The 55746-nt window shown below is 75.0% G+C and carries 55 protein-coding genes (2 of these 55 running past the window's edge); 37 read left to right on the forward strand and 18 right to left on the reverse strand.

Features of this window, described 5'->3' with window-relative positions:
- Window positions 1-166 carry the 5' portion of a hypothetical protein gene (locus ACFVS0_RS14385; protein WP_430551756.1) on the reverse strand. It extends 71 nt beyond the left edge of the window, so the window shows 166 of its 237 coding nt (coding positions 1-166); the start codon lies at window positions 164-166; its stop codon lies beyond the left edge, outside the window.
- A complete protein-coding gene (locus ACFVS0_RS14390) occupies window positions 166-579 on the reverse strand; it encodes a DUF3099 domain-containing protein (protein WP_430588334.1) in 414 nt (137 codons plus the stop codon). The genes ACFVS0_RS14385 and ACFVS0_RS14390 overlap by 1 nt, the downstream gene beginning before the upstream one ends.
- 287 nt (window positions 580-866) lie before the next feature.
- On the opposite strand from ACFVS0_RS14390, the gene fabG reads away from it, so the two are divergent.
- The 3 genes from fabG to ACFVS0_RS14405 are packed head-to-tail and all read left to right on the forward strand — an operon-like array spanning window position 867 to window position 3076.
- Entirely contained in the window at window positions 867-1658 is a 792-nt protein-coding gene (fabG, locus tag ACFVS0_RS14395; RefSeq protein ID WP_430563005.1) for a 3-oxoacyl-ACP reductase FabG, read from the forward strand.
- A gap of 55 nt (window positions 1659-1713) precedes the next feature.
- A complete protein-coding gene (fabI, locus tag ACFVS0_RS14400) occupies window positions 1714-2478 on the forward strand; it encodes an enoyl-ACP reductase FabI (RefSeq protein ID WP_429728911.1) in 765 nt (254 codons plus the stop codon).
- Between the two features lie 49 nt (window positions 2479-2527).
- Entirely contained in the window at window positions 2528-3076 is a 549-nt protein-coding gene (locus tag ACFVS0_RS14405; RefSeq protein ID WP_430551758.1) for a SixA phosphatase family protein, read from the forward strand.
- A 15-nt stretch (window positions 3077-3091) separates the two neighbouring features.
- On the opposite strand, the gene ACFVS0_RS14410 is transcribed toward ACFVS0_RS14405, so the two are convergent.
- From ACFVS0_RS14410 to glgC, 4 genes are all read right to left on the reverse strand, one after another.
- Window positions 3092-3658, reverse strand: a complete 567-nt coding sequence (locus ACFVS0_RS14410; protein WP_430551759.1) for a cysteine hydrolase family protein — start codon at window positions 3656-3658, stop codon at window positions 3092-3094.
- Window positions 3655-5079: a purine-cytosine permease family protein gene (locus tag ACFVS0_RS14415; protein WP_430588335.1), complete on the reverse strand. Its 1425-nt coding sequence runs from the start codon at window positions 5077-5079 to the stop codon at window positions 3655-3657. The genes ACFVS0_RS14410 and ACFVS0_RS14415 overlap by 4 nt, the downstream gene beginning before the upstream one ends.
- Window positions 5080-5155: 76 nt before the next feature.
- Window positions 5156-5893 (reverse strand): phosphoserine phosphatase SerB, encoded by a 738-nt coding sequence (gene serB / locus ACFVS0_RS14420; protein ID WP_430588336.1) that lies wholly within the window; start codon window positions 5891-5893, stop codon window positions 5156-5158.
- Window positions 5886-7130, reverse strand: coding sequence for a glucose-1-phosphate adenylyltransferase (glgC, locus tag ACFVS0_RS14425; protein WP_430551762.1), 1245 nt, complete (start codon window positions 7128-7130; stop codon window positions 5886-5888). Before glgC ends, serB begins: the two co-directional genes overlap by 8 nt.
- Window positions 7131-7195: 65 nt before the next feature.
- On the opposite strand from glgC, the gene glgA reads away from it, so the two are divergent.
- The gene (gene glgA / locus ACFVS0_RS14430) at window positions 7196-8500 is read left to right on the forward strand and encodes a glycogen synthase (protein WP_430563007.1); all 1305 of its coding nucleotides are present in this window, start codon (window positions 7196-7198) and stop codon (window positions 8498-8500) included.
- A gap of 31 nt (window positions 8501-8531) precedes the next feature.
- Here the strand turns inward: glgA and ACFVS0_RS14435 are convergent, their stop codons facing one another.
- A complete protein-coding gene (locus tag ACFVS0_RS14435) occupies window positions 8532-9305 on the reverse strand; it encodes a hypothetical protein (protein WP_430588337.1) in 774 nt (257 codons plus the stop codon).
- Between the two features lie 86 nt (window positions 9306-9391).
- Between ACFVS0_RS14435 and ACFVS0_RS14440 the strand changes: the two genes are divergently transcribed.
- The 6 genes from ACFVS0_RS14440 (at window position 9392) to ACFVS0_RS14465 (ending at window position 16762) form a co-directional block, all read left to right on the forward strand.
- Entirely contained in the window at window positions 9392-10189 is a 798-nt protein-coding gene (locus tag ACFVS0_RS14440; RefSeq protein WP_430551765.1) for an ABC transporter ATP-binding protein, read from the forward strand.
- A gap of 124 nt (window positions 10190-10313) precedes the next feature.
- Window positions 10314-10793, forward strand: coding sequence for an NfeD family protein (locus tag ACFVS0_RS14445; protein ID WP_430551766.1), 480 nt, complete (start codon window positions 10314-10316; stop codon window positions 10791-10793).
- A gap of 108 nt (window positions 10794-10901) precedes the next feature.
- Complete coding sequence (locus ACFVS0_RS14450; RefSeq protein WP_430551767.1) at window positions 10902-12089, forward strand: SPFH domain-containing protein; 1188 nt, start codon at window positions 10902-10904, stop codon at window positions 12087-12089.
- Between the two features lie 139 nt (window positions 12090-12228).
- Complete coding sequence (locus ACFVS0_RS14455) at window positions 12229-12993, forward strand: TetR/AcrR family transcriptional regulator (RefSeq protein ID WP_430563008.1); 765 nt, start codon at window positions 12229-12231, stop codon at window positions 12991-12993.
- Entirely contained in the window at window positions 12993-14744 is a 1752-nt protein-coding gene (locus ACFVS0_RS14460; RefSeq protein WP_430588338.1) for an ABC transporter ATP-binding protein, read from the forward strand. The genes ACFVS0_RS14455 and ACFVS0_RS14460 overlap by 1 nt, the downstream gene beginning before the upstream one ends.
- Window positions 14741-16762 carry an ABC transporter ATP-binding protein gene (locus ACFVS0_RS14465; protein ID WP_430563009.1) on the forward strand — a complete coding sequence of 674 codons (2022 nt, stop codon included), beginning with the start codon at window positions 14741-14743 and terminating at the stop codon, window positions 16760-16762. The genes ACFVS0_RS14460 and ACFVS0_RS14465 overlap by 4 nt, the downstream gene beginning before the upstream one ends.
- A 36-nt stretch (window positions 16763-16798) precedes the next feature.
- Here ACFVS0_RS14465 and ACFVS0_RS14470 read toward each other — a convergent pair whose 3' ends face one another.
- Window positions 16799-17362, reverse strand: a complete 564-nt coding sequence (locus tag ACFVS0_RS14470; protein WP_430588339.1) for a GNAT family N-acetyltransferase — start codon at window positions 17360-17362, stop codon at window positions 16799-16801.
- Between the two features lie 67 nt (window positions 17363-17429).
- Window positions 17430-18119, reverse strand: coding sequence for an NAD(P)-dependent oxidoreductase (locus ACFVS0_RS14475; RefSeq protein WP_430588340.1), 690 nt, complete (start codon window positions 18117-18119; stop codon window positions 17430-17432).
- A gap of 136 nt (window positions 18120-18255) precedes the next feature.
- Between ACFVS0_RS14475 and ACFVS0_RS14480 the strand changes: the two genes are divergently transcribed.
- Window positions 18256-19275 carry an AraC family transcriptional regulator gene (locus tag ACFVS0_RS14480; RefSeq protein ID WP_430588341.1) on the forward strand — a complete coding sequence of 340 codons (1020 nt, stop codon included), beginning with the start codon at window positions 18256-18258 and terminating at the stop codon, window positions 19273-19275.
- 57 nt (window positions 19276-19332) lie between these two features.
- Window positions 19333-20184, forward strand: a complete 852-nt coding sequence (locus ACFVS0_RS14485) for a TrmH family RNA methyltransferase (RefSeq protein WP_430563013.1) — start codon at window positions 19333-19335, stop codon at window positions 20182-20184.
- 69 nt (window positions 20185-20253) lie between these two features.
- Here the strand turns inward: ACFVS0_RS14485 and ACFVS0_RS14490 are convergent, their stop codons facing one another.
- Window positions 20254-22206 carry a beta-N-acetylglucosaminidase domain-containing protein gene (locus ACFVS0_RS14490; RefSeq protein ID WP_430588342.1) on the reverse strand — a complete coding sequence of 651 codons (1953 nt, stop codon included), beginning with the start codon at window positions 22204-22206 and terminating at the stop codon, window positions 20254-20256.
- A 227-nt stretch (window positions 22207-22433) separates the two neighbouring features.
- Here ACFVS0_RS14490 and ACFVS0_RS14495 point away from each other — a divergent pair, with 227 nt between their 5' ends.
- From ACFVS0_RS14495 to ACFVS0_RS14570, 16 genes are all read left to right on the forward strand, one after another.
- Window positions 22434-23249, forward strand: a complete 816-nt coding sequence (locus tag ACFVS0_RS14495; RefSeq protein WP_430551866.1) for an ABC transporter ATP-binding protein — start codon at window positions 22434-22436, stop codon at window positions 23247-23249.
- A 106-nt stretch (window positions 23250-23355) separates the two neighbouring features.
- A complete protein-coding gene (locus tag ACFVS0_RS14500) occupies window positions 23356-24342 on the forward strand; it encodes an ABC transporter substrate-binding protein (RefSeq protein WP_430588343.1) in 987 nt (328 codons plus the stop codon).
- Between the two features lie 19 nt (window positions 24343-24361).
- The gene (locus ACFVS0_RS14505; RefSeq protein WP_430588344.1) at window positions 24362-26458 is read left to right on the forward strand and encodes an iron ABC transporter permease; all 2097 of its coding nucleotides are present in this window, start codon (window positions 24362-24364) and stop codon (window positions 26456-26458) included.
- Window positions 26459-26516: 58 nt separating this feature from the next.
- On the forward strand, window positions 26517-27452 hold the full coding sequence (locus ACFVS0_RS14510; protein ID WP_430588345.1) for a universal stress protein: 936 nt from the start codon (window positions 26517-26519) through the stop codon (window positions 27450-27452).
- 74 nt (window positions 27453-27526) lie between these two features.
- Complete coding sequence (locus tag ACFVS0_RS14515; protein WP_430551779.1) at window positions 27527-28579, forward strand: siderophore-interacting protein; 1053 nt, start codon at window positions 27527-27529, stop codon at window positions 28577-28579.
- Window positions 28580-28831: 252 nt separating this feature from the next.
- Complete coding sequence (locus ACFVS0_RS14520) at window positions 28832-29515, forward strand: SAF domain-containing protein (RefSeq protein ID WP_430588346.1); 684 nt, start codon at window positions 28832-28834, stop codon at window positions 29513-29515.
- A 7-nt stretch (window positions 29516-29522) separates the two neighbouring features.
- Complete coding sequence (locus tag ACFVS0_RS14525; protein ID WP_430563020.1) at window positions 29523-30317, forward strand: hypothetical protein; 795 nt, start codon at window positions 29523-29525, stop codon at window positions 30315-30317.
- Entirely contained in the window at window positions 30314-32071 is a 1758-nt protein-coding gene (locus ACFVS0_RS14530; protein WP_430588347.1) for a CpaF family protein, read from the forward strand. Before ACFVS0_RS14525 ends, ACFVS0_RS14530 begins: the two co-directional genes overlap by 4 nt.
- Window positions 32068-32934 carry a type II secretion system F family protein gene (locus ACFVS0_RS14535; protein ID WP_430551783.1) on the forward strand — a complete coding sequence of 289 codons (867 nt, stop codon included), beginning with the start codon at window positions 32068-32070 and terminating at the stop codon, window positions 32932-32934. Before ACFVS0_RS14530 ends, ACFVS0_RS14535 begins: the two co-directional genes overlap by 4 nt.
- Window positions 32931-33842 (forward strand): hypothetical protein, encoded by a 912-nt coding sequence (locus tag ACFVS0_RS14540; RefSeq protein WP_430551784.1) that lies wholly within the window; start codon window positions 32931-32933, stop codon window positions 33840-33842. The genes ACFVS0_RS14535 and ACFVS0_RS14540 overlap by 4 nt, the downstream gene beginning before the upstream one ends.
- A gap of 53 nt (window positions 33843-33895) precedes the next feature.
- On the forward strand, window positions 33896-34096 hold the full coding sequence (locus ACFVS0_RS14545; RefSeq protein WP_430551785.1) for a hypothetical protein: 201 nt from the start codon (window positions 33896-33898) through the stop codon (window positions 34094-34096).
- 17 nt (window positions 34097-34113) lie between these two features.
- Window positions 34114-34509, forward strand: a complete 396-nt coding sequence (locus ACFVS0_RS14550; protein WP_430551786.1) for a TadE/TadG family type IV pilus assembly protein — start codon at window positions 34114-34116, stop codon at window positions 34507-34509.
- Window positions 34506-34955 (forward strand): TadE/TadG family type IV pilus assembly protein, encoded by a 450-nt coding sequence (locus tag ACFVS0_RS14555; RefSeq protein WP_430551787.1) that lies wholly within the window; start codon window positions 34506-34508, stop codon window positions 34953-34955. Before ACFVS0_RS14550 ends, ACFVS0_RS14555 begins: the two co-directional genes overlap by 4 nt.
- A 3-nt stretch (window positions 34956-34958) precedes the next feature.
- Window positions 34959-35420, forward strand: a complete 462-nt coding sequence (locus ACFVS0_RS14560; RefSeq protein ID WP_430551788.1) for a TadE/TadG family type IV pilus assembly protein — start codon at window positions 34959-34961, stop codon at window positions 35418-35420.
- Window positions 35420-38596 carry a LysM peptidoglycan-binding domain-containing protein gene (locus ACFVS0_RS14565; RefSeq protein ID WP_430588348.1) on the forward strand — a complete coding sequence of 1059 codons (3177 nt, stop codon included), beginning with the start codon at window positions 35420-35422 and terminating at the stop codon, window positions 38594-38596. The genes ACFVS0_RS14560 and ACFVS0_RS14565 overlap by 1 nt, the downstream gene beginning before the upstream one ends.
- Before the next feature lie 14 nt (window positions 38597-38610).
- Window positions 38611-39255 carry a prepilin peptidase gene (locus ACFVS0_RS14570; protein WP_430588349.1) on the forward strand — a complete coding sequence of 215 codons (645 nt, stop codon included), beginning with the start codon at window positions 38611-38613 and terminating at the stop codon, window positions 39253-39255.
- 25 nt (window positions 39256-39280) lie between these two features.
- Here ACFVS0_RS14570 and ACFVS0_RS14575 read toward each other — a convergent pair whose 3' ends face one another.
- From ACFVS0_RS14575 to ACFVS0_RS14585, 3 genes are all read right to left on the reverse strand, one after another.
- The gene (locus ACFVS0_RS14575; RefSeq protein WP_430588350.1) at window positions 39281-40954 is read right to left on the reverse strand and encodes a protein kinase; all 1674 of its coding nucleotides are present in this window, start codon (window positions 40952-40954) and stop codon (window positions 39281-39283) included.
- 112 nt (window positions 40955-41066) lie between these two features.
- Window positions 41067-41663 carry a YbaK/EbsC family protein gene (locus ACFVS0_RS14580; RefSeq protein WP_430588351.1) on the reverse strand — a complete coding sequence of 199 codons (597 nt, stop codon included), beginning with the start codon at window positions 41661-41663 and terminating at the stop codon, window positions 41067-41069.
- Window positions 41660-42199, reverse strand: coding sequence for a YbhB/YbcL family Raf kinase inhibitor-like protein (locus ACFVS0_RS14585; RefSeq protein WP_430551793.1), 540 nt, complete (start codon window positions 42197-42199; stop codon window positions 41660-41662). The genes ACFVS0_RS14580 and ACFVS0_RS14585 overlap by 4 nt, the downstream gene beginning before the upstream one ends.
- 128 nt (window positions 42200-42327) lie before the next feature.
- Here ACFVS0_RS14585 and ACFVS0_RS14590 point away from each other — a divergent pair, with 128 nt between their 5' ends.
- The 9 genes from ACFVS0_RS14590 (at window position 42328) to ACFVS0_RS14630 (ending at window position 50795) form a co-directional block, all read left to right on the forward strand.
- On the forward strand, window positions 42328-43113 hold the full coding sequence (locus ACFVS0_RS14590) for an SDR family oxidoreductase (protein WP_430588352.1): 786 nt from the start codon (window positions 42328-42330) through the stop codon (window positions 43111-43113).
- Between the two features lie 11 nt (window positions 43114-43124).
- The gene (locus tag ACFVS0_RS14595) at window positions 43125-43709 is read left to right on the forward strand and encodes a TetR/AcrR family transcriptional regulator (RefSeq protein WP_430551795.1); all 585 of its coding nucleotides are present in this window, start codon (window positions 43125-43127) and stop codon (window positions 43707-43709) included.
- A gap of 60 nt (window positions 43710-43769) precedes the next feature.
- A complete protein-coding gene (locus ACFVS0_RS14600; RefSeq protein WP_430588353.1) occupies window positions 43770-44840 on the forward strand; it encodes an NADPH:quinone oxidoreductase family protein in 1071 nt (356 codons plus the stop codon).
- A 117-nt stretch (window positions 44841-44957) separates the two neighbouring features.
- On the forward strand, window positions 44958-45713 hold the full coding sequence (locus tag ACFVS0_RS14605) for a glucose 1-dehydrogenase (RefSeq protein WP_430586243.1): 756 nt from the start codon (window positions 44958-44960) through the stop codon (window positions 45711-45713).
- A 128-nt stretch (window positions 45714-45841) separates the two neighbouring features.
- Window positions 45842-46693 (forward strand): ABC transporter ATP-binding protein, encoded by an 852-nt coding sequence (locus ACFVS0_RS14610; RefSeq protein ID WP_430588354.1) that lies wholly within the window; start codon window positions 45842-45844, stop codon window positions 46691-46693.
- Window positions 46690-47409, forward strand: a complete 720-nt coding sequence (locus ACFVS0_RS14615; protein WP_430588355.1) for an ABC transporter ATP-binding protein — start codon at window positions 46690-46692, stop codon at window positions 47407-47409. Before ACFVS0_RS14610 ends, ACFVS0_RS14615 begins: the two co-directional genes overlap by 4 nt.
- Window positions 47410-47464: 55 nt before the next feature.
- The gene (locus ACFVS0_RS14620) at window positions 47465-48343 is read left to right on the forward strand and encodes a branched-chain amino acid ABC transporter permease (RefSeq protein WP_430551800.1); all 879 of its coding nucleotides are present in this window, start codon (window positions 47465-47467) and stop codon (window positions 48341-48343) included.
- The gene (locus tag ACFVS0_RS14625; protein WP_430588356.1) at window positions 48340-49515 is read left to right on the forward strand and encodes a branched-chain amino acid ABC transporter permease; all 1176 of its coding nucleotides are present in this window, start codon (window positions 48340-48342) and stop codon (window positions 49513-49515) included. Before ACFVS0_RS14620 ends, ACFVS0_RS14625 begins: the two co-directional genes overlap by 4 nt.
- 5 nt (window positions 49516-49520) lie before the next feature.
- On the forward strand, window positions 49521-50795 hold the full coding sequence (locus ACFVS0_RS14630) for an ABC transporter substrate-binding protein (RefSeq protein ID WP_430588357.1): 1275 nt from the start codon (window positions 49521-49523) through the stop codon (window positions 50793-50795).
- Window positions 50796-50862: 67 nt separating this feature from the next.
- On the opposite strand, the gene ACFVS0_RS14635 is transcribed toward ACFVS0_RS14630, so the two are convergent.
- From ACFVS0_RS14635 to ACFVS0_RS14655, 5 genes are all read right to left on the reverse strand, one after another.
- A complete protein-coding gene (locus tag ACFVS0_RS14635) occupies window positions 50863-52488 on the reverse strand; it encodes an AMP-binding protein (RefSeq protein ID WP_430588358.1) in 1626 nt (541 codons plus the stop codon).
- A gap of 67 nt (window positions 52489-52555) precedes the next feature.
- Window positions 52556-53773 (reverse strand): acyl-CoA dehydrogenase family protein, encoded by a 1218-nt coding sequence (locus tag ACFVS0_RS14640; RefSeq protein WP_430588359.1) that lies wholly within the window; start codon window positions 53771-53773, stop codon window positions 52556-52558.
- Window position 53774: 1 nt separating this feature from the next.
- Window positions 53775-54878: a phosphotransferase family protein gene (locus ACFVS0_RS14645; protein ID WP_430588360.1), complete on the reverse strand. Its 1104-nt coding sequence runs from the start codon at window positions 54876-54878 to the stop codon at window positions 53775-53777.
- 123 nt (window positions 54879-55001) lie between these two features.
- Entirely contained in the window at window positions 55002-55403 is a 402-nt protein-coding gene (locus tag ACFVS0_RS14650) for an acyl-CoA thioesterase (protein ID WP_430588361.1), read from the reverse strand.
- 41 nt (window positions 55404-55444) lie between these two features.
- Window positions 55445-55746, reverse strand: the 3' end of a protein-coding gene (locus ACFVS0_RS14655) for a QsdR family transcriptional regulator (protein ID WP_430551807.1). The gene runs 418 nt beyond the window's last position; only the last 302 of its 720 coding nucleotides appear in the window; its start codon lies off the right edge, out of view; it ends in the stop codon at window positions 55445-55447.

A 55746-nucleotide genomic window follows, 5' to 3' on the forward strand; every position in this document is an offset into this window, starting at 1 on the left:
GGTGCTCGCGGTGGTCGTCGCACGCGAGCCACACCTTGCGGCGCTCCGGGGTGTGCAGCCGCGGGTTGTTCCACAGCAGGCCCCACGCGGCCTCGGCGCGGCAGCCCTTGGCGGAGCACACCAGCTCGCCCGCCACCGGGTCGGCGTTCGTCCCGAGCAGGTCCATCAGCGAGTTCCTCCTGAGTTCTCGTCCGTCGGGTCCACGTCCGTCGGCTCGTCGTCCTGGTGCTCCACGACGCGGTGCGGGCCGTCGAAGGTCTCCGGCCCGGAGGTCTCCCGGCGGCGCGGCGCGGTGCCGTCCTGGGCGGACGTGGTGAGCTCGGCGGGCGCGACGTCGACCATCGGCGACGTGTCGTAGGTGACGCGGTCGCGGCCGGCGTTGGCGAAGAGCACGGCCGAGTAGGGCAGGACGACGGCGGCGGCCACCAGCACCAGGCGGATCCAGAGGACGTCCACGAGCACGGCGCCGACGAAGCACACGATCCGGATGCCCATCTGGATGAGGTAGCGCCGCGTGCGGCGCGCCTGGTCCTCCTCCAGCGGCTCGGGGGCGCTGGTGATCGAGGGAACCTCGGACACCTGGTCCGCACCGTGGCGGCGGCCTCCGGAGGGGCGCGGACCGGGGGAGGTCGCGCGGGCGTTGCTCACCCGGCCAGTCTAAGGCGGCACGCGCAGGCCCAGGGACCCGACGGGACAGCACCTCGCCTTGTAGGGATCCGACAAAGCGCCGCGAGGACGTGTGACGCGCCGCGACCCTGCGGGGCCGCCCGGTCGGGGTAGCGTCACCAGGGCGTCGGCCGTGCCCGACCGCCCGCAGCACCGTCCCGACGACGTCGAGCATCCTGTCGACCGGCATGCCGAGCAGCATGACGCCGACACCGGTGCCGACGCACCGCCCCCGACCGCCGAGGAGAACCGTGACCGACGCCCCCGCCCCCCAGCCCGCCGCACCCACCGGCCGGGTCGTCGTCGTGACCGGCGCGGCGCGCGGCATCGGCCGCACCATCGCCGAGCGCTTCGTCGCCGCGGGCGACACGGTCGCCACGCTCTACCGCGGCGGTGACCTGCCGGCCGGGGTGCACGGCTACGTCGCCGACGTCACCGACAGCGCGGCCGTGGACGCCGCGTTCTCGAGCATCGAGTCCGACCTCGGCCCCGTCGTGGTGCTCGTCGCCAACGCCGGCGTGACCCGCGACCAGCTCCTCATGCGCATGAGCGACGAGGAGTTCGAGACGGTGCTCGACGTCAACCTGACCGGCACGTTCCGCTGCGTGCGCCGCGCGTCCAAGGGCATGATCCGGGCGCGCAAGGGCCGCATCGTGCTCGTCGGCTCGGTCGTGGGCCTCTACGGCGGGCCAGGGCAGGTCAACTACTCGTCGTCCAAGGCTGCCCTCGTCGGCATGGCCCGGTCGATCACCCGGGAGCTCGGCGGCCGCGGCATCACCGCGAACGTCGTGGCGCCGGGCTTCGTCGAGACCGACATGACGGCGGCCCTGCCCGAGGCCACCCAGAAGCAGTACAAGGCGTCCATCCCCGCGGGCCGCTTCGCCTCGACCGACGAGGTCGCCGGCGTCGTCGAGTTCCTCGCGTCCGACGCCGCGGCGTACGTCTCCGGCGCCGTCGTCCCGGTCGACGGCGGCCTCGGCATGGGTCACTGACCGGCCCCGCCCCGCACCCCTCGCTTCCTCACCCCCGCACAACCGGAAGGTCATCATGGCTCTGCTCGACGGCAAGAAGCTCCTCGTCACCGGCGTCCTCACGGACAGCTCCATCGCGTTCCACGCCGCCCGCCTCGCCCAGGAGGAGGGCGCCGAGGTGGTGCTCACCTCGTTCGGCCGCCAGATGAAGCTCACGCAGGCGTTCGCGAAGCGGCTGCCGGTCACGGCGCCCGTGGTGGAGCTGGACGTCACCAGCGACGAGGACCTCGCGGCGCTCCCCGAGCGCGTCAAGGAGCACGTGGACGGCCTCGACGGCGTCGTGCACTCGATCGGCTTCGCGCCGCAGTCCGTCATGGGCGGCAACTTCCTGGGTGCCGAGTGGGGCGACGTCGCGACGGCCCTCCAGGTCTCCACGTTCTCGTACAAGTCGCTCATCGAGGCGGCCCGCCCGCTGATGTCCGGCGGCGCCTACGTCGGCCTCACGTTCGACGCGACGTTCGCCTGGCCGGTGTACGACTGGATGGGCGTCGCGAAGGCCGGTCTGGAGTCCGCCAACCGCTACCTGGCCCGTGACCTCGGGCCGCACGGCATCCGGTGTAACCTCGTCTCCGCCGGGCCCATCCGCACCACGGCCGCGAAGTCCATCCCGGGGTTCGCGACCATGGAGGACGCCTGGCCGCAGCGGGCCCCGCTGGGGTGGGACCAGACGACGGCGGAGCCGGCTGCGCGCGCCGTCGTGGCACTTCTCTCGGACTGGTTCCCCGCCACGACGGGGGAGATCGTCCACGTCGACGGCGGTGTGCACGCGATGGGTCAGTGACGGGTCGGGGCCCGGAGCGGCCCCCGGAACGACCTGTGAGACGGAGCCCATGAGAGCGGTAACGCAGGCCGAGGGCGAGGCGCCGACCTGGCGCCTCGTGCTGTTGCGCCATGCCAAGGCGGAGCCCGGCAAGGGCGTGATCCCCGACGACCGCCGCCCGCTGGCGCTGAACGGGCGCAAGCAGGCGAGCCGTGTCGGCATGGCGCTGACCGCCGCGGGACTGCGCCCGCAGGTCGCGCTGGTGTCCTCCGCGCTGCGCACCCGGCAGACCTGGGACCTGGCCTCCTCGCACCTCGACGGCGCCGCCGACGCCTCGCTCGAGGTGCGCGACGAGCTCTACGAGGCGAGCGTGCGCGACGTCCTCGGCCTCCTGCGGGAGGTCGAGGCGTCGGCGCGCACGGTGCTCGTCGTCGGGCACGAGCCGACCATGGCGGCGACGGCGGCCTACCTCGCGGGCGACGGCTCGGACGCCGCGGCCGTCGCGCAGGTGCGCGTGGGCGTCCCGACCGCCACCTACGCGGTGCTGGAGTCGGCCGAGCCGTGGGCCGAGTGGGGCCGCGACGGCGCCCGCCTGGTGCACGTCGGCCGCCCGTCCTGAGCGTCCGCCGGGGCGTCAGACCGCGCCCAGCACCTCGTCGACGGTCGTGACCTCCACGAGCGGCGCGTAGAGCCGCATCGCGTCGAGCGCCCGCTCGTGATCGGCGGCGCTCGCCCCGGCGCAGGCGTCGGCCACCACGCGCACCCGCCGACCGGCGTCGGCCGCGGGCAGCACCGTCGACAGCACGCAGCAGTCGGTGGAGACGCCGGCCACCACCAGCTCGGAGGCGTGCCCCGCTGCCGCGTCGAGCTCGGGCCCCCACTTGCCGAACGTCGTCGCCGTGACGACGGGCGCCCCCGCGGGGTCCAGGCCGTCCGCGAATCCGTACAGGGCGTCGTCGGGCGGCACGAGGGCGAACGGCCACTGCGCGAAGTACTCCCGCCAGGCCCCCTGCGGTGCGCGGGGCGCCACGTAGCGCGTCCACACGGTGCGCCCGGCGAACGCGGGCAGCAGGCGACGCAGGGCGTCGGCGGCGGCGTCGAAGCCGGGGGAGGCCCACGGGCTGCCCGGTCGGCCGAAGACCACCTGCATGTCGACGACGACGAGGGCGGCGCCGCCGTCGCCGGGGGTCGGGGCGCTCATTCCGCCTCCTGCCGGCGCACGGCCCGCGCCGAGAGCACGAACGTGCCGAGCAGCCCGAGCGCGAGGGCGACCAGCACGCCGAGGTTGGCGCCCGCCCACTCCCCGTCCCGCCCGCCGAGGCCCAGCGGCCCCAGCAGGTAGCCCTGCCACGACAACCAGCCCGCGTAGGTGTTGGTGACGAGCCCCCAGCCGATCGCGGTGCCGGCCACGACGAGCAGCACGGCGGACCAGCGCACGCTGCCGTACCGCCCGCGGCGGTCGCCCAGCTCGTCGTCCGCGTAGTCCCGCCGCCGCAGCGCGATGTCGGCGAGCAGGACGCCGCACCAGGCGGCGATCGGCACGCCGAGCGTGATGAGGAAGCCCTGGAACGGGCCGAAGAAGTCGTCGGCGACGAAGACGACGTAGATCGCGCCGAGCACCATGAGGACGCCGTCGATCGCGGCGGCCACCCAGCGCGGCGCCGGCAGCCCCAGCGACAGCAGCGCGAGGCCGGAGGAGTAGATGTCGAGGGCCGCGCCGCCGATCAGCCCGGCCAGCGCCACGACCATGAAGGGGATCAGGAACCACTCCGGCAGCAGCACGGCCAGCGCGCCGATCGGGTCGGTGCCGATCGCGTCGGCGAGGGCGGGGTCCGACCCGGCCAGCAGGAGCCCGGCGACCAGGAGCAGGACGGGCGGCAGGGACGCGCCGAACGTCGTCCAGCCGACGACGCCCCGCCCGGACGCGGTGCGCGGCAGGTAGCGCGAGTAGTCGGCGGCCATGTTCACCCAGCCGAGGCCGAACCCGGTCATCATGAAGACGAGCCCGCCGATCACCTGGGGCGCCTTCCCCGGCGGGATCGCGGCGACCGTCGCCCAGTCGACGTGGCCCGCGACGAGCACCACGTACACCACGGTGAGCACCGCCGTCAGCACGGTGATCACCTGCTGCAGCCGCATGACGAGCTGGAACCCGAAGATCCCGGCGGCCACCACGACCAGCGCCACGACGGCGAGCGTCACGACCTGCGTCACGGTGCCGCCGCCCCACCCGAGGGTGCCGAGCACGGTGGCGGTGGCGAGCGTCGCGAGGGCGACGAGCACCGTCTCCCAGCCCACGGTGAGGATCCAGGACAGCAGCGACGGCAGCCGGTTGCCGTCCACGCCGAACGCCGCCCGGCTCAGCACCATCGTGGGCGCCGAGCCGCGCCGTCCTGCGAGCGAGATGAACCCGCAGGCCAGGAACGACGCCACGATGCCGACCGCACCCACGACCACGGCCTGCCAGAAGGACACGCCGAAGGCCAGCAGGTACGCGCCGTAGCCGAGGCCCAGCACGGACACGTTGGCCGCGAACCACGGCCAGAACAGGTCCCGGGGTCTCCCGTGCCGTTCGGACTCGTCGATGGTGTTGAGCGCGTTGGTCTCGACCGTCGTCGCCATGGCACCGATCCTGGCCCCTGCCAGGCGGTTCGCGCTACGGCTGCCGGCTCAGGGCTGCCGGTTCAGGGCTGCCGGTTCAGGGCTGTGCGGTGCCGGGCCCGCGGCCCGCGGCGGCGTCCACCGCGTCGATGACGCCGAGCACGTCGTCGAGCCGGGGTCCGTCCACGCTGAACGGCGCCTGCGCGCGCACCAGCGGCTTCGCGGCGAAGGCGATGCCGATGCCCGCGGCGTCGATCATGTCGAGGTCGTTGGCGCCGTCCCCGACGGCGACGGTGTCGACCATCTCGAGCCCGCACTCGGCGGCCCACCGGCGCAGCGTGGCGGCCTTGTCGGCACGGTCGACGACCGGCCCGACGGTGCGGCCGGTGAGCACGCCGTCGGCCACCTCGAGGCGGTTGGCGCGCCAGCGGCCGATGCCGAGCGCGTCGGCGATCGGGCCGAGGATCTCGGCGAAGCCGCCCGAGACGAGGCCGAACTCCCAGCCGCGCCGGTGCACCTCGCTCACGAGGTCGGCGGCGCCGGGGGTCAGGACGACGGCCTCGCGCACCGCGGTGAGCGCCTCGACGGGGACGCCGCGCAGCGTGGCGACCCGCTCGCGCAGCGAGCCGGCGAAGTCGAGCTCGCCACGCATCGCGCGCTCGGTCACCTCGGCGACCTGGGCGCGGGTGCCGGCGTGGTCGGCGAGCAGCTCGATCACCTCGGCGGTGATGAACGTGGAGTCGACGTCGGTGACGACGAGCCGACGGCGGGGGGCCCCGGCGCCGCCGTTCTCGGTGCTGCGAGGGGCGGGGGCGGTACGAGCGGGATCAAGCAACGACGGTGCCCTTCGGGACGACGGTGATCCCCGACTCTGAGACGGTGAACCCGCGGGCCCGGTCCTCGTCGTGGTCGACGCCGACCCGGGCCCGTTCGCTCACCACCACGTTCTTGTCGAGGATGGCGCGGTGGACCTGGGCGTGCCGCTCCACCTGGACGTTGTCCATCACGACGGCGTCCGTGACGGTGGCCCAGGAGTGCAGGTGCGCGCCCGGGGACAGGATGGACCCTGCGACGGTCGCGCCGGAGATGAGGACACCAGGCGAGACGATCGAGTCGGCGGCGTGGCCCAGGCGCCCCGGCCCGGCGTGCACGAACTTCGCCGGCGGCAGGCCCGTGTAGCCGGTGAGCAGGGGCCAGTCCTGGTTGTACAGGTTGAAGACCGGCTGCACGGCGATGAGGTCGGTGTTGGCCTCGAAGTAGGCGTCGATGGTGCCGACGTCGCGCCAGTAGTCGCGGTCGCGGTCGGTGGAGCCGGGGATCTCGTTGCGGATGAAGTCGTACACGCCGGCGGTGCCCTCGGCGACGAACGCGGGGATGATGTCGCCGCCCATGTCGTGCCGGGAGTCCGGGTCGGCCGAGTCCTTCGTGACGGCCTCGACGAGCGCGTCCGCGTCGAACACGTAGTTGCCCATCGAGGCGAGCACCTCGGTGGGGGAGTCGGGCAGCCCCACCGGGCTCTCGGGCTTCTCGAGGAACTCGCTGATCCGGGTCGGGTCCTCGCGGTCCACCTCGATGACGCCGAACTGGTCGGCCATCGCGATCGGCTGCCGGATCGCCGCGACCGTGGCGCGGGCGCCCGACGAGACGTGCGCCTCGACCATCTGGGAGAAGTCCATCCGGTACACGTGGTCGGCGCCCACGACCACGACGATGTCGGGCCGCTCGTCGTCGATGATGTTGAGGCACTGGTAGATGGCGTCCGCCGAGCCGAGGTACCAGTGCTTGCCGACCCGCTGCTGCGCGGGCACGGACGACACGTAGTTGCCGAGCAGCGACGACATCCGCCACGTCTTGGAGATGTGCCGGTCCAACGAGTGCGACTTGTACTGGGTCAGCACGATGACGTGCAGGTAGTGCGAGTTGATGATGTTGGACAGCGCGAAGTCGACGAGCCGGTAGATGCCCCCGAAGGGGACCGCAGGCTTGGCACGGTGCGCGGTGAGCGGCATGAGGCGCTTGCCCTCGCCCCCGGCGAGGACGATCGCGAGCACGCGGGGCTGGGTCGACGCCATGCCCCGACCCTAGGGCGTCGTGGGCCGCCGCGCCCGCGACCCGCCGACCCCGCTAGGTTGGCCGCGTGAGCACGTCGACGAGCAGCCCGTCCAGCAGCCCAGCGAGCCGCCCGTTCCGGGTCGACCTGCTGACCCGCGAGTACCCGCCGCACGTCTACGGCGGCGCCGGGGTGCACGTCGCCGAGCTGTCGGCGGTGCTGCGCCGCCACGTCGACGTGCGGGTGCGCTGCTTCGACGGGCCGCGCACCGGCGACGACGCCGGGGCGGACGTCACCGGGTACGGCGTGCCGGCCGAGCTCGCCTCCGCGAACCCGGCACTCGGCACGTTCGGCGTGGACCTGGCGATGGCGCAGGACGTCGGGGGGGCCGACGTCCTGCACTCGCACACCTGGTACGCGAACCTCGCCGGGCACGTCGGCGGCCTGCTGCACGGCGTGCCGCACGTCGTGACGGCGCACTCGCTCGAGCCGCTGCGGCCCTGGAAGGCGGAACAGCTCGGCGGCGGGTACGCCCTGTCCTCGTGGGCGGAGCGCACAGCCTACCTGGGCGCCGCGGGCGTGGTCGCCGTGTCCGCCGGGATGCGCTCCGACATCCTGCGGGTCTACCCGGAGCTGGACCCGGACCGGGTGCACGTCGTGCACAACGGGATCGACCTCGCCGGCTGGCGGCGTCCGCCGGCGGGCGACCCCGCGGCGGAGCGCGTCGTCCGCGACCTCGGCATCGACCCCGAGCGCCCGGCCGTGGTGTTCGTCGGGCGGATCACGCGCCAGAAGGGCCTGCCGTACCTGCTGCGCGCCGCGGCACGGCTGCCGCGCGAGGTGCAGGTCGTGCTGTGCGCGGGCGCCCCCGACACCGAGGAGCTCATGGCCGAGGTGCGCGGGCTCGTGGCCGAGCTGCGCCGGGCGCGGGGCGGCACGGGCGTCGCCGGGCCCGGCGGCACCGGCGCGGAGGCCGGGGTGGTCTGGATCGAGCAGATGCTGCCGCGCCCGGACCTCGTCGCCGTGCTCGCGGCGAGCACCGTCTTCGTCTGCCCCTCGGTGTACGAGCCGCTCGGGATCGTCAACCTCGAGGCGATGGCGGTGGGCCTGCCCGTCGTCGGCACCGCGACCGGCGGCATCCCCGAGGTGGTCGACGACGGCGTCACGGGCGCGCTGGTGCCGATCGAGCAGGCCGACGACGGCACGGGCACGCCGCTGGACCCGGAGCGGTTCGTGGGGGACCTGGCGGCCGCCCTCGAGCGGGTGCTCGCCGACCCGGCGCGGGCCGCGGGGCTGGGGGAGGCCGGCCGGCGCCGGGCCGAGGAGCTGTTCTCCTGGGAGGCGGTGGCCGAGCGCACCCTCGACGTCTACCGGTCGGTCCTCGCGGGCTGACCGGACGCCGGGCGACTGGCCGTCGGGGCCGTCAGCGGACCGAGGCGTACGTCGCGGCGCTGAGCGCGTGCCGCGCGGTGCGCTCCACCTCGCGCAGGGCGGTGGACCGCTGGTCCGACTGCCAGAGGTTCACCGCGCCGCCGTCGTCGATGGTCGCGAGGTCGACGATCGCGAGCAGCCGGGACGCGAGCTGCAGCACGCGGGCCCGCCGGCCGTCCAGCGCGGGCACGGGCCAGGCGTCGGTGCTGCCGCCGCGCAGCCGCTCGATGGCGTCCGCGGCGTCGTCGCGCCACCGGGCGACGTCGAGGGAGTCGAGCGCGTCCGTCGCGGTGACGAGGCTGGTGCGCAGCTCCCGTTCGGCGTCGGCGAGCGAGCCGAGGGTCCCGGCGACGTGGGTCGACCAGGCGGGCACGGGCCGCACCTGCCACGCCACGAGGTGCCCGGGCTCGAGCGCGCTGCCGAACGCCGTGACCGCGGGGACCGCGGCCCACGACCCGGCCGGGGTGGTGATCATCACGCACTCCCCGGCGTCCGTGGCCTCGGCGCTCACCGCGGCGGGTGCGCCGCCCAGGTCGCCGGGCGCGGGCAGCAGGGCGCAGACCTCGCGGGGCCCGGCGAGCCACGCGGTGACGAGGTCGCGCAGGTCGGCGTCGTCCTCGTCGGCGCGGCCGGGCAGCCCGACGACGCCGTGCGGCTCGTCGTCGCCCTGCACGTTGCGCACCACCACGCCGGGCGCGGCGCCGGCGGTGGCGAGCCAGAGCGCGAGCACGACGCTGCGGGGCAGCGCGGTCGGGTCGGTCTCCACGGGCCTCAGGGTAGACGTCCCGGCACCGTCGTCGCAGGCCGGGACGCGGGCCGTCCCGGCGCACGGCTCGGGTAGGGTCGGGCCTCATGAGCGCGGTTCTCGACCTGCAGGGCGTCACCGTACGACGCGGTACCACCACCATCCTCGACGCCGTGGACTGGCAGGTGAACGAGGGCGAGCGCTGGGTCGTCCTCGGCCCCAACGGCGCCGGCAAGACGACCATGCTGCAGATCCTCGCCGCGCGCTCGCACCCCACGGCCGGCACCGCCGAGCTCCTGGGCGAGCGGCTGGGCCGCGTCGACGTCTTCGAGCTGCGCCCGCGTATCGGCTTCGCCTCCGCGGCCCTCGCCGACCGGATCCCGGGCAGCGAGACCGTGCGCGACGTCGTGCTCACGGCGGCGTACGGAGTGACCGGCCGCTGGCAGGAGACGTACGAGGAGTTCGACGAGCAGCGCGCCAAGGACCTGCTGGCGGCGTTCGACGTCGCCGACCTGGCGGACCGCTTCTACGGCACGCTGTCGGAGGGCGAGCGCAAGCGCGTGCAGATCGCCCGCGCCCTCATGACCGACCCGGAGATCCTGCTGCTCGACGAGCCCGCGGCGGGCCTGGACCTCGCCGGCCGCGAGGAGCTCGTCGGGGCGCTCGCCGAGCTCGCGGCCGACCCGGCGTCGCCGGTCCTGGTGCTCGTGACGCACCACGTCGAGGAGATCCCGCCGGGGTTCACGCACCTCATGCTCATGAAGCGCGGCGGCATCCAGGCCGCGGGGCCGATCCACGAGGTGCTCACCGCGGACAACCTCTCGCAGGCGTTCGGCACCCCGCTGATGGTCGCCCACGGCGGAGGCCGCTGGCTGGCCCGCGCGGCGCGACCCGCCGGTCGCTGAAACGGCTTCCCGCGTCGGCTCAGGCTTGGTAAAGTCTGTGCAAAACATGGTGGCGGGGGCGTCGCTCTTCTGAGGGTCTCCCGGCACCGCACGCTCCCGCGAGGGACGACGAGGGGAGAGAACCGTGGACTCCTGGCTGTGGTGGGTCGGAGGCGCGCTGCTGCTCGCCGCGATCGAGATGCTCTCGTTGGACCTCGTGCTGATCATGCTCGCGGGGGGCGCGCTCGGCGGTGCGGTGACGGCCGCGGCCGGCGGCGAGCTCTGGCTCCAGATCGTCGTGGCGTGCATCGTGTCGGCGCTGCTGCTCTTCACGCTCCGCCCGTGGCTGCTGCGCCACCTGCGCCAGCGCACGCCTCTCGTGGAGACCAACGCCGCGGCACAGATCGGCCGGTCGGCCGTCGTGCTGGCCGAGGTCACGGAGACCGGCGGCCGCGTCAAGCTGCAGGGCGAGGTCTGGAGCGCCCGGCTCGAGGACGACGGCATCCCGAACTCCACCGGGCGCGTCCCGGTCGGAGCGGAGGTGCGCGTGCTGCGCATCGAGGGCGCCACCGCCGTGGTCGAGCCGGTCGCGACGACGCACGAGCAGCCCGAGCACACCGCCTGACGGTTGTGGCTCGGGTGGTCCTGACCGCACCGAGCAGGGACCCGTACGACCCGCCGGGTGCTCCGGCGGCACCGTCTGATGTCGACCAGGTCGACGGAAGGGACCGACGTGTCCGATACCGAACCAGGCACCATCGTGCTCTACGTGGTGCTCATCATCCTGGCGATCGTCCTGATCGTCGCGCTGGTCAAGGCCGTGCGCATCGTGCCGCAGGCGACGGCGCTGATCGTCGAGCGCCTGGGCCGCTACAACAAGACGTTCGAGCCGGGGCTGCACCTGCTGGTGCCGTTCGTCGACCGCATCCGCGCCGGCGTGGACCTGCGCGAGCAGGTCGTGTCCTTCCCGCCGCAGCCGGTGATCACGAGCGACAACCTCGTGGTGAGCATCGACACGGTCATCTACTTCCAGGTGACGGAGCCGAAGTCGGCGGTCTACGAGATCGCGAACTACATCACCGGTATCGAGCAGCTCACGGTCACCACGCTGCGCAACGTCGTCGGGTCCATGGACCTGGAGCAGACGCTCACCAGCCGCGACCAGATCAACGGCCAGCTGCGCGGGGTCCTCGACGAGGCCACCGGCCGCTGGGGCGTGCGGGTGAACCGCGTCGAGCTGAAGTCGATCGAGCCGCCCGCCTCGGTGCAGGGTGCGATGGAGCAGCAGATGCGCGCCGAGCGCGACCGCCGCGCCACGATCCTCACGGCCGAGGGCGTCAAGCAGTCCCAGATCCTGACGGCCGAGGGCGAGAAGCAGTCGCAGATCCTGCGCGCGGAGGGCAACGCCCAGTCGGCTATCCTCACGGCCGAGGGTGAGGCCCGCGCCATCCTGCAGGTCTTCGACGCGATCCACCAGGGTGACGCCGACCCCAAGCTGCTGGCCTACCAGTACCTGCAGATGCTGCCCCAGATCGCGAACGGCACCGCCTCGAAGCTGTGGGTCGTGCCGACCGAGTTCACCGCCGCCCTCGGGTCCATCGCCCAGGGCTTCGGTGGCGTGCCGGGCACGCCGGGGATCCCGACCCCGCCGTCGGGCGACGAGGGCGGGGCCGAGGCGCGGCCGCGACCGTCGTCGCTCCCCGCGCAGGCCCTCGAGGACCCGGGCGAGGCGCTCGCGGAGGCGCGGCGCCAGGCGGAGGCCGCCACGGCCGACGCGACGAGCGCGGGCACGCGCTCGGGCGCGCCGTTCGACCCGTCGGCCGAGCGCGGCCAGCGGCCGTCCGACGGCCCGACGGCGCCGCCGGCTCCCGGGGCGCAGCCGCGCTCGCTCGGCGGCGAGCCGGAGGAGCCGCAGCAGTAGGTCGCGCAGGGTTGCGATCGAGAGGGCCGTCACCCCGTGGGGTGGCGGCCCTCTCGTCGTGCCCGTCCGGCCGTCCGGGAGGGGGGAGGTCCGCGCGTGACGTTGCGGAGTGAGTGCTCACTCATTTAGTGTGGCGCGCATGAGTCCCACGCCCACGCCGACCGGTCGCGCCGCGCCCATGGCGCCGGACGACCGCCGCTCGGCGATCATCGACGCCGTGCTCCCGCTCGTCGGAGAGTTCGGCCTCGACGTCACCAGCCGCGAGCTCGCCGACGCCGCGGGCATCGCCGAGGGCACCCTGTTCCGGGCGTTCGGCGACAAGCTCACCCTGATCGGCGCGGTGGCGGTCGAGGGCCTGCACCGGGCCTCCGGGCCGGTCGAGACGCGCGCCGAGCTCGCGGCGATCGACCGGGAGGCGCCCCTCGAGGAGCGGCTCGAGCGCGTCATCGAGCTCGGCCGCCGCCGGATGACCGACGTCATGCGCTGGATGGGCGTGCTGCGCGCGCTGCACCACCGCACCGGTGCGCGCGACCAGGTCGAGCCCGGGCACGTGCAGGACTTCCGCGCGCAGCTGGCGCAGCAGCGCGAGCAGCAGCGCGAGGCCACCGTCGCCGGGCTGATCGGGGTACTGCAGCCCGACGAGCACCGGCTCCGGGTGCCGATCGAGGTCGCGGTGGCCCTCGTCGAGGCCAGCATCGCCGGCACGCACGCGCGGGTCGACCACCTGCTGCCCGCGCCCTCGCCCCGGGTCGTCGCCGATGCGCTCGTGCACGGCATCGCGGAGGATCGAGGGGAAAAACACGTGCCCGCGGCCACCACGACGACGAACACTGCCTCGAACGCTCCGTCCGAGAACCCCCCAGGGGCGGCGACGCCCCGGACCCCCCACCCCCAGGAGCCCTGATGCTCGTCTCCCTGGCGCGGACCTACCTGCGCCCGTACGCCGGCGCCGTCGGCCTGCTGCTGGTGCTCCAGCTGCTCGCGACGCTCGCCTCCCTGTACCTGCCGTCCCTCAACGCGGACATCGTCGACAACGGTGTGACGACCGGTGACACGGCCTACATCATGCGCGTGGGCGGCTGGATGCTCCTCGTGAGCCTCGTCCAGGTCCTGTGCGCGGTCGGCGCGGTGTTCCTGGGCGCCCGGGCCGCGACGGCGCTGGGCCGCGACGTGCGCCGCGACCTGTTCGACTCCGTGCAGGGCTTCTCCGCCCGCGAGCTCGGGCAGTTCGGCGCCCCGTCCCTCATCACCCGCACGACCAACGACGTGCAGCAGGTGATGATGGTCGTGCTCATGACGTTCACCATCATGGTGATGGCGCCGATCATGCTGGTCGGCGGCGTCATCATGGCGCTGCAGGAGGACGTCGAGCTGTCCGCGCTGCTGCTGGTCGTCGTGCCCGTCCTCGGTATCGCGATGGGCCTGCTGATGTGGCGGATGGTGCCGTACTTCAAGGCGATGCAGAAGCGGATCGACGCGATCAACGGCGTGCTGCGCGAGCAGATCACCGGCCTGCGGGTGGTGCGCGCGTTCGTCCGGGAGAACCGCGAGCTGGAGCGCTTCGGCGCCACCAACGAGGCGCTGTACGACACGTCGCTGAACGCCGGCAAGCTGATGGCGCTGGCGTTCCCCATGGTCATGCTCATCATGAACGCCTCCAGCGTCGCCGTGCTCTGGTTCGGCGCGCAGCGCATCGACAACGGCCAGATGGAGGTGGGGGCGCTCATGGCGTTCCTCAGCTACATCATGTACATCCTCATGGCCGTGATGATGTCGACGATGATGGTGATGATGGTGCCGCGCGCCTCGGTCGCCGCGGGCCGCATCAGCGAGGTGCTCGAGACCGAGACGTCGGTGACGGAGCCGGCGGCGCCGGTGAGCCTCTCCTCCCTGGCCGACGGCGAAGGGCCGCGCGGCGAGGTGCGCTTCGAGGGGGTCGGGTTCCGCTACCCGGGCGCCGACGAGCCGGTGCTGCACGACCTGGCGTTCACCGCGTCGCCCGGCCGGGTGACGGCGATCATCGGCTCGACCGGCGCGGGCAAGACGACGCTGCTCAACCTGGTGCCGCGGCTCTTCGACGTCACCGAGGGCCGCGTGCTCCTGGACGGCGTCGACGTGCGCGACCTGGCGACGGGTGACCTCGGGTCGCAGCTCGGCCTGGTGCCGCAGAAGGCGTTCCTGTTCAGCGGCACGGTCGCGGACAACCTCCGCTACGGCAAGGCCGACGCCACCGAGGAGGAGATGTGGGCCGCGCTGGAGATCGCGCAGGCGCGCGACTTCGTCGAGGCGCTCCCCGAGGGGCTCGAGGCGCCGGTGGCGCAGGGCGGCACCACGTTCTCCGGCGGTCAGCGGCAGCGGCTCGCGATCGCGCGCGCCGTCGTCCGGCACCCGCGCGTGTACCTGTTCGACGACTCGTTCTCGGCGCTCGACTACAGCACGGACGCGCGGCTGCGCGCGGCGCTGCGGCCGCGCACGCAGGACGCGACCGTCCTCGTCGTCGCGCAGCGCGTGGCGACGATCCGCGACGCCGACCAGATCCTCGTGCTCGACCACGGCCGCATCGTCGGGCGCGGCACGCACGCCGGGCTGCTGGCCGACAACGAGACCTACCAGGAGATCGTCTCCTCCCAGATGTCCCTCGAGGAGGCGGCATGAGCACCGAACGCAAGGCCCCTGCCCGTCCCGCCGGCGGCCCGCGCGGCGGCGGCCCCATGGGTGGCATGGGCGGGGCCCCGGGCGCCAAGGCCATGGACTTCCGCGGGTCGCTCGTGCGGTTCGCCCGCGTGATGCGTCCCGAGCGGGCGCGCGTCGTCCTGCTGACCCTGTGCGGCATCGTCTCGGTGGCGCTCACCGTGGCGGGCCCGAAGATCCTCGGCGACGCGACCAACGTCATCTTCGCGGGGTTCGTCGGCAAGGCGCTCGCCCTGGCCGGGGTCCCCGCGGGCACGACCGGCGACGAGGCCGCCGCCATGCTGCGCGCCTCCGGGGACAGCGCCCAGGCCGGGCTGATCTCCTCGCTGCCGGACGTGGTCGTGGGCCGGGGCGTGGACTTCACCCGCCTCGGCGAGATCCTCCTGTGGGTGCTCGCCATCTACCTGGGCGCGTTCCTCTTCGGGTGGCTGCAGGCGCGGATCATGACGATCGCCGTGCAGAACACGATGCGCCGGCTGCGCGACGACGTCGAGGCCAAGCTGCACCGCATCCCGCTGAGCTACGTGGACAAGCAGGCCAAGGGCGAGATCCTCTCGCGCGTCACCAACGACATCGACAACGTCGCGCAGACGACGACCCAGACGCTCGCGCAGCTCGTGACCTCCGTGCTCACGGTGATCGGCGTGCTCGGGATGATGTTCTGGATCTCGTGGGTGCTGGCGCTCGTGGCGCTGGTGACCGTGCCGCTGTCGGTGGTCCTGACCATGCAGATCGCCAAGCGGTCGCAGCCGCAGTTCGTGGCGCAGTGGGCGGCCACCGGGCGCCTCAACGCGCACGTCGAGGAGATGTTCACCGGCCACTCGCTGGTGAAGGTCTACGGGCGCCAGGAGGCGGCGGCGGAGAAGTTCGGGACCGAGAACGAGGCGCTCTACGACGCGTCGCGGAAGTCGCAGTTCATCTCCGGCACGATGCAGCCGTCGATGGGCTTCCTCGCGAACCTCAACTACGTGATCGTGGCCGTGATCGGCGGCCTGCGCGTGGCCTCGGGGCAGCTGTCCCTGGGCGACGTGCAGGCGTTCATCCAGTACTCGCGGCAGTTCACGCAGCCGCTCACGCAGATCGCGTCGATGATGAACCTGCTGCAGTCCGGCGTCGCGTCGGCCGAGCGGGTGTTCGAGCTGCTCGACGCCCCGGAGCAGGACCCGGACCCGGCGGACCCCCGCCGGCTCGGCGACGTCCGCGGCCGCGTGGCGTTCGAGGACGTCTCGTTCTCCTACGACCCCGAGACGCCGCTCATCGAGCACCTCGACCTCGTGGCGGAGCCCGGCCAGACGATCGCGATCGTCGGCCCCACGGGCGCCGGCAAGACGACGCTCGTCAACCTGCTCATGCGGTTCTACGAGGTGAACGAGGGCCGCATCACGCTGGACGGCGTGGACACGCGCGACCTGACGCGGGACGACCTGCGCTCGCGGATCGGCATGGTGCTGCAGGACACGTGGCTGTTCAAGGGCACCATCGAGGAGAACCTGCGCTACGGGGTGCGCGACGGCGACCAGGTGGGCGAGGCGGAGTTCCTCGCGGCCACCGAGGCCACGCACGTGGACCCGTTCGTGCGCACGCTGCCCGACGGGTACGCGACGCTGCTCGACGACGAGGCGACCTCGCTCTCGGCGGGCGAGAAGCAGCTGCTGACCATCGCCCGCGCGTTCCTCGCCGACCCGGAGATCCTCGTGCTCGACGAGGCGACGAGCTCGGTCGACACCCGTACCGAGGTGCTGGTGCAGCAGGCGATGAACGCGCTGCGGGCGAACCGCACGTCGTTCGTCATCGCGCACCGTCTGTCGACCATCCGTGACGCCGACACCATCGTCGTGATGGAGCACGGGCAGATCGTGGAGCAGGGCGACCACGACACGCTGCTCGCGGCGGGCGGTGCCTACGCGCGGCTGTACGAGTCGCAGTTCAGCGCCCCCGCGGTGGACGAGGAGGACGCGGTCGCCGGTCCCGCCGGCGTCTGACCCCGCCGCTCGCCCGATCCTCCCCGCGGGCCGGGATCAGGGGAGGACGAGCATCCGGGCGGGCGGCGCCCCCTCGCGCTGCCAGTCGAACCGGGCCTCGCCGACCACGCGCCACCCGCGGTGCAGGTAGACGGCGTGCGCGACGCCGTCGCGGTCGTCGACGTCGAGCACCGGCGTGCGCCCCTGCGCGTGCAGGTGCGCGACGGCGACGTCGAGCAGCGCGCCGCCGACCCCGCGGCCCTGCGCGCCCGGGCCGACGAAGAGGACCGACACGCAGCCCAGCTCCTCGACGGGGCGGCCGGCGCCGGCGGACCAGATGGCGCCGAACCGGTCGTCGGGCACGGAGGTCACGCTCACGTGCCCGACGACCGCGCCGTCGAGCTCGGCGACCCACGCGCGCTCCTCGTCCGGCCGCACCAGGAACTCCTCGGTCGGGAAGGGCAGCGGCCACCGGTGCGGGTAGCCCGACGCCGGCTGCTGGGCGGCGAGGACGTCGACGAGGGCGGGCAGGTCGGCCGCCGTGCGGTCGCGGAGCACGACGGCGGGAGTGCGGGCCGGGGCGGTGCCGGAGGTCACGGCGGAGGTCGCGTCGGAGGTCACCCCGCGATCGTGGCACGGGGCCCCGACAGGCTCGCGCCGGTCGGGGCCCCGCGGGATGGTGCGGGCGTCACGCGGAGACGCTGAGCGTGGCGCCGATGGTCCCCGCGTCGGCGAGGGCGCCGGCGTGCACGCGCGCGAGCTGCGTGCGCGACACCTTGAGCCCGCGCCGGGTGTCGTCGGTCGTGACGTGGGCGGGGCCGACGGCCGTGCCGTCGTCGGGGGCGTCGGTGAGCGAGACGGGCCGCACGAGGGTCCAGTCGAGGCCGCTTCCGCGCACCACCTCCTCCTGCCGGCCCGAGTCGGTGAACTGGCGGCCGATCACGAACCGGAACACCAGCTTCCACGTGAGGTCGAGGTGCGCCCACGAGTCGCCGAGGCCGTACGTGCTCTGCACGACCAGCCGGCGCACGCCGGTCTCGCGCATCGCCGCGACCACGGTCGCGGTGCCGCGCGAGCGCACGTCGGGCGGGGTGCTCGACCGGCGCAGCCACTGCACGGTGAGCGGGTTGTCCGAGATGCCGAGCGTGACGACGACGGCGTCCTGCCCGGCGACGGCCTTGGCGACCGCCTCCGGGTCGAGGGCGTCGCCGTCGACGGGTCGCAGGGAGCCCCGCTGCGCGTCCAGACCTGAGACCGGTGCCGCGAACGCGGTGCTCGCCGTCCGGCCGAACGCGGTCACGCGGTGCCCCGCGGCCACCAGCTCGCGGGTGACGGCGAGGCCGCTGCCCCGCGTCGCTCCGACCACCAAGACGTCCATGAGAGTCCTCCTCGTCGTGCCGGGCCCCGTGCGGTCCCGGCGTCTGGCTCCAGACTTCCGCCCGATCACCGGACGAACCATGAGGTGTCATCCAGGAGTCTTGACCGTTCGTCCGGGACGGGCGGACGATGGCGGGATGAGCGACGCCGCCCTGCTCCCCGTCCCCGGTGCCGGAAAGCCGCAGGTCGACCCCTGGGCCGACGTGCTCGGGACCCTCGAGATGGACGCCGTCTTCTGCTCCACCGGCCGGTTCTCCGAGCCCTGGGGCATCGCGATGCCGGCGCTGCCGGGCGTCCTGATGTTCCACCTGCTGCTCGACGGCCGCGCCGTCGTCGACGTGGAGGGCGGGCGGCACGACCTGGGCCCGGGAGACCTCGTGCTGGTGCCGCACGGTGCCGGGCACGCGATCACCGGCACCGCCGACGACCCGGCCACCGGGCTCTGGGACGTCGACCGCACGGTGGTCGCCGACCGGTACGAGCAGCTCCGGATCGACGGGGGCGGGCGCCCGGCGGCCCTGGTGTGCGGGGCGGTGGGGTTCACCGACCCGGGGGTCGGCCGCCTGCTGGCGAGCCTGCCGGCGGTGCTGCGGGCGCCGGACGCCGCGAGCGGGCCGGGCGCGGGCGACGACGGGTCGGACGGCGACTGGGTGCGCGCCGTCGTCGCGGCGATCGACCACGAGGTGCGCCACCCGCGGCCGGGCACGGACGTCGTCACGGCCCGGCTCGCCGACGTGCTGCTGGTGCACGTGGTGCGCCGCTGGCTCGAGGCGGAGGAGCCGGCGTCGGGGTGGGTCGCCGCGCTCCGCGACCCGGCGCTCGGGCCCGTGCTGCGCGCCGTGCACGCGGAACCCCAGCGGCCATGGACGCTGGAGTCGCTCGCCGCCGTCGCGCGCCTGTCCCGGTCCGCGTTCGCCGACCGGTTCGCCCGCACCGTGGGCGAGCCGCCGATGGCCTACGTGGCCGGGTGCCGGATGGACGCGGCCGCGCGGCTGCTGCGCGACCCGGACGCGAGCGTCGAGCGCGTGGCCCGGCAGGTCGGCTACGACTCGGTGCCGGGGTTCCACCGCGCCTTCGTGCGGCGGCACGGCGCGACGCCGGGCGCGTGGCGCTCCTCCGGCCCGGCGCGCACCCTTGCCGAGGTGCTCGCGCGCTGAGGGGCGGAGGGACCGGACCGGTGGGGGGCGCGGCTGCGCGCGGGGGAGAATGCCCCGGTGAGCACCCCCGAGCCCGGCGTCGACGACGCCCGCACCACCCGCATCACCGACCCCGCCGACCCGCGCCTGCACGACTACACCGACCTCAAGGACGTGAAGCTCCGCTCCGTGCGCGAGCCCGCCGAGGGGCTGTACATGGCCGAGTCGTCGTCCGTGATCCGGCGGGCCCTCGAGGCGGGCCACCGTCCCCGGTCGTTCCTCATGGGCGAGAAGTGGCTCGACTCCCTGGCAGACGTGCTCGCCGCCCATCCCGACGTCCCCGTGTACGTCGGCCCGGACGACGTCGTGCAGCGGATCACCGGCTTCCACCTGCACCGCGGGGCGCTCGCGGCCATGCACCGGCCGGTGCTGCCCTCCGTGCACGACCTGCTCGCCGGGGCGCGCGCCGGCGCGGGCGCGCGCCGCGTCGCCGTGCTGGAGGACATCGTCGACCACACGAACGTCGGGGCGATCTTCCGCTCCGCGGCGGCGCTCGGGGTGGACGCGGTGCTCGTCTCGCCGCGCTGCGCCGACCCGCTCTACCGCCGGTCGGTCCGGGTCTCGATGGGCACGGTGTTCCAGGTGCCGTGGACGCGGCTGGAGTCGTGGCCGGGCGGCCTGCACGCGCTGCAGGACGACGGCTTCACCGTCGCGGCGCTGGCCCTCGCCGACGACTCCGTGTCCCTCGACGACCTGGTGGCCGACCCGCCCGAGCGGCTCGCGATGGTGCTCGGCACCGAGGGTGACGGGCTCTCGCGAGGGGCGGTCGCGGCGGCGGACGTCGTCGTGCGGATCCCGATGGCCGGGGGAGTGGACTCGCTCAACGTCGCGGCCGCGTCGGCCGTGGCGTTCTGGGCGACCCGGGCCTGATCCCGGCGCGGACGAGGGGGCCGGCGCGTCGCACCGACCCCCGTCGTCCGCCCCCTGCGGGCGACCCGATCAGCCCTTCAGCTCGGCCGCCAGGTCGTCGAGGAAGACGTCGAGCACGCCGTCGCCCAGCTTCACCGGGGCGGCGCCCCAGCGGTTGTCCGGGGGGTCGACGATCACCTGGGCGGCCGCCTCGGCGGAGGCGTCGGCCCGGGCGAGGAGCTCGTCGCGTCGCGCCGTGTCACCGCGCAGGTCGGCCCGGGCGGCGTCGAGCGTGGCGAGGAACGCGTCGCCCCACAGGTCGGTCGCCTCCAGCCAGGGCGCGGCGTCCGACACGAAGGCGGGGTCCACACCGGACCGCCGGAGCGTCTCGGGGATGCCCGCGACCGTCCGGGCGTCGTCCCGCAGGCGGGCGATCGCCGCCGCCTGGTGGCCGGCCTCCCAGCGCTCCCAGAAGTCGCCGATCTCCGCCGCGAGGGCGGGCGCCTGCGGCTGCCACGGGTCGCCGAAGCTCGGCGCCAGGTGGTTGAGGTCCCCGAACGCCAGGAGCGCCTCCACCGCGTCGCGGTCGTCGTGGGCCAGGTAGCGCATCGCCTCGACCCAGCTCCGGTCGCGGTCGTACCCGCGGTCGTTCCACGCGAAGTCCGCGATGCCGAAGACGGCGACCTTGCTCGCCGCGGCCTGGTTCATCGGGTTGGAGACGATCCCGGCCAGGTGGTCCGACAGACCCGGCTCGCGCTTGTCGTACGGCGCGAGGAGGAGCCGTCCGCTGGTCTGCCCGTAGTCGTTGACCGGGTAGTTGTCCCACAGGAAGGTCGGGCCGCCGAAGACGGTGTCCGCCTCGACCGCCTGGTCCACCGAGATCGACTGCGGCACCACGTCGTTGCCCGTCCACATGACGACGACGTCCTCGTCCATCTCCCGCAGCGCGGCCTTGTAGGGCGACTCCGTGGTGTTGTAGTACTCCGTCGGCACCATCTGCAGCGGCCGGGCGCCGTCGTGCGTCTCGATCCAGCCCTGCTGCACGCGGGTGAGGAAGTCCGCCTGGGCCTTCCCGGCGTTCCCCGGCGACGGGTCGCCGTAGGCCACCTGGTCGGAGTCGCAGGCCCAGCGCGAGTAGTCGATGTCGTCGAGCGGGACGCTGAACGCCCGGACGCCGACGTCGTACAGCGCCTGGAACTTCCGCTCCAGCGCCGCCATGTCCTCGTCGCCGGAGTAGCAGACGCTGTTGCCGGGGGAGAGCGCGAACGTGAAGCGCACGTGGTTCGCCGTCGCGGCCTCGACCAGCTCGGCGAGCTCCGCGAGCTTGTCGGCCGGGTAGTCCTCGCGCCACTTCTCGCGGTGGTACGGGTCGTCCTTCGGGGCGTAGACGTAGGTGTTGGCCTTCACGTCGCCGTAGAAGGCGAGCTGGTCCAGCCGCTCGGCGTGCGTCCACGGCTCGCCGTAGAAGCCCTCGATGGTGCCGCGCAGCGGCATGGCGGGGAAGTCGCGGACCGTGGCGCCGGCGAGCGTCGTGCCCCGGCGGCCGTCGACCAGGAGCTGCTCGAGGGTCTGGACGGCGTAGAACTGGCCGGTCGCGTCCGCCCCGGCGAGCACGACGGTGCCGCGGCCCCGGTGCCCGTCGACCTGCACCGCGTACGCCTCGTCGTGGTCGGGCACCGTGACGCGGCCCAGGGCGGCCCGGACGTCGGTGCGCGACGCGTCACCGAGGAGGAGCCGGACCTCCCCGCGGGCCGGGCGGCGGTCGTCCGCGTCGCGGACGACGGCGCGCACCCCGTGCTCCCGCAGCGCGCCGGTGAGCGCGTCGCGTGCCGCGTCATCGGTGTCGGCGTCGACCACGACGTCCACGGACCGGGGGAGGCGGAGGTCGTCGTCGGAACGCCAGATCTCCTGCGGGGCGGGGCTGACGGTGGGAAGGTCGTCCCGGGTGGCGGGCGACGCGGACGCGGTCGTCGTCACGCCGGCGGCGAGGAGCATCGTGGCCGTGAGCGTGCCGGCGGCGAGTCGTCGTCTGACGGTGGTCATGGAAACCTCCATTGGTCTAGACCAGTTCGACCACCCTGACGAAGGTCGATGCTCCTGTCAACAGGAGGACGGGGTCGTCGCCGAGGGGTCCGCCGGTGACCCGCGCCACACTGAATTACGCAACGGGGGGATGACGAAACCCGGAGGTGAAGGTTAGCCTCACCTACGTGAGTCAGACCCTGGCGCCCTCGGCGCCCCCCGCGGTCGAGTCCCGTCCCGCCGTCGCGATGGCCGGGCGCGGCCTGCGGCTGTCGTACGACCGCCGCACCGTCGTCGACGGCGCGGAGATCGAGCTGCGGCCCGGCGCGGTGACCGCGCTGCTCGGGCCCAACGGCTCCGGCAAGTCGACGCTGCTGCGCTCGCTCGCGCGCCTGCACCGCCCGGACGCGGGCTCCGTCACGCTCGCCGACGGCGACGCCGCTGACGGGGAGGGCGCCACCGACGCGCTCGCCCTGCACCCCAAGGACTTCGCCCGCCGCGTCACGCTGCTGTCGCAGAGCCATCCGACGCCGAGCGGCGTGACCGTGCGCGACGTCGTCGCGTACGGCCGGCACCCGTACCGTGGGCGCTTCCGTTCCGCGGACGCGGACGGGCCGCGCGCGATCGCGCACGCCATGGACGTCACCGGCGTCGCCGAGATGGCGGAGCGGGGCGTCGACGAGCTCTCCGGCGGCGAGCTGCAGCGGGTGTGGCTCGCGACCTGCCTCGCGCAGGACACCGGCGTGCTGCTCCTCGACGAGCCCACGACCTACCTCGACCTGCGCTACCAGGTGGAGCTGCTCGACCTGGTGCGCGACCTCGCCACCGAGCACGGCGTCGCCGTCGGCGTGGTGCTGCACGACCTCAACCAGGCCGCCGCCGTCGCGGACCACGTCGTCGTGCTGCACCGCGGCGAGGTGCGGGCGTCCGGCCCCGCCGCCAGGGTGCTCACCAGCGAGCTGCTCACCGAGGTGTACGGCATCCGCGTCGAGGTCACCACGCACCCGGACACCGGCCGCACCCGCTGCGAGGCCGTCGGCCGGCACGACGCGCGCGGCGTCTGACCTCGCGCGACCGGACCACCGGACCACCACCACTCGCCGGCGCCCCCGCCCGGCACCGTCGCGCCCGCTCCCGCGGCGCACCGACTCGAAGGACACCGAGACACCCATGCGCATCCCCACCCGCCCCCTGCTCGTCGGCGCCACCGCCGCCGTGGCCGCGCTCGCCCTCGCCGCGTGCGGCACCACGGAGGACCCCGCCGAGGCGGCGGCGCCCGAGTCGTCGGCCGCGAGCGGCCCCGTCACCTACACGGACGAGCGTGGCGAGCACACGCTCGACGCCCCCGCCACCGAGGTCGTCTCTCTCGAGTGGGGCCTCACGGAGAACCTCGTGGCGCTCGGGGTCGAGCCGGCGGGCCAGGCGGACGTCGAGGGGTACAACACCTGGGACACGGTCGCGCCGATCGACGAGCGCACGCCCGACGTCGGCACGCGCGGGGAGCCGAGCCTGGACGCCATCTCGGCGCTCGAGCCGGACCTCGTGGTCACGACCACCGACATCCCCGAGAACGTCATCGCGCAGATCGAGGAGGTCGCGCCCGTCCTGACGTTGCGCGGCTCCGACGGCGAGGACCCGCTCGGCTACATGAAGGAGACGGTGACCACCCTCGGGGAGGTCACCGGCAAGCGGGACGAGGCGACCCAGGCGCTGGCGGACTTCGACGCCAAGGTCGCCGAGGGCAGGACCGCGCTCGAGGAGGCGGACCTCGGCGGCGCCGAGTTCGCGATGGCCGACGGCTGGATCGCCAACGGCACCGTCTCCGTGCGCATGTACACGCCGGGGTCCTTCTTCGGCGCGCTCGGCGAGGCCGTCGGCCTCGAGAACGCCTGGACCGAGGGCGGCGACCCCGACTACGGCCTCGCGCAGACCGACGTCGAGGGCCTGACGAAGCTCGGCGACGTGCAGTTCGTCTACGCGGCGAACGACGCCGAGGCCGACCCGTTCGCCGACGGGCTCAAGGGCAACAAGGTGTGGGAGCAGCTGCCGTTCGTGACGGCCGGCGACGTGCACCGCATCCCCGACGGCATCTGGATGTTCGGCGGCCCGCTGTCGGGCGCCGCGTACATCGACGCGCTCGTCGACTCGCTCGCCTGATCGCCCGCAGCACGTGTCCGTGACCGACTCGCCGCCGTCCGCCGCCCCCGTCACCGCGCCGGGGCGGCGGGCGGCACCCGTCCGTGTCGTGGCGGCGTTCGTCCTCGCCGTCGTCGCGGTGCTCGTCCTGGCCGCGGTGCACCTCACGCAGGGCACGGCGGACGTCGGGGTGCCCGACGTGCTGCGCGCCCTCGTCGGGTCCGACGCCGACGGCACGGTCGCCGTGCTCGTCTCGTCCCGGCTGCCACGCCTCCTGGCGGGGCTGCTCGTCGGCGTCGCGCTCGGCGTGGCCGGTGCGGTGCTGCAGTCCGTGGCGCGCAACCCGCTCGCGTCCCCCGACACGCTGGCGGTCAACGCGGGCGCGTACGTCACGGTCGTTGCGGCGGCCGCCCTCGGCCTGTCCGTCCCGTTCTACCTGCAGGGCGGGCTCGCGTTCGTCGGCGGCCTGGCCGCCGCGGCGCTCGTGCTCGCCCTTGCGCGCGGCGGAGCCGACGGGCCCACCCGCCTGGTGCTGGCGGGCTCGGCCATCATGCTCGCGCTGCACTCCCTGACGATGGTGCTCCTCGTGCTCTTCGAGCAGGAGACCACCGGCCTGTTCGCGTGGGGCAGCGGCAGCATCGTGCAGTCCGGCACGCGCACGGTGAGCATGGCGGCCCCCGTCGTCCTGGTCGGCGTCGCCGCCGCCTTGCTGCTGGCCCGCCGGCTCGACCTCCTGGGCCTGGGGGACGACGCCGCACGCGTGCTCGGCATCGACGTGCGCCGCACGCGCGTGCTCGCCGTCCTGGCCGCCGTGCTGCTCGCCGCGATCGCTGTCACCGTGGCCGGACCCATCGGCTTCGTGGGCCTCGCGGCTCCCGTCATCGCCCGGCTCGTGGGGCGCAAGGTGCCCGGCCTCGGCCGGCACGTGCTGCTCCTGCCGTTCGCCGCCCTCGTGGGCGTCGTCGTGGTGCTCGGCGCGGACGTGCTGCTGCGCGCGATCCTGCCCGGTCAGGCGTCGGTCGTGGTGCCGACCGGCGTCGTGACCAGCGTGCTCGGTGCCGGCATCCTCGTGTGGATGGCGCGGCGCCTGCGCGACTCGGGTGCCGGGGCGCGCGGCGCCCGGGGTGCCCTCGGCCGGCCCCGTTCGCGCGCGCGGGTGGTCGCGGTCCTGGTGCTGCTCGGCGTCGCCCTCGTGGTGGCCGTGGTCGCCGGCCTGCTCCTCGGCGACCGGGTCGTGCTGCTGGGCGACGTGTCGAACTGGGTGCAGGGGGTGGCCGGGCGGCAGGTGAGCTTCGTGCTCGACCAGCGCGTGCCGCGCGTGCTCGCCGCCGTGCTGGCGGGAGCGGCGCTGGCGCTCGCGGGCACGATCGTGCAGGCCGTGTGCCGCAACCCGCTCGCCGAGCCGAGCCTGCTCGGCGTGACGTCGGGCGCGGGCCTCGGCGCCGTGCTGATGATCCTGCTCGTGCCCGGGGTCGGCATCTGGCAGATGTCCGCGGCGGCGGGCGCGTGCGCGCTCGGCGTGTTCGCCCTCGTGTACCTGCTGTCGTCGCGCGGCGGGCTGGGCTCCGAGCGTCTGGTGCTCGTCGGTATCGGCGCGCAGGCGGGCACGACGGCGCTCATCACTCTCGTCGTCCTCGTCATCGCGCCGTGGGACGTCAACCTCGCGCTCACGTGGCTGTCGGGCTCGACGTACGGGCGCAGCCTGGAACAGCTCCTTCCCGTCGCCCTGGCGCTGCTCGTCATGGTGCCGCTCGCCGCGACCTACCGCCGCGAGCTCGACGTGCTGTCGCTCGACGAGGACACCCCGCGCGTCCTCGGCCTCCCGGTGGACCGCTCGCGGCTGGTGCTGCTCGGGGCCGCCGCGCTGACCACGGCAGCCGCCGTGTGCGCCGTGGGCGTCATCGGCTTCGTCGGGCTCGTCGCCCCGCACGCGGCACGCGCGCTGGTCGGCGCCCGGCACGCGCGGGTGCTGCCGGTGGCGATCCTCGTCGGGGCCGTGCTGGTGTCCGCGGCGGACACGCTCGGCCGCGTCGTCATCGCGCCGGGGCAGATCCCCGCGGGTCTCGGGACGGCGCTGCTGGGGGCGCCGTACTTCGTCTACCTGCTCTGGCGCTCGCGGGGACGCGCGACGGCCTGACGGTCCCTCGAGCGGACCCACGCTTTCGAGCGGGGCCGCGGCGAGGGACGATGGCGGGGTGGACGAGCACAGTGCCGCCCCGGTGGTGATCGGTTACGACGCGTCGGAGCCTGCCGACGTCGCCCTCGCCTGGGCGGCGCGGGAGGCGCGCACGCGCGGCGCCGTCCTGCGCGTCGTCTACGTGCGCGACGCCCACGACACGGGGGTGGCCGCGCGCCCGCACGGCGACGACCTGGGGGAGCGGGGGGACGGCGGGGCGTGGCCCGTCGTCGAGGAGGCGGCCGCCCGCGCCCGCGACATCGTCCCCGGCGCGACCGTCGAGACCTTCGTGGAGTACGCCTCCCCGTCCGCGGCGCTCGTGGGCATGTCGGCCGACGCCGGGGCCCTCGTGCTGGGCGCCACCCGGCACGGCGGCCTGTACGAGGCGATCCGGGGCACCGTCGTGCTGCAGGTGACGGCGCACGCCCACTGCCCCGTGGTGGTCGTGCCCGCCGAGGGCCCGCGGGCCGACCTGCCGCCGGACGCCCCCGTCGTCGTCGGCTACGACGGCTCCGAGCAGTCCGGCGTGGCCCTCGACGCCGCCGTCGACACCGCGTGGCGGCTGGGGCGCGCGCTCCGCGTCGTCGTGGTGTGGCGGCCCGGGGTGGCGGAGTGGGTGACGTCGCGCGGCCCCACCGAGCACGAGGCCCACGACATCACCGAGGCCGACGCCGGGCCGGTGCTGCAGCGCGGCCTGGCCCGGGTCGAGGAGCGGCTGCGGGAGCGCGGCGCGTCCGAGGGTGCGCTCGAGGTGCTCGGCGAGACGCGCGAGGGGCAGGTGGTGCGCGTGCTGCACCGCGAGGCGGAGGGTGCCGAGCGGCTGCTGCTGGGCACTCGGGGGCGCGGCGGCTTCGCGTCGCTGCTGCTCGGTTCCGCGACGCACACCCTGGTGCGGACGTCCGCCTGCCCGGTCGTCGTCGTGCGTGCGTCCGGCGCGGTGGAGGCGGCGACGTAGCGTCGGACGCGGCCGTGTGACGACGGTCACCCGGGGTTGCGGACCCCGGGCGAGGTGAGGTTAGGCTTACCACCGTGACCGAGACCGCCGAGGCGACCGAGCGCGCCGACCAGACCGCCGTGCAGGACGTCGTCCCCGAGCAGCCGTACCGCATGTTCGACGTCACCGTCTCGCGCGTCACCCGGCTCTGCCCGTCGTTCATCCGCATCACGTTCACCGGCGAGGACCTCGACGGGTTCGCCGACAACGGCAAGGACCAGCGGATCAAGTTCCTGCTCCCCGCGCCCTGCGGCGGCTGGGAGTACCTCGACCGGCAGAACCCGGACTGGTTCACGTCGTGGCGCGCGCTGCCCGAGGAGCGTCGCAACCCGCTGCGCACCTACACCGTGCGCGCGGTCCGGCAGGACCTGCGCGAGGTCGACGTCGACATCGTGCTGCACGGCGACACCGGGCCCGCCTCCCGCTGGGCCAACGGCGCGAAGCCGGGCGCCCCGCTCGTCATCATGGGCCCCAACGCCGCGTACACGGACGGGCCGCACGGCGGGCTCGAGTTCAACCCGCCCGCCCGCAGCCACGCCCTGCTTCTCGCCGGCGACGAGACCGCCGTCCCGGCGATCGCCGCGATCTGCGAGTCCCTGCCGGCGGACGCCGTCGGCGAGGTCTTCCTCGAGGTGCCGCACCGCGAGGACCGCTGGACCCTGGCCGCGCCCGCCGGCGTGCGGATCTCGTGGCTGCCGCGCGAGGACCGGGAGCACGGCGACGTGCTCGTGCCCGCCGTGAAGGAGGCCGCGGACCGGCTGCTCGCCATGGGCGTGCGCCCGTCGGCGGACGCGCCGGCCGCTCCCGAGCTGCTGGCCGCGGAGGTCGATGGCCCGGCACTGACCGCCGCGGGCGTCGACCTGGACGGCGAGCTGCCCGACGTCGACATCGACGCGGACATCCTCTGGGAGGTGCCCGTCGACGCGACCGGCCAGCCGCTCGCGCAGGACACGGTGCTCTACGCGTGGCTCGCCGGCGAGGCCGGATCGATCAAGACGCTGCGCCGCTACCTCGTCTCCGAGAAGGGCGTCGACCGCAAGGCCGTCGCCTTCATGGGCTACTGGCGCCGCGGCCGCGCGGAGTGCTGATCCGGCACCTGCCGGGCGCGTTTCGGCGGGATGTCCGATAAGCGCGAAATTCTCAGTCCGCGAGACGTACTGTCTTGTCTCGCGAGGCGGACGATGTGCTGGGTCAATCGCGGTGGCGTGGTATCTAGAGGGTGCGATCCGGCTGGCATGCTCTGGCCGAGCCTGACGACCTCACCGAACTCCTCACGGTGGCGAGACGACGCCGCCGTCGAGCACGCCGTGCTCTGACCCGCACCGAGAGGCCCTCACGACATGACGACGACGACGCCTGTGCCGGAGAACACCCGGGCGCGCAGCCAAGGGAGCGCGGACCCGTCCGGCGCACCGGCGGGTCAGATCGCGCCTCCGCCGAAGATGCGTCGGCGCCCCGCGCTCATCGCGCTCTCCGTCGTGCTCGTGTGCGTGGGCGCCCTCGTGAGCGCGTTCGCCTTCCAGTCCATGTCGAACAGCCAGGAGGTGCTCACCGTCCGCGAGACGATCCACCGCGGGCAGGTCATCGACGCCGACGACCTCGTCACCGTGCGGATCGGGATGGACCCCGCGCTGCAGGCGGTGCCGGCGAGCAGCGCCGAGGCCGTCGTGGGCAAGCACGCGGCGCTCGACATCGTCGCCGGGGGCGTCGTCACCGCGGAGCAGGTGACCGACGCGGCCGTGCCGTCCGCGGGGAACTCGGTGGTGGGCGTGAGCGTCACGGCCGCCATGCTGCCCGCCGGCCAGGTGCGGTCGGGCGACGACGTACGGATCGTGTCCACCACCGCGGGCGGCGGCGACGCCGCGGAGCCGGCGGCCGTCGAGGGCGTCGTCGTCGGCGTCACGACCGACACCGTCACCGGCAACACGCTGGTCAACGTGCAGGTCTCCGCGGACGACGCGCCGCAGGTCGCGTCGGCGTCCGCCGAGGGCAGCGCCGCGATCGTCGTCGACAGCCAGGAGTGACGGGCCCATGGCACTGATCGTCCTGACGTCCGCCAACGGGTCGCCCGGGGTGACCACCAGCGCGCTGGCGCTGGCGCTGTCCTGGCCCCGCCCCGTCGTCCTCGTGGACGCCGACCCCACCGGCGCGCGCGCCGTGCCCGCCGGCTACTTCGGCGGCGCCCAGATGCCCACCGACGCGACCGTCGTGGACCTGGCGGTCTCGCATCGGCAGGGCACCCTCGCCGAGGACCTGCCGCGGGCGCTGATGAGCTTCCCCGACAGCCAGGTGCAGTACCTCGCCGGGGCCATGAACCACCTCCAGTCGCGCGCGCTCGACGAGCTCTGGGAGCCGCTGTCGGCGGTCTTCAGGTCGCTGGAGAGCAACGGCCAGGACGTGATCGTCGACGCCGGCCGCCTCGGCCTCGTCGGCTCCCCGACCAAGCTGCTCACGCATGCGGACCTGGCCCTGCTCACGACGCACAGCTCGTTGCCCGCCCTCGTCGCCGCGAGCTCGTGGGCGCACAGCCTGCGCGACGCGTTCACCGGCGTCGGCGCGATCGAGAGCCTGGGCGCGCTCGTCGTCGGGCCCGGCAGGCCGTACGGCAGCGGAGAGGTCGCCAAGGTGCTGCAGGTGCCGGTCGTCGCGGGCCTCGACTGGGACCCGGCCTCGGCCGAGGTGTACTCGCTGGGGGCCAAGCGCCCCAAGAAGTTCTCGACCTCCGGCCTCAACAAGTCCGTGCGCGCCGCCGTGCAGAGCATCGGCTCGCGCGTGACCCGGTCGCGCCAGCAGCTCGACCTCGGCGCGGAGAGGAGCGCCCTGTGAGCACGCCGCCGCCGGACCCCAGCTCGCTGCCGATCTTCACCGCGTACCCGACGTCGGACGACCCGGAGCAGACCGTGGTGCGCCGCCCCGCGCACGCGCTGGCCGGGCCGATCGACGAGTCGACCACCCCTCGCGGGCCCGCCGCCGCCCCCGTCGTGCCGCACCCGCCGACCGTGCCCGTCGCCCCGCCCGTCGCCCCGCCCGTCGCCCCGCCCGCACCGGTCCCGTCCTCGTGGCCGGCCGGCGGGCACCCCGCCCCCGTCGCACCCCAGCGTGCGATGCCGGCGAACGGCACCGTGCCGCCCCAGATGCCGCCCCAGATGCCGCCCCAGACGCCGACCCAGGGGACGGCCCACGACGCGACCCGTGCGACCGGGCGGGCGGACTTCCTCGCCCAGCCCAGGGGCGTCGACTGGAAGCAGGTCGCGGAGTTCCGCGGGCTGGCCTCGACGCGGCTGGCCGAGCGGCTCGGCGAGGACCGCGGCAAGGACCTCGAGGCCGAGCGGGAGCTCGGGCGCGCGATCATCCAGGAGATCCTGGACGACGCCGCCGCGGACCTCCTGCACGACGGGCGGGCGGCGTGGAGCATCGAGCACCAGCGCGTGCTCGCCAAGGCGATCCACGACTCGCTGTTCGGGCTCGGGCGGCTGCAGCCGCTGGTCGACGCGGACGACGTCGAGAACATCATCATCAGCCCGCACGACAACGCCTGGGTCGAGAAGACCACCGGCGAGCTCGTGAAGGTCGAGCCCGTCGCGGACTCCGACCAGGAGCTGCGCGAGAACCTCGCGTTCATCGCGACCCGCTCCGACTCCAACGCGCGCAGCTTCTCCCCGGCCAGCCCGCACCTGCACATGCGGCTCGACGACGGCTCCCGTCTGGCGGCCGCGTCGTGGGTCACGGCGAACACGTCGGTCGTGATCCGCCGGCACCGGATGCGCAAGGTCGGGCTCGACCGGCTGGTGGAGCTCGGGATGATGTCGGCCGTGCAGGCGTCGTTCCTGCGTGCCGCCGTCCGGGCGAAGAAGTCCATCGTCGTCGCGGGGCCGCAGGGCGCCGGCAAGACGACGATCGTGCGCGCGCTGTGCGCGGAGATCCCGCGGTACGAGCAGATCGGCACCTTCGAGACCGAGTTCGAGCTCCACCTGCACGAGCTGCCCGAGGTGCACGACGTGGTCCACGCCTGGGAGGCACGCCCCGGCTCCGGCGAGATCGGCGCCGACGGGCGCCAGGCGGGCGAGTTCACGCTCGACGAGGCCATCTACAACTCGTTCCGGTTCAACCTGTCGCGGCAGATCGTCGGTGAGGTCCGCGGCAAGGAGGTCTGGGCGATGATCAAGGCGATGGAGTCGGGCGCCGGCTCCATCTCCACGACCCACGCCGCGAACGGCTCGGGCGCGATCCGCAAGCTCGTCACCTGTGCCATGGAGGCCGGCCCGCACGTCACACGCGAGCTGGCGACGTCGAAGCTCGCCGAGACCGTCGACCTCGTCGTCCAGGTCGGGCTGCAGACCCGCCCCCTCGACGCGACCGGGACCCGCTGGCAGCGCGACCGGTGGGTGTCGGAGATCGTGCACATCGCCCCGGGCGAGGAGGCGGTCGGGTACGCGACGACGCACGTCTTCACGCCGAACCCGCAGGGCGGGCCCGCCGTCCCGGGCACGATGCCGGAGGAGCTGCGCGACCTCGAGCGATTCGGCTTCGACCTCACGTCCTACCTGGTCGAGGGCGCCCAGCAGGGTGGCCTGCGATGACGGCCCTGCTGCCCGCCCTCGGCGGCGCGCTCCTCGTCGCCGGTGTGATCGGCGTCGTGGTGGGTGTGCGTCGCGTGCCGGTCGACGACGCCGCCCCGCGCCGTCAACGCCTGGCCGGCAGGCTCGCCGCGGTGGACCGGCAGACGAAGATCCTCGCGGCGGCGGGCCTGGTCGGCGGCATCGTGGTCTACGCGATCACGGGGTGGATCGTGGCCGTCGTGCTCGGCCCGGTCGCCGGCATCGGGCTGCCGGTGCTGCTCAGCGCCGGCAGCTCGGGCCAGACCATCCGCCGGCTCGAGGCGCTCGAGGAGTGGACCCGCAGCCTGGCCGGCGTGCTCACCGTGGGCGTCGGCCTCGAGGAGGCCATCCGCATGTCGCTGCGGTCGGCGCCCGAGGAGATCCGGCCCGAGGTGACCAACCTCGTGGCCCGCCTGCGCGCCCGCTGGGGCACCGTCGCGGCGGTGCGGGCGTTCGGCGACGAGCTCGACGACGCGACGGGCGACGTCGTGGCGGCCACCCTCATCCTCGGCGCGGGCCGCCGCGGCGCCGGTCTGGCGTCCGTGCTGGAGTCGTTGGCGCAGTCGGTGGCCGACGACGTGCGCGCGCGCCGCGAGATCGAGGCGGAGCGTGCCAAGCCCCGCGCCACCGCGCGCTGGGTCACCATCATCACCGCCGGCGTGCTCCTCGTGCTGGCCTTCACGGGCGACTACATCGCCCCGTACTCCTCGCCGCTGGGGCAGGTCCTCATCACGGCCTACCTCGCCGCGTACGTCGGCCTGCTCGTCATGATGCGGCGGATGTCCAAGGGCGAGGCGCTGCCGCGGTTCATGGGCGAGCGTGCCCGTGAGGGGGCGCGGTCATGACCACCGGGCTGCAGATCGCGCTGCTGGGCGGCGCGCTGGTGGGCCTCGGCATCGGGCTGCTCGTGTGGCGCCTGGCCCCGAGCCGCCCGGACGTCACCGACGTCGTGCGCCGCTACTCGCAGGAGGCGGCGAAGGAACGCGCCACCCTGCAGACGGACCTCGTGGCGGGCGACCGCTACGAGCGCGTCGGCGTGTGGGCGATCAAACGGTTCCCCGCCGCGGCCTGGGGCAGGACGCCGACCAAGGAGCTCGCGCTCCTGCGCATCCCGGTGCACCGCTACTACGGCAAGAAGGTGCTGTACGGCGTCGTCGGCCTCGTCATCCCGCCCGTGCTGACGCTCATGCTGGCCGTCGCGGGCGGGCCCGCCCTGCCGTTCACGATCCCGGCCGTCGCGTCGCTCGGGCTCGGCGTCGTGCTGTTCGTGTCGCCGGACATCGACGTGCGGACCGAGGCGAAGCACGCCCGCACGGACTTCGCGCGCGCCCTGAGCGCCTACATCGACCTGGTCGCGCTCGAGCGGCTCTCCGGCGCCGGCTCCCGGCAGTCGATGGAGAGCGCCGCCGAGATCGGCGACTCGTGGGTGTTCCGCCGCATCGGCGAGGAGCTCCAGCGCTCCCGCTGGAACGGCGTCGCCCCGTGGGACGCCCTGCAGAACCTGGCGGACGAGCTCGGCCTGCCCGAGCTGGACGACCTGGCCGACGTGATGCGGATGAGCGGCGAGGGCTCGCAGGTGTACGACAACCTGCGTGCCCGGTCCGCCGCCATGCGGGCGGCCATGCTCAACGCGGAGCGCGGCAAGGCGAACGCCGTGAGCGAGCGGATCAACATGCCCATGTCGCTGCTGGGCGTGGTATTCATGGTGATCCTCGTGACCCCGGCGCTCCTCAACGTGATGGGAGGCATCTGACGCCCTCTCGTCGACGTGCTCTCGACCACCTCCCTCCCCGGATAGGAACACCCATGCTCCAGCTCATCGCCACCCTGCACACCTTCGGCGTCAACGTCGCCGACCGCGCCCGCACCAAGCTCGCCACCGAGCCCGAGACCGGCTCGGAGACCATCGAGAAGGTCCTGTGGGCCGTGGCCGTCATCGGGATCGTCGCCATCGTCGTCGGCGTCATCACCAACTACGTCACCAGCGAGTCGGCCAAGATCAAGTGACCCGTCGGCCCAGGCACGTGCAGGGACCCCGCGGGCCTCGTGCCCGCGGGGCGCGCGAGCGTGGGTCCTCGACCATCGAGATGGTCTTCCTCCTGCCCGCCTTGTTCACCCTGATGTTCGCGGGGATCCAGGCGGGGCTGTGGTACCAGGCCCGCACGGTCGCGTACGCGGCCGCGCAGGAGGGCGTGCGCGCGGCGGCGGCGGAGAACGGCACCGCGGGCGCGGGCGAGGCGGCGGCGTCGGACTACCTGGCGGACGTCGGCGGCGGACTGACGGGCAGGGGGATCACCGTCCGGCCGGAGCCCACCGAGGTGACGGTCACCGTGCGCGTGAGCGCCCAGTCGATCGTCCCCCTGTGGAACCCGGAGATCTCGCAGTCCGCGAGCCTGCCCGTCGAGAGGCTCACCGGATGACCCGGCTGGCGCGCGCCCTGCGCCGTCGGATGCAGGACGGCGAGCGCGGGTCCGCGGCCATCGAGGCCGCGGTCGGCGTCCCCGCCTTCCTGCTGATCATGGGCCTGGTGTTCGCGGGCGGCCGCGTGGCGCTCGCCGGCCAGTCCGTCGAGGCGGCCGCCACCGAGGCCGCCCGGTCCGCGTCGATCGCGCGGACCCAGGCGGAGGCGGAGGCCGGCGCCGTCGCGGCCGCGCGGCGCAGCCTCGACGAGAAGGGGCTGCACTGCGCCCCGCAGGTCGCGGTGAACACGAACGGCTTCGGGAACGCCGTCGGCGTCGCCTCGAGCGTCTCGGCGACCGTGACCTGCGACGTCGGCGTCGGCGACCTCGCCGTCCCCGGCCTCCCGGGGACGATCCGGATCGCCAAGACCATGGACAGCCCGATCGACACCTACCGGGAGCGCTGAAGCATGCCCGCCAGGACCGTCCCCCGGCGCCTCCGCGCGCGACGCACGAGCCGCACCGCCGAGCGTGGCTCGGTCTCCATCTGGCTCGCGCTCGGCGCGTTCGTCATGATCGTCGTCGTCGGGATGGCCGTCGACCTCTCGGGCCAGGTGCTCGCCCAGCAGCACGCGCGCGACGTCGCGCAGCAGGCGGCGCGAGCCGGCGGTCAGGCGGTCGTGGCGTCGGACGCGCTGCGCGGCACGGGGGTCTCGATCGACCCTGCCGCGGCGGGGGCGGCCGCGCGCTCGTACGCCAGCACGACCGGGGTCGTGGTCACCAACGTCGCCGTGGCCGGTGACCTGGTGGTCGTGAACACCACCGACTCCTACCAGCCCAAGTTCCTGGGCATCATCGGGATCCGCGCGATGCCGGTGTCCGGCGAGGGCGAGGCGCGCGTGGTCCGGGCCTTCGAGGGGGTGGAGCAGTGATGCGCCGCCTCAAGGGGCTCCTGGCCCTGCTGCTCCTCGTCGGCGTCACCGTGGGGGTGCCGTACCTGCTCCTGGCGGTCGGGGCGAACCCCCTCGAGGACGGGCTGCTCTCGCCCGACACCCTCCTGTCGATGCTCACGTCGCCGGACGACGGCTCCCTGCTCATGCTGCTGCTCCAGGCGGCGGCGTGGGTTGCGTGGGCGTTCCTCGCGGTGAGCATCGTCGTCGAGCTCGTGGCGCAGCTCCGCGGGGTGCGCGCCCCGCGGCTCGTGGGCCTGCGGCTGCCGCAGAACGCGGCCCGCGGGCTCGTGGCGGCCGCCCTGCTGCTCTTCACCACGGTGCCCGTGGCGACGACGGCGACGGCCCTGGAGGGCGGCTCGGCCGGGGCGCCGCAGGACGTCGTCGCGGTCGTCTCCGTGCAGCAGGCCGTGCACGGCCAGAGCGCCGGGGTGGGGGAGCTGGCCCTCGACGCCGCGCTGGCGTCGCAGTCCGCCGGGCAGGGGGCCGGGGCGGCCCCGATCTCGTCCGACCTCATCCGCGAGGCGCGGGCCCAGGTCGCCGCCGAGCAGGCACCGGTCGAGCAGGCCGCGCACCACGACGAGGCCGCGCGGACCGTCCAGCACACCGTCGAGTACGGCGACTCGCTGTGGTCCCTGGCCGAGCACTACCTGGGCGACGGTCAGCGGTTCCGCGAGATCGTCGCGCTCAACGCCGGCACGCTCGCCGACCGCCCCGACTTCCTCACGCCCGGCTGGGTGCTGACCGTCCCCGCGCCGCAGGCGCAGGACGACGCACCGGATGCGGCGCGGGACGAGAAGGCCGGCACGGTGGTCGTCGAGGCCGGCGACAACCTCTCGCAGATCGCGGCGCAGGAGCTGGGTGACGCGGACCGATACCCGGAGATCTTCGAGGCGTCGCGCGACGTCGCGCAGCCGGGAGGCGCGCGCCTGACCGACCCCGACCTGATCCTGCCGGGCTGGACCCTCCAGGTGCCGGGGGCCGGGGAGTCCGCCACGACGGCGTCGGCCGCCGAGGAGCGGGCCGCGGAGGCGGTCGAGCCGGCCGCCGCGCCCGCCGTCGACGCCGTCCACGAGACCGCTGCCGAGGCTGCTCCCGACACGGCCCCCGCGGTGCAGGAGACGGCCATCCCCGCGCCGGACGCGGACCTGGGCGTGCAGGCGCCGTGGCGCGTCGCGGGCGGGGCGGGCCTGGGCGCGCTGCTCGCCGCCGGCGTCGTCGCGCTGGTCGCGCGCCGTCGCCGGGAGCAGCAGCGGCGGCGGCTGCCCGGACAGCGCACGCCGCTGCCGTCGGGGGAGGCCGCGGCGTTCGAGCAGGACTCGCGCTCGCTCGCCGACCCGCTGTCGGTCGCGCGGGTCGACCTCGCCCTGCGGGCCCTGGCCCGCCAGTGCGCGGACGCCCGGCGCCCGCTGCCCGTGCTGCGGGCCGTCCGGCTCGGCGAGGCGGCGGTCGACCTCTACCTCACCGCCCCCGCCGAGCTCGCCGCCCCGTGGTCGGCGGACCCGACGGGCACGGTGTGGTCCCTCGACCGCGCGGGCGTGCGTCGCCTCGAGGAGACGTACGGCGGCGGTCTCGCCGCCGTCCCCGCGCCCTACCCGGCGCTCGTGACCCTCGGCCACGACGAGGGCCCGTGCCACGTGCTGCTCAACCTCGAGACGGTGGGGACCCTCGCCGTGACGGGGGCCGCGCAGGACGCCGGGGAGGTCGTGGCGGCGCTCGTCGTCGAGCTGGCCACCTCCGCCTGGGCCGACGACCTGCAGGTCAACCTCGTCGGCGCGCCGGGCGACCGTCTCGCGGAAACCCTCGTCGAGCTGGAGGGAACGCTGCGCACCGGTCGTGTCCGCCGGCACGACTCCGTCGGCGCCCTGCGGCAGGAGCTGAGCCGGCGCGCGGAGGCGGACCGCCGGGCCCTGGCGCTGTCCGGCGTGACGAGCGTCGGCGCGGCCCGCGCCGCCGGGCTCGCCCCCGACACCTGGAGCCCGGAGGTCGTCGTGCTCGGCGCGTCGGTGCCCGAGCCCGAGCGTGCCCGCCTCGCGGCCCTGGTCGACGACGGCCCTCGGATCGCTGTGGCGAGCATCGTGCACGGGGCCGCGCCGTCGGCCCTCGGCGGCGAGCCCGGCTGGAGCCTCCAGGTCGGGCCGGGGGCGGCACGGGCGCAGCTCGCGCCCGCCGGCATGGAGCTCCGGCCCCAGCGGCTCGCCGCGGGGAGGTTCGCGCCGCTGCGGGAGCTCGTCGCGGTGGCGAGCGCCGAGCCCGCCGGCGACCCGACGCACGTGCAGGAACCGTCGCTCGCCGAGGTGGAGGCGATCGTCCCGGTCGACGACGTCGTGGTGGACGGCGACCTCGACGGCACCGACGGCGACCCGACGCACGTCGCGGCGCGCGAGCCGGCCGGGGCGTCTCCGCGGATCCGCGTGCTCGGCGCCGTGTCCCTGGAGGGCGCGGACGGCCCCGTCGACCCGGCGGAGCGGCCGCGTCTGCAGGAGCTCGCGGCCTTCCTGGCCCTGCGCCCCGGAGCGACCGCCGCGGAGGCGGGCGCCGCGCTCTGGCCGGGCCTGGCCGAGGCGGCGCGCGCGGGCGCGCTGTCCACCGCCGTCGCGCGGCTGCGACGGTGGCTCGGGCCGGCGTCCGACGGCGGGGAACGGCTGCCCCGCGATGCGTCGGGCGGCCGCCTCACGCTGCACGACGTGGGCTCCGACGTCCGGGCGTGGGAGACCCTCGTGGGCGACGACGTGTCCTCCGCGGCGACCGAGGACCTGGAGCGGGCGCTGGAGCTGGTGCGCGGCGCCCCGTTCGCGGGTGCTCGGCCCGGCCGGTACGCGTGGGCGGAGCCGGACCACCAGCGGCTCTCGGCGCACGTCGTGGACGTCGCCTGCGAGGCGGCCCGCCGGCGGGTGCTCGAAGGGCGTTGGCGCGCCGCCGAGCAGGCGGTGGGCGTCGGGCTGCGTGCGGAGCCCACGCACGAGGCGCTGTGGCGCCTGCGGGTGCTCGCCGCCCACGAGAGCCGTGACGCGGCGTCCGAGACCGCCGCGGTGCAGGGCCTGCTGACCGCGACCGAGTCGCTCGGCGGTGACCTGACGCCGCGGACGGCGCAGCTCCTCGCAGCGCTCCGGCATCCCGGCTCCGAGTTCGACGGCCTCATGGCCGGCGCGCTCTGAGCGCCCTGACGGACGTGCCCCTGGTCGCGCCCGCGCCGGCCGCGGTCCTCGTGGGGGCGGCCGTCGGGCTGCTCGCCGGCGTCGTGCTGTGGCGGTGGCTGCGGACGGGGACGTACCGGTACGACACCGACGAGCCGCGCTCCCGTCTCGAGCGCACGTGGGCGGTGGTGCCGATGGCGGCCGCGGGCGGCGCGGTCGCGGGGTTCGAGCCGTGGCCGCTCACGGCCGCTGCCGTGGTGTACCTGGTCGGCGGGGCCGTGCTCGTGTGGATCGACCTGGACGTGCACCGCGTCCCGGACGCCGTGACCCGCGTGTGGGGGCCGGCGGTCGCGCTCGCGGTCGCCGTGCCCGCCGCGGTCGCCGGCGACTGGGGCGTCCTCGGCCGGGCGCTCGGCGGCGCGCTCGTGCTCGGGATCCTGTTCGCGGTGATGGCGTTCTTCAGCATGGGGCTGGGGGACGTCAAGCTCGCGGTCGTCACCGGCCTGGTCGTCGGCCCGCTCGGCGTGTCGGGCGTGGTGACGGCCCTGGTCGCCACCTGCGTGGTGGCGGCGCTCATGGCGGTGGCGCTCCTGGCGCGCGGGGCGGGACGCAAGGCCCACCTCGCGTACGGCCCCGCGCTCGTCGCGGGCGTCGCGGTGGCGCTCCTCGTCCCCGCCTGACGGCGACGGCGAGCTGGGAGGCGCCTCAGCCCAGGCGGTCGAACGCCGCCTCGTAGGTGCCCCCGTGCTGCGTCATGGTGGCGTCGTCGCACTCGTAGTCGACGTCGGCGCCCGGCACGGACACGGGCCGGCTGCTCTGCGCCGTCCCGGCCACCTCGTCCTTGACGGTGACGTCGGAGTAGTCCACGTCCTCGACGTGCAGGACGCCGTCCGTCGTCGTGACGTGGAACGTCGCGGTGCCGCTCCAGGTCTGGACGATCTCGCCCAGGGTCGAGTGGGTGCCGCGCAGCGGGTCGGCGTCGTCGAACCGGGCGATCTCCGTGCCGTCCGCGCGGAACTCGAGCACGCGCCCGTCCCACCCGGTGACGTCGACGGGCTCCCCGAGCTCGGGCTGCTCCCAGGTGTCGCTCATGGACGTCTGCGTCCACCGCCCGACGAGGCAGGTGTCGATCGCGGCCTCGGACGCCGTCGCGCGGGGGGACTCGGGCGGCGACACCTCGTCGTCCCGCAGGAGCAGGGCGGCCCCGGTGGCGGCCCCGGCCAGCACGACGGCGGCGACGACGGCGAGGACGAGGCCGCGGCGGCGGGCGGGCGGGGCGGCCGGGGGCTCCTCCGGCGGCTGCGGGGCGGCTCCGCCGGGGACGAACGTGTCCGCCGTGCTGGACCACTCGTCGACGACCGGAGCCGGTGCCGCGAGGGGGACGTCGGCCACGGCAGGCACGGCCGGCATGGCAGGCACCGCAGGCGCCGCAGGCGCCGCGGTCTCGGCGGGCCCGGGGAGCGCGGGCGGTGCGGCGGGGGCTCCGGTCCCCTGGTCGGCGGCCGCCGCGGCCGACGTCGGCGGCGCGGCCGGCCCGGGCAGGTCGGGCTGGGCGTCGAGGATCTCGCGCACGCGGGGCCGTCGGTCCGGGTCCTTGTCGAGGCAGGCCCGGACGAACGGCAGGAGCTCCTCCGGGCACCCCTCCAGCTGCGGGTCCTCGTGGACGACCCGGTAGTACATGAGGTCCGGCCGCCCCTGACCGAACGGGCGGCGCCCCGTGGCGGCGAAGAGGGCCACCCCGCCGAGCGCCCACACGTCGGTCGCGGGGGAGACGTCCTCGCCGCGGGCCTGCTCGGGCGCCATGAAGACGGGGGTGCCGAGCGGCGACCCCGCGCGCGTGAGCGCCGTCGCGTCGGCCGTCTGGGCGATGCCGAGGTCGATGACGCACGGGCCGTCCGGGCCGAGGAGGACGTTGTCCGGCTTGACGTCGCGGTGCACCAGGCCGGCGCGGTGCACGGCGTACAGGGCCTCGGCCACGTGGCCCACGAGCGCGCGGACCTCGGCCACCGGCAGCGGGCCGCCCTGCGTCACGCGGTGCGCGAGCGTCGGGCCGGGGACGTACTCGGTGGCGAGCCACGGCGTCGCCGACGTGAGGTCGGCGTCGATGAGGGCCGCGAGGAACGGGCCGCGCACGCGGAGGGCCGCCGTGATCTCGCGCTCGAACCGGGCGCGGAACTCGGGGTCCTCGGCATACTCGTCGCGGATCACCTTGATCGCCAGGCGCCGGCCGCTGCGCATCGTGGCGAGGTAGACCATGCCCATGCCGCCGCGCCCGATCCGGCCCAGGAGGCGGTGCCCGCCGAGCTCCTGGGGATCGTCCGCGGTCAGCGGCCGGACGCCGTCCGGCAGGGCCGCGTCGTCCGTCCGGTGCTGCGACAAGGGAGCTCTCCAGGAGTGTGGTCGAGGGCGTTCCGGTGCGGCCCGGGGCAGCTGGCGATCCTACCAACGAGGCATCCGACGCACCGGCATCTGAGACGCCGTCAGCGGGCGGTCACCGGGAGACGCCGAGCCCGTCGACGACCTCGACGCCCGGCATCGCGCAGAGGAGCTCGCCGGGCATGAGCAGCTTGGACCGCCGCACCCCGGAGCCCATGAGCGCGAGCGCACCCGGCGCGGCGAAACGGGAGTCGACGAGCACCCGCCATCCGGCGGGCAGGCCCACCGGGGTGATGCCGCCGTACTCCATCCCGGACTCGCTGGTCGCGCGGTCCATGGGCAGGAACGACGCCTTGCGGGCGTCGAGCAGCTTGCGCACGCGCGTGTTGACGTCGGCGAACGTGGCCGCGGTGACGACGCACGCGGCGACCCGCTCGACGTCGCCGCGCCGGCCCGCGACGACGACGCAGTTGGCGGAGGCCTCGGGCGGCAGGCCGTGCTGGTCGTTCAGCGTGGCCGTGTCCGCGTGGTCGGGGTCGATCTCGGTGACGGCGACCGACCCGCCGACGCGGTCGTCCCGCGCGGCCCAGGCGCGCAGCGCGTCGGCGACGGGCGGCGCGAGCAGGTCGGGGCGGTCGAGCGCGGGCGCCCACGTCAGGTCGCCGAGCGTCGGGAGTCCCGGTCGCGACCCGGGCGTCGTCGCGCCGCTCACCGGCGGAAGGTCGTCGTGAGCGTGGCGCGCGCGATGACGTGGAAGTAGACGTTGAACGCGACGTGCACCGCGCTGTTCGCCTCGGACAGGCCGAGCGACGGGACGTCGAGCGCGTGCACCGCGAAGACGTAGCGGTGCGGGTGGTCGCCGGGCGGCGGGCCGGCGCCCTCGAAGCCGAGCCGCCCGCCGTCGCTCGGCACGTGGAACGCCCCGGCGGGGAGGGCTGCCCCGCCCACGGCGCCCGCGCCGCGCTCCAGCGAGGTCACGTCCGCGGGGACGTCGACGGCGGTCCAGTGCCAGTAGCCCGACGGCGTGGGGGCGTCCGGGTCGAAGCAGCTCACCACGAACGACCGCGTCGCGGCCGGCGCGCCCGACCACGCGAGGTGGGGCGACTCGTCGGCGCCGTCGACGCTGAAGTCGACGGCGAGCGGCTCGCCGTCGGTGACGTCGGCGCTCTTGAGCGTGAACGTCGCGGGGACGGGGAGCAGCGAGTACGGGTCCGGGGGCAGCGGTCGATCGAAGTCCTGGCCAGTCATGGGGGTCATGCTGCCCGACCGCCCGCGGTGCTGGCCAGGACGCAACGCGGGCGAGCCGTGGTACGGTGCTCGCGCAAACCGACTGGACGGTACGTTCGGTCGTCGACGGAGGTCGCGAGGAGGCGATGGTGGGTTCGGTCGACAGCCCCACGGGCAGGTCCACGGGCAGGTTCACGGGCAGGTTCACCGGCAGGGTCGCGCTGGTCACCGGTGGCAGCCGGGGCATCGGGCTGGCCGTCGCCCGGCGCCTCGTGGACGAGGGCTGCGCGGTCGTCGTCACCGGGCGCAAGCAGGAGGCGCTCGACGAGGCCGTCGCGGCCCTCGGGCCCGAGCGCGCCTCGGGGGTGGCGGGCCGCGTGGACGACCCCGAGCACCGCGAGGCCGTCCTCGCCCACGTCGCCGCGCGTCACGGGCGCCTGGACCACCTCGTCAACAACGCGGGCATCAACCCGGCGTGGGGGCCCGCGCTCGAGGTGGACCCGGGCGTCGCGCGCAAGATCCTCGAGGTCAACGTCGTGTCCGCGCTCGAGTGGACCCGCGACGCCGTCGCCGGCGGGCCGATCCGGTCGGTCGTGAACGTCGCGTCGATCTCCGGGACGTCGTCCAGCCCGAACATCGCCTTCTACGGCGCGTCCAAGGCCGCCCTCATCAACCTCACGCAGCAGCTCGCCCAGGAGCTGGCGCCCGCGATCCGGGTCAACGCCGTCGCGCCGGCCGTCGTGAGGACGCGGTTCTCCCGCGCGCTCTACGAGGGGCACGAGGAGCGCGTGGTCGAGCGCTACCCCCTCGCGCGGCTCGGCGAGCCCGACGACGTCGCCGGCCCGGTCGCCTTCCTGCTCTCGGACGACGCGGCGTGGGTGACCGGCCAGACGCTCCGGATCGACGGCGGCGCGAGCATCGCGCCCGTCGGGTGAAGGATGGGGGCATGAAGAGCACGAACGTCGCCGACCGGGTCACCGCGGCCGCCCTGGACCTGTTCGCCACGCAGGGGTACGCCACCACCAGCGTGCAGCAGATCGTCGAGGCCGCGGGCGTCACCAAGGGCGCCATGTACCACTACTTCCAGTCCAAGGACGACCTGCTGTTCGCCGTCTACGACCGCATGCTGGCGCTGCAGAAGGCCCACCTCGACGAGATCGTCGCCGCGGGCGGGCCGGTCGAGGACGTCGTCCGGGCCGTGTGCGTCGACGTCGTCGAGACGTCGATCGACTTCCTCCCGGAGGGCACCGTCTTCTTCCGCAGCATGCACATGCTCACCGAGCCGCGGCTCAAGGAGGTCACGCAGCGGCGGCGCGAGTACCACGACGAGTTCGCGGGGCTCCTGCGCCGCGGCCAGGACGAGGGCGTCTTCCGCACCGACGTGCCGCGGCCGCTGCTGGTGGCGCACTTCTTCAGCGACGTGCACTACCTGTCGCACTGGTACTCGCCCGAGGGCCCCGAGACCAAGTCCGAGGTGGCCCACCAGCTCACCGAGCTCTTCCTGCGCGGGATCCGGACCCCCGCGGCCTGACCACGCCTGCCGCGGCGCCGACGACCGGGCGGGCACGACACCGACGAGACGAGAGCGACGATGACGACGCTGCCCGGCACGACCCCCGCCCGCTCCCGCACGACGGCCGCCGGACCGGGACTCCGCGAGGCGGCGCCGACGATGCGCGCCTGGCGGGTGACCGGCCCCGGCGAGCCCACGGAGGTGCTGCGGCTCGACGAGGTGCCCGCGCCCGTGCCGGGGGAGGGGGAGGTGCTCGTCCGGGTGCGCGCCGTGGCGGTGAACTTCCCCGACGTCCTGCTGGCCCGCGGCGAGTACCAGGTCCGGCCCGAGCCGCCGTTCGTGCCCGGCATCGAGCTGTGCGGCGACGTCGTGGCGCTCGGCGAGGGGGTCGCGGCCGGCGACCGCGGCCTGGCGCCGGGCGTGCGGGTCGTGGGCTCCGCCATCGGTGTGCTGTCCGAGCTGGCGGTGCTGCCCGCCGCCGCGGTGCGCCCGGCACCCGAGGGGCTGGGCGACGCCGAGGCGGCCGCGCTGACGATCGCCTACCAGACGGCGTGGTTCGCGCTGCACCGCAAGGCCCGGATCCGGCCGGGGGAGCGCCTGCTGGTGCACGCCGCGGCCGGCGGTGTCGGGACCGCGGCGGTGCAGCTCGGGATCGCGGCGGGGGCCCAGGTGATCGCCGTCGTGGGCAACCCGGCGAAGGCGGCCGTCGCGACGGCCGCCGGCGCGCACCACGTCCTCGTGCGCGGCGCCGACCTGGCCGCCCAGGTCAAGGAGCTCACCGGTGGCGCGGGCGCCGACGTGGTCGTCGACCCGGTCGGGGGCACGGCGTTCGAGCAGTCGACGCGGTGCATCGCCTTCGAGGGGCGGATCGTCGTCGTCGGCTTCGCGAGCGGGGACGTCCCCCGGGTGCGCGCCAACCACGCCCTCGTGAAGAACTACGACGTGCTCGGCCTGCACTGGGCGCTCTACCAGCAGCGCCGCCCCGAGCTGGTCGACGCGGCGCACGACGCCCTCGCGCGCCTCGCAGCCGAGGGCGCCGTGCGGCCCGTCGTCGCCGACGTCGTGCCCTTCGAGGACGCCCCCGCCGCCGTGCAACGCCTCGCCGGCGGCACCACGACCGGCCGTCTCGTCGTCCGCGTCGCCGACTGACGGAACCCCCACCCCGAGGCCTTCCAGCACGCGACCCGTCGCGGCAACCGACCGGATGCCGCCACGGATCGCGGGCCGGAAGGCCGCTCTCCCTCGCACCCGACCCGGAGGAACCCCATGTCCGCTCGTGCCGTCCCGACCGCCCCCGACCGCCCGCTCGAGGGGCGGGTCGCGCTCGTCACGGGCGGCGCCCGCGGCCTCGGTGCGGCGTACGTCCGCGCCCTGCACGCGGCGGGCGCCGCCGTGGTCGTCGCGGACGTGCTCGACGACGAGGGCGCGGCCCTCGCGACCGGCCTCGGCGACCGGGCGCGGTACGTCCGCCTCGACGTGACGGACGAGGCGGGCTGGGCGGAGGCGGTCGCGGCCACGGTCGAGGCGTTCGGGGGCGTGGACGTGCTGGTGAACAACGCCGGCATCGCCAACTCCGCCCCCATCGAGCACTACTCCACGGCCAAGTGGGACGCCGTGATCGCAGTGAACCTCACCGGGACGTTCCTGGGTTGCCGCACGGTCGTCCCGGTGATGAAGGCGGCCGGCGGCGGGTCGATCGTCAACGTGTCGTCGGTCGAGGGGCTGCGGGGCGGGGAGCGGCTGCACGGGTACGTGGCCTCCAAGTTCGGCGTGCGCGGGCTGACCAAGTCGCTCGCGGTCGAGCTGGGGCGCGACGGGATCCGGGTGAACTCCGTGCACCCGGGCCTCGTGCGCACGGAGATGACCACGCGCATCGACACGGACGCGGTGCCGATCCCGATCGGCCGTGCGGCCGTGCCGGACGACGTCGCGGGCGCCGTGGTGTTCCTCGCGAGCGACGCGTCGGCGTATCTCACGGGCACGGAGCTCGTCGTGGACGGGGGGCTCACCGCGGGCGTCTGAGCGTCCTGGCGCCCGTCCCGGGCGTCGGACGTCACGGCCTTGCAACATTCTGAAGAATGTCTCGACGAGGCATACCGGCCAGTCGGTTTATCGGCTAGCGTGGCACCACCCGACACGAAGAGGTGCCGATGTCCCGCCGTATCCCCGCGTCCGATCCCAGCCCGGGAGCTCCCGGCCTCGGCGCTCACAGCCCTGGAGCTCCCGGCCCCGCACCCACCACCCCCGCGGCCCACCCGCGCCTGGAGGTGTCCGGCCTCACCGTGACCTTCGGCGGCCTGACCGCCCTCGACGGCGTCGACCTCACGGTGGGCGACCCGTCCGCCCGTGCCGACGGGGAGGCCGGTCAGGGCGCCGAGACCGTCGCCCTGATCGGTCCGAACGGCGCGGGCAAGACCACCGTCTTCAACGCGGTGTGCGGCCTGGTGCGGCCCTCCGCGGGTGACATCCGCCTCGACGGGCGCCCCGCGCCCGCGTCCCCGTCCCGGCTGCTCGAGCGCGGGCTCGCACGCACGCTCCAGGGCCTCGGCCTCTTCGCGGGGCTCACGGTGCTCGAGAACGTCCTGGTACCGGTGGCCGGAGCCGCCGACGCCGCCGACGCCGCCGACGCCGCGTCGGCCGCGCTCGCCCGGCTCGACCTCACCGGTGCCGCCGGCACCCCGGTCGACGCCCTGCCCTACCCCGTGCGCAAACGGGTGGCGCTCGCCCGCGCGCTCGTGGCGCGCCCGCGCCTCCTGCTGCTCGACGAGCCCGCCGGCGGCCTCGGGGCGGACGACGTGGACGCCCTCGCCGACGTCGTGCGCGACGTCGTGGCGGACGGCTGTGCGGTGCTCCTGGTCGAGCACCACGTCGACTTCGTCATGGCCGTGGCCGACCGGGTGGTCGTGCTCGACTTCGGGCGAGTCGTCGCGAGCGGGACGCCCGACGAGGTGCGCGCCGACCCCGCTGTCGAGGCGGCCTACCTCGGGCTGGAGGCCGCGTGACCGCCGCCCTGGCCGTCGAGGGCCTGACCGTGGGCTATGCCGGCGCGCCCGTGCTGGACGGCCTCGCGCTCGCCGTCGCCCCGGGCGAGGTCGTCGCCCTGCTCGGGGCGAACGGCGCCGGCAAGACGACCCTGCTGCGGTCGCTCTCGGGCCTCACGGCGCCGCGGGCGGGGCGGGTCCTGCTCGACGGCGCCGACCTCACCGCCCTGAGCGTCGAGGACCGCGCCCGCCGCGGGCTGGCCCAGGTCCCCGAGGGGCGCAGCGTCGTGACCGAGCTGACCGTGGACGAGAACCTCCACCTCGGCGCCCTGTGGTGCCACCCGGGGCGTGCCGCACGCCGCGCCGCGGTCGCCCGCACCTACGACCTGTTCGAGCCGCTCGCGCGCCGCCGGGCGAGCCTCGGGCACCAGCTCTCCGGGGGCGAGCGTCAGATGCTGGCGCTCGGCCGTGCCCTGCTCGCCCGGCCGCGCGTGCTGCTCCTCGACGAGCCGTCGCTCGGCCTCGCGCCGCGCGTCGTCGCGCAGCTCATGGCCGTGCTGCGCGCCACGGCGCGGGAGACCGGCCTGACGGTGCTGCTCGCCGAGCAGAACGTCACGAGCGCCCTGTCGATCGCCGACCGCGGCGTCGTGCTCAGCCTCGGGGCGGTGGTGGCCGACGCCCGTGCCGCCGAGCTCGCCGGGGACCCCGCCCTCCGCCACGCCTACCTGGGCTTCTGACCGGCACCGCCGGCACCGACCGGCTCCCGACCTGCGTCCCCGAGAGAGGCTCCCCATGGACCGACTCGTCTTCCTCCTCGCCACCGGGCTCGCCCGGGGGCTCGTCATCGCGCTCTTCGCGCTGTCCCTCGTGATCGTCTGGCGCGCCGCCCGCCTCGTGAACTTCGCCCAGGCCGCCGTCGCCACCGTCGCCGTCTTCGCCGCGTTCGCCGTCACCGGCGCGACGGGGTCCTTCTGGGCGGGGCTGGCCGCCGCGCTCCTCGCCGGGGCCGCGCTGAACGCGGCGGTGGAGCGCGGCCTGATGCGGCGCGTGCCGCAGGGCAGTCCGCTGCCCGGGATGATCGTCGCGATCGGGCTCGTCATGGTGCTGCAGTCGGCGCTCGGGATCGCCTTCGGCCCCCGGCACCGGCCGATGGCCGCGCCGTTCGACGAGCGCCCGTTCGTCGTGGGTGGCGTCCCCCTGCTCTCGCCGTACGACCTGTTCGTGCTGACCGTGGCGCTGGCGGTGGTCGGGCTGCTGGCGTGGCTGTTCAACGGCACGTCGCTGGGCCTGCAGCTGCGGGCGTCGGCAGCGGCGCCCGAGGTCTCCCGGCTGCTGGGCGTGCGCGTGCCGCGCATGGTCACCCTCGGCTGGGCGCTGTCGGGCGCCGTCGCGGCCCTCGCGGCCCTGCTGCTCGTGCCCACCGAGCTCGGCCTCAACGCCCACTCCGCCGACCTGCTCTTCGTGCACGCGTTCACCGTCGCCGTCCTGGGCGGGCTCGACTCGCCGACCGGGGCCCTGGTCGGCGGGGTCCTGGTGGGGGTGCTCGTCAGCCTCGTCACCGGGTACCTCGGTGCCGGCGTCGCCCCGCTCGCCGTGCTCGCCCTGCTCACGCTGGTGCTGCTGGTGCGGCCCGGCGGGATCTTCGCGACCGCCCAGGTGCGTGCCGCATGACCGCCACGAGACCCGCCGAGACCGAGGAGGCCACCGTGCGCGACGCACGCCGCACCGTCCCGCGCCCCGCCCCTGAGGCTCCCCGGAGACTCACCCGCACCCAGCGGATCCTGGTGCGTGCGGCCGTGCTGACCCTGCTGGCGGTCGCCGCCACGTTCCTGCTCGACCCGTACCGCAACTACCAGCTCGCCGTCGTCGCCGCGACCTTCTGCGCGACGGCGGGCCTCACGCTCCTCGTGGGACTCACCGGCCAGCTCTCCCTCGGTCACGCCGTGCTCATGGCGGCGGGCGGCTACGGCTACGCCCTCACCGTGAACGCGGTCGCCGGCGCCGGTCTCGACGGCGACGGCACGGCCGGCGCCGCGCGCGTCGTCCTGGGGCTGGTCGGCGCGCTGCTCGCGTCGGGCGCGGTGGGCGGGCTGCTCGGCCTGGCCGGCGCGCGCCTGCGCGGGCCCTACCTGGCCGGGCTGACGCTGGCCATGGTCGTCGCGCTGCCCGCCCTCACGGCGCAGGTGCCGGCGCTCGGCGGCGACCAGGGCCTCGCGGTCCCGTTCGAGGGCGTGCCCGAGGCGCTGTCCCGGCTCGTCGTCGTGGAGCAGTGGCACGCCTGGGTGGCGATCGTCGTGGCCGCGCTCGCCGTCACGCCGCTGGCCGTGCTGCGCTCCGGCCACGCGGGCCTGCGCATGCGGGCCGTGCACGGCGACGAGACCGCGGCCCGGCTCTCCGGGGTGTCGCCCGCGCGCGTCAAGGTGGGCGCGTTCGTCGCGAGCTCGCTCGCCGCCGGGCTCGGCGGCGCCGTCCTGTGCCTCGTCACGCAGTCGGTCGGCCCCGGTCGCTACGACCTCGCGTTCTCGCTGCTGCTCGTCGTGGCCGCGGTCGTGGGCGGGCTCGGCAGCCTCGGCGGTGCGGCCGCCGGCGCCGCGCTCGTCGTGCTGCTGCCGTGGCTCGTCGACACCGTCACCGGCGCCGTCGGCGTCCCCGCGGACCTCGAGCAGCGGCTGTCCGGCAACCTCGCCGTGCTGGTCTTCGGCGCCCTGCTGATCGTCGTGACGCTGGCCTGGCCGGGCGGGCTCGCCCGCGCCGCGGCCCGCCGCCGACCCCACGTCCTCCCCTCGCGACGTCGCGGCCGCACCGATGCGCCCGCGACCCTGCCACAACCCACAGAGAGGTGACCCCCATGCGGAATCCCCGCACCGCCACCGCCGGCACCACCGCCGGCGTCGCCGCGGCGTCCGTCGTCGCGTGCCTGGCCCTCGCCGGCTGCAGCACGCCGGCCGCCGCGGCCCCCGGCATCAGCGACGACACCGTCACGGTCGGCACGCACCAGCCGCTGACGGGCCCGGCCGCCGCCGGGTACGCATCGATCTCGGCGGCCACGAATGCCTACTTCGAGTACCTCAACGACCACGGCGGCGTCCACGGCCGCTCGATCGAGTACGTGGTCAAGGACGACGGCTACAACCCCGCGAACACCCAGACCGTGGTCCGCGAGCTCGTGCAGGAGGACCAGGTGTTCGCCCTGCTCGGCGGGCTCGGCACGCCGACGCACGCGTCCGTGCTCGACTACCTCGACCAGAACGACGTGCCCGACCTCTTCGTCGCCTCCGGCAGCACCCTGTGGGACGACCCCGAGGGGCACCCGAACACGTTCGGCTTCAACGCCGACTACGTGGTCGAGGGTGCGGCGCTCGCGCAGTACGCCGCCGACGAGCACGCCGGGCAGAAGCTCTGCGTGCTCGGGCAGGACGACGACTTCGGCGAGGAGTTCCTCGCGGGCGTCGAGGTCGCGGTGGGCGCGGACGGCGTCGCCGCCCACGAGACGTACTCGACGTCGAACCAGGACGTCACCGCGCAGATCGGCGCCCTGCAGGCCGCCGGGTGCGAGAGCGTCCTGCTCGCGACGGTCAACGGCTTCACGGCGCTCGCGGTCGGCACGGCCGCGAAGATGGGCTGGAGCCCGCGCTGGCTGGCGTCGTCGTCGGGCGGCGACTACCCCACGCTCGTCGAGCTGTTGGGCGAGGACGTGGCGCCCGCCCTGCTGCAGGGCTTCGTCAGCGCGAACTACCTGCCCTTCGGCCCGGACGGCGAGTGGGTCGAGCTGTTCCGGCAGATCAACGACGAGTACAACGACGGCGCGCGGTTCGACGGCAACACCGTGTACGGCATGAGCGTCGGCTACCTGTTCGCCGAGGCGCTGGCCCGCGCGGGCGAGGAGCCCACGCGCGAGGGCCTGGTCGAGGCCGTCGAGTCGGGCGGGCTCGAGGGCAACGGCATCCTGCCGCTCATGTTCGGCCCGGAGGACCACTCCGCGTTCGACGGCGTCGGCATCACCGTCGTCGCCGACGGCGTGCAGGACTACGTCGGCGCGACCTACGCCGTCGGGAGCGGGAAGGTGACCGAGGTCGAGCCGCAGCCGGTGCCACTGCGCAACGACGGGATCCCCGCCTCGTAGATGTGGTGAGCGCGAGAACGGGGACTGTTCGTCGGCGAACAGTCCCCGTTCTCGCGCTCACCACCTGTCAGGGGACGGGAGCGAACCGGCCGGGCAGCTCGCGCTTGAGGATCTTGCCGCTCGGGCCGAGGGGGAGCTCGTCCACCACGTGCACGACGCGCGGGTACTTGAACGCGGCCACGCGCTCGCGGACCCAGGTGACGAGGGCGTCGGCGTCGAGCGTGCGCCCGTCGGCCGGCACGACGGCGGCGTGGATCTCCTGCCCGTGCACCGGGTCGGCGACGCCGAAGACGGCGGCCAGCGCGACGTCGGGGTGGGACACCAGCGTCGCCTCCACCTCGGTGGGATACACGTTGTACCCGTTGCGGATGATCATGTCCTTCTTGCGGTCGGTGATCGCGAGGATCCCGTCGGCGTCGAGGGTGCCGAGGTCGCCGGTGCGGAACCAGCCGTCGACGACGGCCGCGGCGTCCGCGTCCGGGCGCCCCAGGTAGCCCTTGAGCAGGTTGTGCCCGCGCACCACGACCTCGCCGAGCGCGCCGGGCTCGCTCAGCAGATGCACCTCGTGGTCGATCACCGCGTCGGCGACCGCCACGTCCACGCCCCACATCGGCCGGCCCACCGTGCCGGGCCGGATCGGCTCGAAGACCGTGTTGAAGGAGACGCTGGGGGACGTCTCAGTGAGGCCGTAGCCCTCGTGCACCTCGGCCCCGTAGGCGGCGGCGAACTCCTCGAGCACGCTCACCGGCAGCGCGGCGCCGCCCGAGACGGCGTACCGCAGCGGCGGCCGGGCGTCGCTGCGCCGGGCGGCCTCCAGCATCCCGACGAACATGGTCGGGACGGCGGTGAACACCGTGGCCCGGTGCGCCACGAGGAGCTCGAGCGCCTGGTCCGGGTCGAACCGGGGGAGCAGCACCACCGACGCGCCGACGCGGAACGCGCAGTTCATCACCGCCATCTGGCCGAACGCGTGGAACAGCGGGAGCCCGCCGAAGACGACGTCGTCGTGCCGCAGGTCGAAGGAGTCGATGAGGGAGCAGTGCACCTGCTCCACCGCGGCGAGGTGCGAGCCGACGGCGCCCTTGGGCAGCCCGGTGGTGCCGCTCGTGTAGAGGATCGTCGCGGCCGACGTGGGATGCACCGCCGTGTGCCGCTCCAGCGGGGTCGCGGCGGCGGCCTCGTCCTCGAGGCGGGGGAGGGCGAGCCCGCCCTGCTCTGCGGTGGGGGCGAGCACCGTGACGAGGGGCACGCCCGCGCGCTCGGCGGCGGGCGCGGCCTCGGCGAGCAGCGGAGCGGCCGCGACCACGACGTCGGCCCGGCTGTCGCGCAGCACGAACTCGATCTCGCCCGCCCGGAACAGCAGGTGGATCGGCACGACCACGGCGCCCAGCGCGAGCGCGGCGTAGTAGACGCGCGCGAAGTCGGGCACGTTCGGCACGACCATCGCCACGCGCGAGCCGCGCCCGATCCCGCGGGCGGCCAGGGCGCCGGCGTAGGCGCGGGTCTGGTCCCAGAGCTCGCCGTACGTGGTGGTGGTCCCCGCGAAGTGCAGCGCCGGGTAGTCCGGGTGGCGGCGCGCCGTCTCCGCGAGCAGCGACGCCGCCGACAGCGTGCCGAAGCCGGGGCCGTCGACGGCGGAACCGTCGGGCGCGGGGCCGGGGGAGCCCGTGCGGGGGTCGGGGGTCGGGGTCATGTCCGGTCCTTTCGTCGTCGTCGATCGTGGACGGAGGGGGCATGCCGGGCCGTGGGCCGGCCGGCGGTCAGGCGCGCAGCTCGGCCCGCCCGAGGGAGCCGAGGTGCACCTCGTCGGGGCCGTCGGCGAGCCGCAGGGCGCGGGCCGCGGCGAACATCTCGGCGAGCGGCTGGTCGCCGGACAGCCCGGCGGCGCCGAAGAGCTGCATCGCGCGGTCGAGGACCGCCTGGACCGCGCGCGGCACGGCGATCTTGATGGCCTGGATCTCGCGCATGGCCTGCCGGTTGCCGACGGTGTCCATGAGCCAGGCGGTCTTGAGCACGAGCAGGCGCAGCGCCTCGATCTCCACCCGAGAGGTGGCGACCCACTCCCGGACCACCCCCTGCTCGGCGAGCGGGCGGCCGAACGTGGAGCGCTCGCGCGCCCGTTGCCCGGCGAGCGCCAGCGCCCGCTCGGCCATGCCGAGGGCGCGCATGCAGTGGTGGATGCGGCCGGGCCCGAGGCGTGCCTGCGCCATCGCGAACCCGTCGCCCTCGCCGCCCAGGAGGTTCGCGGCGGGCACACGGACGTCGTCGAAGGCGATCTCGGCGTGGCCGCCGTGGTCGCGGTCGTCGTAGCCGAACACGGTCAGGGGCCGCACGATCCGCACGCCGGGCGCGTCGCGCGGCACGAGCACCATCGACTGCTGCCGGTGCCGGGGCGCGTCCGGGTCCGTCTTGCCCATGACGACGAGCAGCGCGGCGCCCGGGTTCATCGCGCCCGTGGACCACCACTTGCGGCCGCTGACCACGAGCTCGTCGCCGTCGCGGCGGATGCGGGTGCCGATCTGCGACGCGTCGCTCGAGGCCACCCCCGGCTCGGTCATGCAGAAGGCCGACCGGAGGCGTGCGTCGAGCAGCGGGTCGAGCCACTCGCGCTGCTGGTCGGGCGTGCCGAAGTGGGCGAGCAGCTCCATGTTGCCGGTGTCGGGCGCGGCGCAGTTGAACGCGGCCGGGGCCAGCCGGGGGCTCCAGCCGGTGAGCTCGGCGAGGGGCGCGTACTGCAGGTTCGTGAGGCCCGCGCCACGTTCCCCCGCGGGCCCGTCCCCGGGAAGGAACAGGTTCCACAGGCCCTGCTCGCGCGCGGCGGCCCGCAGCTCACGCACCACCGGCGGCGGCGACCAGTCGTCCGGGGCGGCCGCGAGCTGCGCGTCGAGCACCGGCTCCGCGGGCAGCACCCGCTCGTCGAGGAACGCGCGGACCCGGTCGGTGAGCTCGGCGGTGCGGGCGTCGGGGGCGAAGTCCATGTCAGGCCCTCCTCGCCGGCGTGGCCGGTGCGGGCGCCGGTGCAGTGGGCGCGTGCGCCAGCCCGTCCTGGGCCAGCGGGTCCACGAGGGCGCCGATCCGGTCGAATCCCTCGCCGACCGTCTCGCCCGCCCGGTAGCGGTAGTGGATGCCCTCGAGGATCACCGCGAGCTTGTACGCGGCGAACGCGCGGTACCAGGACAGGTCCGGCGGCGCGGTGCCCGACCGCGCGGCGTAGGCGTCGACGAGCGCGCCGAACTCCGGGTAGCCGGCGCCGGGGACGACGGCGCTCAGCGCGCCGTCGTCCGACCCTCCGTCGGACCCGTCGCGCGCGGTGAGGCCGCGGATGTCCCAGTACAGGCCGAGCATGCCCAGGTCGACGAGGGGATCGCCGAGCGTGGCCATCTCCCAGTCGAGGACGGCGGCGACGCGGGGGGCGTCGGGCGGCCCGGCGACGATCGCGTTGTCGAGGCGGTAGTCGCCGTGCACGATGCCGGCCCGACCTCCGGAGTCGGGGACGCTCGCCGCGAGCCGGTCCTGCAGGGCGTCCAGCCGGGGCTGGGGGCGGCTGCGGGAGGCGTCGTACTGGCGCCGCCAGGTGGCGAGCTGCCGGCCGAGGTAGCCGTCGGGCCTGCCGAAGTCCGCGAGGCCGACGGCGGCCGGGTCCACGGCGTGCAGGTCGGCGAGCACCTCGGCGAGCTCGAGCCCGAGCGCGTGCAGGCCGCCCGCCGTGAACGCGGAGTTCTGCCCCGGCCGGGACAGCACCGTGCCGGCCACGTGCTCCATGACGAAGAAGACCGTGCCGGTGACCTCGCCCCGGGCGGTGTCGTCCACGACGTCCACGGTGCGCGGCACCGGGACGGGGCCGTCCGCGAGGGCGGTGACGACCCGGTGCTCGCGGCGCATGTCGTGCGCGGTGGACAGCACGTGCCCCAGCGGCGGGCGCCGCACGACGAGCGGCAGGCGGGCCCCGTCGACCCGGTACGTGAGGTTGCTGCGGCCGCCGGCGATCACGCTCGCGGTGAGCTCTCCGCCGGCGAGCTCGGGGTGCTCCCGCTCCAGCCACGCCCGCAGCCCTGCGGTGTCCAGTCCGGGCACGTCGGTCATCGATGACCACCTTCCGTCGACCCGGATCGTCCCGGGGCTCGAGCGAGCATACCGCGCAGTCGGTATGTGGTGCGACCAGGTCGTCCCGGGGTGCGCGCGGGGGCTGTTCCGGTCGGTCGCCGGTCAGTCCTGGAGCGTGACGACCGCCTGCCGGACGCCGTCCGGCACGGGCACCGGCCGCCGGGACGGCTCGTCGACGAACACGTGCGTGAACCGGCCGACGGCGATCGGCTCGTCGCCGCCGGCCCGGAGCACGTGCAGGTCCCACGTGAGGCTGGTGCGCCCCAGGCGCTCCACGCCGATCCCGACCTCCAGCTCCTCGGGGTACGACGCCGGGGCGCGGAACTCGCACGACGACGCCACGCACAGGCCGATCACGTCGCCGCGCGGGTCCAGCCCGCCGTGGGCGATCATCCACGCGTTCACGGCGGTGTCCATCGCGGCGTAGTAGACGGTGTTGTTGACGTGGCCGTACTGGTCGTTGTCGTTCCACCGCAGCGGGAACGGGTGGCGGGCGCGGGGCATCGGTGCTCCAGAGGTCGCAGGGGACAGGTTCGGCGGGAGGGTCAGGCGGGGGTCGACGGCACCCGCAGCAGGTGTCGGAACGCGACGGCGGCGCGGCCCGCCTCGGGCGTCTCGCCCGTGATGAGGTCGGCATAGGTGAACGACTCGGAGACCCGGACCAGCAGGTAGGCGAGCGACGCCGGGTCGATGCCGCTCCCGCCCCCGCCGTCGCCGTCGAACGGCGAGTCGCCGAGATGGGTGCGCACCAGCCACTCGCAGGTCGCGAGGAAACGGTGCTGGATGGGGCTGGCCTTGGTGGTGAGCAGCCGCAGGGCGCGCGCGGGCTCGCGGGCGAGGAAGTCCC

Source organism: Isoptericola sp. NPDC058082, assembly GCF_042885055.1.
Lineage (GTDB): Bacteria > Actinomycetota > Actinomycetes > Actinomycetales > Cellulomonadaceae > Isoptericola.

What these genes read in the sequence shown, in the direction of transcription:
- fabG (WP_430563005.1), top strand. Translation starts at nt 867, where the DNA reads ATGACGCCGACACCGGTGCCGACGCACCGCCCCCGACCGCCGAGGAGA.
- fabI (WP_429728911.1), top strand. Translation starts at nt 1,714, where the DNA reads ATGGCTCTGCTCGACGGCAAGAAGCTCCTCGTCACCGGCGTCCTCACG.
- ACFVS0_RS14405 (WP_430551758.1), top strand. Translation starts at nt 2,528, where the DNA reads ATGAGAGCGGTAACGCAGGCCGAGGGCGAGGCGCCGACCTGGCGCCTC.
- ACFVS0_RS14410 (WP_430551759.1), bottom strand. Translation starts at nt 3,658, where the DNA reads ATGAGCGCCCCGACCCCCGGCGACGGCGGCGCCGCCCTCGTCGTCGTC.
- ACFVS0_RS14415 (WP_430588335.1), bottom strand. Translation starts at nt 5,079, where the DNA reads ATGGCGACGACGGTCGAGACCAACGCGCTCAACACCATCGACGAGTCC.
- glgC (WP_430551762.1), bottom strand. Translation starts at nt 7,130, where the DNA reads ATGGCGTCGACCCAGCCCCGCGTGCTCGCGATCGTCCTCGCCGGGGGC.
- ACFVS0_RS14440 (WP_430551765.1), top strand. Translation starts at nt 9,392, where the DNA reads ATGAGCGCGGTTCTCGACCTGCAGGGCGTCACCGTACGACGCGGTACC.
- ACFVS0_RS14455 (WP_430563008.1), top strand. Translation starts at nt 12,229, where the DNA reads ATGAGTCCCACGCCCACGCCGACCGGTCGCGCCGCGCCCATGGCGCCG.
- ACFVS0_RS14460 (WP_430588338.1), top strand. Translation starts at nt 12,993, where the DNA reads ATGCTCGTCTCCCTGGCGCGGACCTACCTGCGCCCGTACGCCGGCGCC.
- ACFVS0_RS14465 (WP_430563009.1), top strand. Translation starts at nt 14,741, where the DNA reads ATGAGCACCGAACGCAAGGCCCCTGCCCGTCCCGCCGGCGGCCCGCGC.
- ACFVS0_RS14475 (WP_430588340.1), bottom strand. Translation starts at nt 18,119, where the DNA reads ATGGACGTCTTGGTGGTCGGAGCGACGCGGGGCAGCGGCCTCGCCGTC.
- ACFVS0_RS14480 (WP_430588341.1), top strand. Translation starts at nt 18,256, where the DNA reads ATGAGCGACGCCGCCCTGCTCCCCGTCCCCGGTGCCGGAAAGCCGCAG.
- ACFVS0_RS14490 (WP_430588342.1), bottom strand. Translation starts at nt 22,206, where the DNA reads ATGACCACCGTCAGACGACGACTCGCCGCCGGCACGCTCACGGCCACG.
- ACFVS0_RS14495 (WP_430551866.1), top strand. Translation starts at nt 22,434, where the DNA reads ATGGCCGGGCGCGGCCTGCGGCTGTCGTACGACCGCCGCACCGTCGTC.
- ACFVS0_RS14500 (WP_430588343.1), top strand. Translation starts at nt 23,356, where the DNA reads ATGCGCATCCCCACCCGCCCCCTGCTCGTCGGCGCCACCGCCGCCGTG.
- ACFVS0_RS14520 (WP_430588346.1), top strand. Translation starts at nt 28,832, where the DNA reads ATGACGACGACGACGCCTGTGCCGGAGAACACCCGGGCGCGCAGCCAA.
- ACFVS0_RS14525 (WP_430563020.1), top strand. Translation starts at nt 29,523, where the DNA reads ATGGCACTGATCGTCCTGACGTCCGCCAACGGGTCGCCCGGGGTGACC.
- ACFVS0_RS14535 (WP_430551783.1), top strand. Translation starts at nt 32,068, where the DNA reads ATGACGGCCCTGCTGCCCGCCCTCGGCGGCGCGCTCCTCGTCGCCGGT.
- ACFVS0_RS14540 (WP_430551784.1), top strand. Translation starts at nt 32,931, where the DNA reads ATGACCACCGGGCTGCAGATCGCGCTGCTGGGCGGCGCGCTGGTGGGC.
- ACFVS0_RS14545 (WP_430551785.1), top strand. Translation starts at nt 33,896, where the DNA reads ATGCTCCAGCTCATCGCCACCCTGCACACCTTCGGCGTCAACGTCGCC.
- ACFVS0_RS14555 (WP_430551787.1), top strand. Translation starts at nt 34,506, where the DNA reads ATGACCCGGCTGGCGCGCGCCCTGCGCCGTCGGATGCAGGACGGCGAG.
- ACFVS0_RS14560 (WP_430551788.1), top strand. Translation starts at nt 34,959, where the DNA reads ATGCCCGCCAGGACCGTCCCCCGGCGCCTCCGCGCGCGACGCACGAGC.
- ACFVS0_RS14565 (WP_430588348.1), top strand. Translation starts at nt 35,420, where the DNA reads ATGCGCCGCCTCAAGGGGCTCCTGGCCCTGCTGCTCCTCGTCGGCGTC.
- ACFVS0_RS14585 (WP_430551793.1), bottom strand. Translation starts at nt 42,199, where the DNA reads ATGACTGGCCAGGACTTCGATCGACCGCTGCCCCCGGACCCGTACTCG.
- ACFVS0_RS14595 (WP_430551795.1), top strand. Translation starts at nt 43,125, where the DNA reads ATGAAGAGCACGAACGTCGCCGACCGGGTCACCGCGGCCGCCCTGGAC.
- ACFVS0_RS14600 (WP_430588353.1), top strand. Translation starts at nt 43,770, where the DNA reads ATGACGACGCTGCCCGGCACGACCCCCGCCCGCTCCCGCACGACGGCC.
- ACFVS0_RS14605 (WP_430586243.1), top strand. Translation starts at nt 44,958, where the DNA reads ATGTCCGCTCGTGCCGTCCCGACCGCCCCCGACCGCCCGCTCGAGGGG.
- ACFVS0_RS14610 (WP_430588354.1), top strand. Translation starts at nt 45,842, where the DNA reads ATGTCCCGCCGTATCCCCGCGTCCGATCCCAGCCCGGGAGCTCCCGGC.
- ACFVS0_RS14620 (WP_430551800.1), top strand. Translation starts at nt 47,465, where the DNA reads ATGGACCGACTCGTCTTCCTCCTCGCCACCGGGCTCGCCCGGGGGCTC.
- ACFVS0_RS14625 (WP_430588356.1), top strand. Translation starts at nt 48,340, where the DNA reads ATGACCGCCACGAGACCCGCCGAGACCGAGGAGGCCACCGTGCGCGAC.
- ACFVS0_RS14630 (WP_430588357.1), top strand. Translation starts at nt 49,521, where the DNA reads ATGCGGAATCCCCGCACCGCCACCGCCGGCACCACCGCCGGCGTCGCC.
- ACFVS0_RS14635 (WP_430588358.1), bottom strand. Translation starts at nt 52,488, where the DNA reads ATGACCCCGACCCCCGACCCCCGCACGGGCTCCCCCGGCCCCGCGCCC.
- ACFVS0_RS14640 (WP_430588359.1), bottom strand. Translation starts at nt 53,773, where the DNA reads ATGGACTTCGCCCCCGACGCCCGCACCGCCGAGCTCACCGACCGGGTC.
- ACFVS0_RS14645 (WP_430588360.1), bottom strand. Translation starts at nt 54,878, where the DNA reads ATGACCGACGTGCCCGGACTGGACACCGCAGGGCTGCGGGCGTGGCTG.
- ACFVS0_RS14650 (WP_430588361.1), bottom strand. Translation starts at nt 55,403, where the DNA reads ATGCCCCGCGCCCGCCACCCGTTCCCGCTGCGGTGGAACGACAACGAC.